Origin of the sequence: Dyadobacter bucti (assembly GCF_005869225.1) — a bacterium.
In the GTDB taxonomy this organism is placed as follows: domain Bacteria; phylum Bacteroidota; class Bacteroidia; order Cytophagales; family Spirosomataceae; genus Dyadobacter; species Dyadobacter bucti.
Map to the genome: position 1 here is coordinate 692,059 of NZ_SWFP01000001.1, position 57,671 is coordinate 749,729.

Consider the following 57,671-nt stretch of genomic DNA (forward strand, 5'->3'; position numbering starts at 1 on the left):
TACTCTTGATAAGGTTTTCCGAAAGATGAGCTTGGCGCATAACCTCCCAGTCGGAATAATTTAACGGCAAACCGGGAATGCCCATCCCCTCACCCACCCGGCCAAAAACTTCAAATACATCTGCCTTTTCATCTTCTGTAAGGTTTCTCTCCAATAGCTCGTAAGACCGGATGGAATAATCGACCAGCATGAACAGCACATCACGGTAAGCGCTGTCTGGGATCCGCGCACCCCGCTTTTCTTCCACTCCTTTATGAATCGCGCCGATCTGTTCAATGGCTTTCAGTGCCGCGTTTTGCTCCGAAAAAACAATCTGCCGGGCATAGGAAACAGTTGAAAAAAGCCTCCCCAGCGGATCGGCAGGAAGCCGCCCTGTGAAATAAAGCCAATCCACCGACTTATTCAGAGCAAATTCAGCGGACGCACCCGCAAAAATGAAAAGTATGGTATCCGCGTTTCCCCATATCTCCCGCACAATCGACCCTTCCTTTACAAACCATTTCATATTTTCCGGAGGCGCACAGCCCGTTTTTCGATGACTACTACAAATAAGATACCCAATGTATAAGCGATGATATCCGCCCAGGAAAAACTCGTACCGATCACACTCCGGGCCACCAGGTTGTTTTCCAGACCCAGCCATTTGACGAGTTGCAAAAACTGCGCAAACTCTATCAGACAAGCAAAGATCAAAACAGATATGGCTGCGGCCGGGACGTCCAATGTGGTTGTACCCCTCAGCAGACAGTATAACAAAATAACAATCAGAAAATCGCCGCCCAGAGGCCGGATGAACTTATCGTGCATAAACATGGCAATGATCACTTCTATACAAAAAAGCAATAGTGCCAACCCCAGATAACCTGCATTAACTTTAAACATGATAGTTTAATTTAAAAAAAGTACTTTGAATTGCAAAGTAAGTAACAACCTATGACTTGCGCAACACCCATTCGATTCCCTTCGCTACTATTTTGAAATACCCTGGGGAAAGATGAACTTAGTATCACGATTCCGACACCAATATTGTCCCGACCACCCCCTGAAAATGTCCGTTTCAGGGAGTATGGTAAGTGCAGCAGCCCGCTAATTTTGGATTATTAAAAAGCGCTAAACATTTATCCACCTAAAATTTGTTTCGTCATGCCAAAACTGAACACTTACCTTAATTTCGACGGCAGATCGGAAGAGGCTTTCAATTTCTACAAATCTGTTTTCGGAGGTGAATTTTCATCTTTACAAAAAATGTCCGATATGCCCGGAGCAGAGCAGCTTGCAGAAAATGAGAAAGACAGGCTGATGCATATTTCGCTTCCTATCGGCGAATCGGATATACTGATGGCGTCGGATATCATACCTTCCATGGGTCACAAACTCAACGTTGGCAACCATTCGTATATCTCCGTATTTACCGACAGCCGTGAAGAGGCCGACCGTCTTTTCGCAGGATTGTCGGCAGGGGGCGAGATAGAGATGGCACTGGAAGACGCGTTCTGGGGCGACTATTTCGGAAGTTTTATCGACAAATTCGGCATAGGCTGGATGATCAACCATCCGAAGCAAGACTAAAAATCAGGCCTTGTCCTTTTTTTAACAAATCCTTTCAGACCACAGTCCGGTATGCAAACTCCCATGTTGCACTGCCGAGCGGTGGTCTTTTTTGTTTCCTAGGTGACGGATGCTTTTCCGAAGCAGGCTAGGGTTTTGTCCTAAATAAATGGCGAAGCAAGCCCCAATCGCCCTCGCTTTTGGTCCAGGTGAAGAAACAATCGGACTCAAAGGATTTGATTGCGGCTTTCCGGATACCGATGCAAAAAGAGCGATGCACGGAGCTGATTCTGAAATTTATACACTGAATGGCCCTTGTACGAACTGGAACCGCAGTAAATACGTTAGAGGCGTTGAGGCTGGCTGCAAACGAAATTGGCCGTCATCCCCCTCCCGCAGACCTAAATAGATAAAATGAAAGGAGTACCAAAGCAAAACCCGAGGTTTTAATATATTAGGAAAATGAAATATCTACTGGCCTTATTCTTCGCCTTAGTCCAAACCGGTTGTGACCCGACAGTCGGCAAAAACGTGCCTGAAGTCGATGTACCTGACACCAATGTACCGGACTCCAGCGCGCTCCAGGCGTACCATATCCGCGGCGGACTTCCAAATTTTTTCAGTAAGATCAAGTCGGGAAAAGAAGTGCGGATCGCTTACATTGGCGGAAGCATTACCGAGGCTAATAATGGCTGGAGAGACCTTACTTTCAAGTGGTTTCGGGAAAAATACCCTGTGACTCCATTTTATGAAATCAATGCGACCATTGGCGGTACGGGTTCCGACCTGGGTGTTTTCAGGATGGATAACGATGTGCTGGTGCATGAGCCGGATCTGGTTTTTGTGGAATTTGCCGTCAATGATTTTGGACGGGACCAAGGGGAGATCCGGAAAACCATGGAAGGAATTGTCCGCAAAACCTGGAAAAAATACCCTTCCGCGGATATCTGCTTTACCTATACGCTGGCCGAAAATATGTTGGAACCGATGCAAAATAGCCAATACCAAAGCTCGGCCATAGCGATGGAAGCAGTTGCGGAGCATTATCAGATCCCTTCGGTGCACATGGGCGTGGAAGTGATCCGTTTACTCGAAGCCGGCAGACTTATTTTTACCGGAAATCCTGAGGAACATCCCGACAAAATTGTTTTTACAAGAGACAAAACGCATCCGCTGACAGCTTCCGGACATCCGATTTATGCAAATGAAGTGACCCGTTTTATGCAAATGATGGAAGGCAACACTGCGCAAAAAACGCATCCACTACCCGCTGCATTGGAAAAGGACAACTGGGAGCTGGCGCAGATGATCCCATTGTCGCAATTCAAACTGAACGAAAAATGGAAGGTACTTCCTGCGTCAAATTCGATCAGCAAGAGGTTTGTCAAATTTATGCCCATATTGTACCAGGCCGATCCCGGCGCTACTTTCACGGTGAAGTTTAAGGGCAAAATCCTGGGTGCCTACGATGTCATCGGCCCCAAAACCGGGATCGTTGAAATCACCGCAGACGGGCGAAAATCCACGGAAATTTACCGGTTTGACCAATGGTGCGACAACTACCGGAAAAACAGGTTTTTTGTAAAAGACCTTTCGGACGGAACGCATGAAGTCACTTTTCAGGTGCCGGGAACAACCTTCGATAAAGCTGAGATCCTCAAAAAGAGGAACATTACGATCACCAACCCGGCCGACTATGCCGGTTATGGCTGGTTTGCCAGTTCCATAATGCTGGTTGGTGAGCTGATCAACTGACGGACGGTCAGAATTACCGCTGGGTGCACCCGCCCCAAGCCCATTTTGCCATTATATTCCTATATTTGTTGAAAACTCGTGAACGATGTTGTAGTATGGAATTCAGCAATGAGGCCATTGGAGATGACCCGCTTTTGCAGGAACTCATCAATGGGGACAAAAAGGCTTTCACAACCGTCTATTTCAAATATAGCGCCCAGCTGTACAGCAACATTTTACGCCTGACCAAATGTGAAGAGACTTCCAAAGAAATACTGCAGGAACTGTTCCTGAAAATCTGGGAAAACCGAAGGCAGATCGACGTATCCAAATCATTCAGATCCTATCTCTTCATCATCGCTCAAAACCTGGTGTACGATTATTTCCGCAAGGCGGCAAGGGATAAAAAGCTGGGCGACTATATCGTTTCGTCTGCCGCCCTTTATTACAGCCACTCCGAGGAAACGGTTATTTACGACGAAAGCCTCCAACATATCAACCAGGCCATCAATCAGCTTTCGCCGGTCCGCAAACAGGTCTTTATCCTGTGTAAAATGGAAGGTAAAAGCTATGAGGAAATTGCTGCCCTTATGAAAATATCCCCTTCGACCATCAGCGACCATATTGTGAAGGCCAACCGCGCCATCAAAAAATACCTCCAGATACACGGCGACCTGGCCGTATCCCTGCTGATCTGGACGCTCTTGTCTGACATTTGAAAAAAAATTTAATTTTTTATTACTCCCGGAGCAGAGGATAATATTTTGTCAAGCGTATTAAAGATAAAATATCATCAAAGGAATTAAAGGCTTTGGAGAAGAATGAACAAATAGAGCTGCTTTTCGACCGTTACCTGGCTAACGATTGTACGCCGGCGGAAGTGCGCAGGCTCATCGGCTATTTCGGGGCGCCGGAAGACGAGGAAACACTGCGCGCACTTGTAAGCCGGCAGCTGGGATCTGCGCCGCAGGAGAATGCAGCGCTGACCCCGGCGGTAGACGAGGTATACGACCGGCTTATGAAAAAACTGATCTTCAGAAAAGATGCCACGCCCGCTCCAAAGACACAGGTACCCACTAAGCACTTCTCATTTCCCGGGTGGTCGAGGTTAGCGGCTATCTGGCTGGCATTGCTGGTCAGTATTGGCGGTGCGGTTTACTTTTTTGCCAGGTCCGGCGGCGGTTCTGATGAAACTGCCGGTGAGGTCGCGACGCCTTTGCACATTGAAAAAACAGCTACGGGCGAAAGGCGCAGGATTGTACTCGAAGATGGTTCGGTGGTGTGGCTAAATGCCCAAAGCAAGCTCTCCTACCCGGTTTCATTTGAGAAAAACATCCGGGAAGTCAGCCTGGAAGGGGAAGGTTATTTCGAAGTTTTCAGGGATACCGAGAGGCCATTTATCGTGCGTTCGGGAGCAATCATCACGAAGGTGCTTGGGACAAGTTTCAACATCAAGGCATACCGGGAAGACCCTACTGCTTCGGTAGCTGTACTGACCGGCAAAGTTCAGGTAAACTCCAAAGAATCAACCATTCAGATCACTCCTGACCAGCAGGTTTTATATATCCGTAAAAATGGCAATATAATTAAACAGGACGGCATAGATGCCAAAGCAAAAAGCACATGGAAAGACGGGAAGATCCAGTTCAGAAACGTGCTTCTTGCCGATGTCGTCAAAACATTGCAGCGGAATTACACAGTCGATATCACCTATAGCAACCTTTTGGCCACCTGCCCGGTCCATGCCGATTTTGAGGCGGAGACGCCTGTCGGAAAGGTATTGGAAATGTTATCGGTTTCTTTCGGCGGCAAAGTGACAAAACGCGGAGACACACAATATTATCTTGACGGAACCTGCCTGCAACCTTGATACCACCAACTTTTGTATGCCTATGACGATAACCCAGAGACTTCAAAAATCCCCGGAAATGATTCCGGGGAGCTATTAAAATGAAAGTTTAAAATTGTGTACGCCCGCAAGCCTTCGAAATCTGACGGTCGTGACAAAACCATTTCCTTAACATTTTAACCATATCAAAATTATGAAAAAATCTCTCCCAAGGGGTGAAGTAGTGCATTATATTCTGTTAGCAATGAAATACAGCGCTTTTTTCTACATCCTGATCTGCTCAGTCTGCTCGTTATCGTTTGCAGGCGAATCTTATGGACAAAATCTGAACAAAGTCATCACCATGCGTCTGCATCAGGTGACGCTGAATGAGGCCCTCGATAAGATAGCCGCTGCCGCAGATGTGAAATTTGTTTTTGTGGGCGGAACGCAGGATAACACCAGAACTGACCTGAAAGTAAACCGCGAAAAGCTGGGCAAAATGCTCACAAAACTCCTCGAACCTTACGGCCTATCGTACATCATTATGGAAAACAGCATTGTGATCAGGAAAATAGAGACGAAAGTCGGAGCCGTTCAGGAAAGGCCGGTGTGGCCGGCAAAAAATGAGCTGCGTATAACCGGCAGGGTTACCGACGAAAAGGGCGAAGCGCTGGCTGGCGTGAACATTGTCGTCAAAGGTACCAGCCAGGGAACCAATACCAATATCGACGGCTCCTACCAGATTTCGTTACCCGACAATCCGACTACTCTGATATTCAGTTTCGTAGGATATGAAAGCCATGAAGCAATCGTCGCCGGTTCAACGATACTCGATGTATCCCTGAAATCGGATATCAAAGCACTGAACGAAGTAGTAGTGGTCGGCTATTCCTCCAAACAGCTTTCACAACTTTCCAGCTCAGTGGCCGTGGTGACCGGCAAGCAGCTCAACGACGTAACTTCCAACAATACCACCAACCTGCTTCAGGGAAAAGCCCCTGGCGTTATAGTCTCCAATTCGTCAGGCGACCCCAATGCCACTCCCAGCATTGTCGTGCGGGGTTCCAGCTCGATCACAGCCGGTTCGGGGCCTCTTTTTGTGGTTGACGGGATCATCGGAGGCAATGCAAATCCCAATGATGTGGAGTCGGTGACGATACTGAAAGACGCAGCCGCAACCGGTTTATACGGTTCCCGCGCCGCCAACGGGGTTATCATTATCACTACCAAATCAGGCAAGACAGGCAAAACACGTATCGACTTCAATGCTTCCGCCGGTTTTAACAATGCTACGACAGGTAAATTCAAAGTCATGGATTCGCGCCAGTTATATGATTATGAAAAGAGCTTTTACCCCGCCGACCGCTTCGACAAAGAAATTCCGGCCAGCGTGATCTCGCAGAATACCAACTGGCAGGACCTGGCTTTCCGTACCGGCACCACCCAGAATTACGTGCTCTCCCTGTCCGGCGGTTCTGAAAAAACTAAGTTCTATATTTCCGGTAACTATTATAATGAAGAAGGTACATTGAACTACAATGTAGCCAGACGGTACAATGTAAGAGCCAACATCACGCAAAAGATCAATAACAGCCTCAAACTGAACATCAAGGTCAACGCAAGGCTCAATAAACAGGAGTCCGACCGGGCAGGGCTGGACGGTGCTCTATATGGTGCCTACAACAATATGCCATGGGATAATCCATACAATGCCGACGGTTCCGTGAACAAAGGCACCGACGGCGGCTGGTATGGCCGGGAGCAGGAAAACTTTCTGCACGGCTGGCAGTACAACCTCAACCAATCCAACGGTTCAGGCCTCGACGGTGATGTGAACCTCGACTATACCATTCTCCCGAACCTCACTTTTTCTTCTTACAACCGGGTAAGCTATTCCAATACGAACAGTGAATTGTATTACGATATCCGGGCCAAAGCAGGAAAGGGTCTCGGCCGGCTCACAAACGGGTTTATCAATAACCTTTCGCTGATCACTTCCAACCGGCTGCGTTATGACCGGACTTTTGGTAAACATGAGCTCAGTGCGCTGGCGGTGGCTGAGGCAGAGAAAAACAAACTGGAAAACAACTCCGCGACCGGAGAAGGATTTGCTCCCGGCCTGCACGTGATGAACACCGCTTCCCGCATCCTCGCGGCTACCGGCAGTATCAATGAAAATGCGTTCAGCAAAGGTCTGGTGCAGCTCGACTACAATTTTGACAACAAATATTTTGCGGTAGCATCCTATATCAACGAGTCCTCATCCCGTTTCGGGGCCAACAACCGCTCCGGTAATTTCTACACATTGGGTGCTTCCTGGGTTTTAAGCAATGAAAACTTCTTAAAGGGTTTCACGCCTTTCGACCTGCTGAAACTCCGGGCGAGCTATGGTGTGACGGGCAATGCAGAAATCGGGAATTACCAGTCTTTCGGGCTGTACAGTTTTGCGACCCAGTATGCAGGAAACTCCGGTGCATTCCCTTACCAGATGGATAACAACGACCTGACGTGGGAAAAAGCCAAAAGCCTGAACATCGGGCTGGATGCCGGTTTATACAAACGACTGATGCTGAGCATTGATGCATACAATAAGACAACAGACGGACTGCTGCTCAACGTGGAACTGCCCTATACCAGCGGCTTTGGATCGGTGATCAGAAATGTAGGTGCTATCAGGAACCGCGGACTGGAACTGAGCCTCAACAGCGTCAATATCGAAGGCAAGTTCAGATGGGAAACCAATTTCAATATTGCGTTCAACCGGAGTAAAGTACTCAAACTGGATCAGGGCAAGGATATCCGGCAGGGAAACCTCCTGATCAGCGAAGGAAAAGAGCTTTATACCTGGAATATGCGCAAATGGATGGGTGTAGACCCTGCCACTGGCGATCCGCTGTGGGAGAAGATCACCGCCGGCTCAAACGGAGAAGAAATACGCAGCACGACCAACTCTTATAGCGCAGCTACCCAGCAGGATGTGGGCTCTGCATCGCCGGATTTCACAGGAGGATTCAGCAATACGTTCATTTTCAAAGGATTTACCCTGTTTGGTTTTTTTAACTTTGTGAGCGGCAACAAAGTTTACCACACGTCCAGGGCATTGTTTGATTCCGACGGTGCTTATTATACCTACAACAGCATGGTACTCGCCGACGGATGGAACCGCTGGGAAAAAGCAGGGGATATAGCAACCCATCCGAAACCTGTTTTCGGAGGCAATAAAAATTCCAATCAGGCCTCGTCCCGCTACCTGGAAGACGGCAGCTACATCCGTTTAAGAAACGTGAGCCTCTCCTACCAGCTGCCCGAGCACCTGACCAGGAAAGTCAGATCGGACAACGTGCGGGTTTTCGTGAGCGGGGACAATCTGGTGACGTTTACCAAGTTTTCCGGCATGGACCCCGAAGTGGTGCTGGGACCTTCCGGCGGTACTTCCAGCATCAAATACCCCATCAGTAAAAAAATCCTGTTCGGAATCAATATCGGCTTCTAAAACGTGAAATCATGAAAGCTAAAATCATTTACCAACATATACTTTTTGCCCTGATCCTGCTGCTGACCGCCTGCGACAATGAACTGCAGCCTTATGACAGCAAGTCGACCGACGTGGCCCTGGCGACGCCCGCCGACATCCAGATCGCGACTTATGGAAATTACGCCATGCTTGTAAAAGAAGCATATACCCGGCACTTTCTCACCCTCAACGAATGGCCTGGCGACAATGTGGTGCAAAGCGGGGCTGACGGTGACCAGGCATCCCTGGGAGCGTCTTACCTGCATATTCCGGCCATGTATCCTACTACCGATTTCTGGGCACAGTCGTACAAACTGATTTATTCTACCAACCTCATCATCAATAAAATAACTGACGGAGAATCGCCTCTGCTGGATCAGCTCAAAGGTGAAAACCTGTTCCTGCGAGCTATGGCCCACTTTAATCTGGTGCGGCTGTTCGGACGTCCGTATCCACAGAACAAGGGCGAAAATCCGGGTGTACCGGTGGTTCTTGGCTCGGACGAGGAATTGTACCCGGCCAGGAATACGGTGAAGGAAGTTTATGAAGCCGTGATCGCCGATCTGCTTAAAGCAGGCAACCTCATGAAAGAAGCTAAAAACGCGAACTTTGCCTCAAAGGAAGTCGTCGACGCACTTTTATCGAGGGTGTATTTGTATATGGAGGACAATGAAAATGCAATTTTGTATGCCAATAAAGTGATCAGTTCCAACCGCTACCAGCTGGCTTCGACAGAAATGTACAAGAAGTCCCCTACCCTAGTGCCGGAAACAAACCCCGAAACGATCTTCAATTTCAGGCATACATTGGCGGATAACAAGGACAAGAATGCCGTCGGCTCCCTGTACTACAATGATCCTGAGACATTGTCGACCGGCTGGGGCGAGTATTATACCTCCGAGGCACTTTGGGATCTTTTGAACGAAAACCCTGCCGACGCCCGGCTTGCTTTTATCACCCCGCATTATATCGACGGCGTTCTTCAGTACCGCGGTACATCGCCCCAGTATTTTATCAACAAATTCAACTGGCAGGAAGGTATTGCCAACCTGGCTTCGCCCGTATACCTGCGCCTGGCCGAAATGTATCTCAATCGTGCGGAAGCCTACGCCAAAACCGGAAAAAACCAGCTTGCGATCGACGACGTCAACCTGATCCGCACCCGGGCCGGTCTTTCCGGAAGTGCCCTTTATACGGTTACTGCATTGAAAGGCCGGGGGAGCGTATTAAACGTCGTGCTGGAAGAGCGCAGGCTGGAACTTGCCTATGAAGGCCACCGGCCGGGCGATCTGTACCGGAACAATCTGCCGCTGGTGAGGGCATATCCCGGCCTGCACGGTACGGACAATTTTCATTTCAGAGTAGAACCATCGGATCCGCGTGTTGTATATTATATTCCTGAACGTGAGGTTAATATCAATCGCAACCTGATCCAGAACCCTTAGTAGCATGAAAGTAAAACTTAGCATAACCATTCTGAGTCTCTCAGCATTATTTTTGATCGGCTCCACGGGCAAGAAAACGGAAGACGCGCCGGGCCTGCTGGTTCCGGAAGGATTCACCATCGAAAGTGCGGTAGCCTCCGGCTCGCTGTCTTACCCTATGTTCGCGAGCTTTGACGGCAGCGGCCGCCTGTTTGTTTTTGAATCGACGGAACCCAATACCATGGGGACCGCTCAAATGCTTGCCTCGCCTTCCTATCACATCCGCCTGCTGGAAGATACCGACGGGGACGGGAATTTTGAAAAAAACCTGATTTTCGCTAAAAATATCCCGTTTCCCAAAGGCGGGGTATTTTACCAGGGCAGCCTGTATGTAACGGAAGCCCCGAACCTGGTACGCTATACGGATACGAATGGTGACGATGTTTCGGATAAAAGGGAGGTAATCCTCACCGGCTGGACGCTCAATTCCAATGGTGCTACCCTGGGCGGACCGTTTTTCGGCCCCGACGGCTGGATGTACATCACCGATGCCCGGCGCGGGTTCAATATTACGACCAAAGAAAATAAGGTCCTCAAAGGGAAAGGTGCCAGGATCTGGCGGTGCCGCCCGGACGGCACCGGCCTGGAAGCCATGTCAGGAGGCGGTTTTGACAATTCTATTGAGATCGCTTTTATGCCTTCGGGCGAAACCATCGGTACCATGACTTATTTTGTGGACCCGCAGGACGGCCAGCGTGACGCGCTCATGCATTGGGTCGAAGGCGGTACTTATCCGAAACCCAATTCTGTGATCGCCGAAGACGGCCTGAAACTAACCGGTGACCTTATGCCTGTGATGACCAAAATGCCCCGGGTCGCCCCATCCGGCATGATGCGTCACCGGGGTGCAGGATTTGGCCCTGACTACAAAGACAATCTTTTCAATGCTGAGTTCAATACGGGCCGGATTATGCGGCACATTGTTTCGCCCGACGGCGCTACCTATAAAACTGTGGATGAGATATTTATGAAATCAGCCAGCTCCGATTCACATCCTACGGACGTTTTGCAGGATGCGGACGGAAGCCTGCTCGTGGTCGTGACCGGCGGCTGGTTTATAGAAGGCTGCCCGTTGTCGAGGGTTGCCAAGCCGGATGTAAAAGGAGGCATTTACCGGATCCGGAAAACCGGCGCACCCGCTATCAGTGACCCGCGCGGGAAAAATCTGGATCTTGCCAAACAATCTCCGCGAAAATTGGTCGGATACCTCACAGATCCGCGGCCGGCTGTGCGCGACAATGCTATTGAACAGCTGGTTTTGCTTGGTAACACTGCCGTAAGCCCCATCGTTCAAGCGTTGCCGGGTATCAAAGACGAAGAAATGCGGGCGGCAGCCATTTTTGCTTTGTCAAGAATCAATACCGCTGCTGCCTGGGTGGCTGTGCGCAATGGTTTAAATGACAAAAGCATCGTGGTACGAACCGCTTCGGCCAGGGTTCTGGGTTTGGCGAAGGATGTAAAATCACTGGATAAGCTCCTGACATTGGTTCAGAAAGATGCCCTGCCCGTTCGTCGGCAGGCCGCTACTGCTTTGGGCCAGATCGGCGATGTGAAAGCTGTACCCGCCTTGCTGCACGCGGCTTCCGATGTCGATGACCGGTTTGTAAAACATGCGATCATCCATTCGCTGATCCTACTCAAAAACACCGGCCCATTGGTAAAAGCATTGGAAAATCCATCGCCGAATGTCCGTATCGCCGCACTCACTGCACTTGATCAGATGGATGGCGCACCTTTGAAAAAAGAATACCTGGCACCGGTACTGGCCAGCAAGAACCCGGCGCTCAGAAGTACCGGAATCTGGATCGCGTCCCACCAACCCGAATGGACCGATATCGTTATCAGTTTTCTTGAAAAAAGCCTTGGCGACGGCAACCTGTCCGATACAGATGCCGCGGCGGTAAGCGATATGATGCTGACTTTCATGAAAGAGCCGGGCTTGCAGGATTTCGTGGCCAGACAGCTTGGTAACCCTTCCGCGACTTCTTCCCGGAAACTGCTGATGTTGCAAGTTATTTCCAGATCAACATTAAAAAAACTGCCCGGAAAATGGGTCACCGAAATCGGAAAACAACTGCAGAGCAATGATGCCGCAGTCCGTTCGCAGATCCTGGGATTAATCGAATCCCGCAGGCTTAAGGCCCTGAACAGCAGCCTGGACCAGATTATCCGGGATGAAAAAACCTCGGTCGATTTCCGCCTCAAAGCATTGAGTGCCAGGATCATGTCGTCGCCAGCACTGTCCGATACCGAATTCCAGATGCTTGTGAAATATACGGGCAAAGAATATGACTCGCCCGTCCGCCAGCTTGCGGTTCGCTTGCTGAACCATGCAGAACTTAATGATAGTCAATTGCTTGTCATAGCCCGCACCCAGATCGGCAAGACAGATCCATTTCTGCTGCCTGCCCTTATGGAGGCATTCGAAGGAAATAGTAACGAACAAGTGGGCAAGGAACTGATCGGCGCACTTCTGTCCGGTAAAGGGCGGCTGGACAATTTATCTGAACAGGATTTCGCGAGATTATTAAAAAAATTCCCGCCTGCCGTCCATGAAATGGCCGAGCCGCTGGTTGCAAAACTAAAAGCACAGCATGCGGAAAGGCTGGCACATTTGCAGGACATGGAAGCCCGTCTCAAAGGCGGCGATGTAGGCGAAGGACGCAAATTGTTTTTTGGCAAAGCATCCTGCTACTCCTGCCACGCGGTCGGTTCGGAAGGCGGCCGTTTTGGCCCGGACCTTACCAATATCGGCGAAATACGTTCCAAGCACGATATTCTGGAAGCGGTGGTTTACCCGAGTGCAAGCTTTGCAAGGGAGTATGAAACATTCCGGGTCGTGACCAAAACCACTGCCTATACCGGTATCATCAAAGAACAGCTTCCCGAATCCATCGTGATAGAAGTAGGTCCGGCGCCCGGCTTGCGTATCCCGAGGTCGGAGATCACTGCCATTGAGCCACAAACATTATCCATGATGCCGCCGGGGCTCGATCAGCAGCTGACGGCAACGGAAATGGCCAGTCTGGCCGCGTTCCTGGAAGCGCTTCCGTACCGTCTGGACCGGATGATACAGGCCCGGGAGAATAAGTAAATCAGGATTTTATCAATGGTATATCGGTATGGAAGAACCGGGGAGGCTTCAAAAGTGTTATTTCACTAGCTTAATACGAATGTTATAAGGGATGCCAGCCTGAGAGATTCGGTTTTCCGTTTTAGTTTGATATTTATTTTAACAATATATTCGTACAAAATTATTGTATCGTTTTAATCGCTCTAAAAATAAAATGGATAACACAACCATCGCGACACCAGCACAAGGTGCTGATGGTGCAGAAAAGGCAAGAAAATTAGCCATCATCAAAAAAATGAAAGATGATAAGCTAGCCATGTCTAAGTTTTTCAGCGGAGAAGTGTCAATTGAAGAAATTCATGCCAGAGGTATCAAATTTATCAAACCGATATGAAATCATCACTGATAGTCCTTTCAATTACTATTTCATAACTGATAATAATGTACTGTTTGTAGCATATTTCTCTCAGACCCCTGGTTATTTCCCCGGAACGCAGTTTGACAACGATGTCATCAGTTTTACATTCGAGCCAATCGGCAAAATTGGTGAAACGAAGAAACTAACCAGAGGAGAAAGATTTGATCTGCTGAGCATGCCCGATGAAAGGATAAAACCAACAATTCAGTATATCCTGATAGAGGCTATGAGAAAATCTCCTGAGAAATCGATTCATTTTATTTGTGAAGGAATTGATCAGAAAGAACAAATGAGAAACAGGCTGTTTGGGTTGTGGCATAGTGAAGTAATTAGAAATGGGGATCTGCGCGTGACTAAGTATGATGCCAATTTAGCTAACCTGGGAATTGGGTCTATTTTTGTTGCAGATGACAACCCTCACCATCACGTCATAAGAGATAATTTTTTGGCACTTTCAGACCTTAATAAATAACATAGCTTATTGTAAAAGGCTACCGGATTACTCCGGTAGCTTTTTTTAGCGCTTGTTATCAGTCGGAAGGAGCTGAAATGTATGTGAGAAAAGTGGTGTTGGCGCCTTTAAAATAATGTATGTGAAAATTTAAAAACCATTATCCTAAATCCTGATCAAAATGTCTGACCAAACCAAGCCTTTGCGCGTCCTCGTTGTGGGGTGCGGCAACATGGGATCGTCCCACGCCACCGCCTACCATCACCTCGACGGCTTCGAAATCTGCGGAATTGTTTCTACCGGAAAAAGTAAAGAAGTTTTAAATGAAAAGCTGGGCGGCGGATACCCGCTTTTTAACAGTTATGAAGAGGCACTGGAAGAAACCAATCCGGACGCAGTCTGCATATCCACCTACCCGGATACGCATGAGAAATTTGCAGTCCTGGCGTTTGAAAAAGGATGTCACGTGTTTATCGAAAAACCGGTAGCAGACTCGGTGGAAGGTGCTGAGCGCGTCGTAGAAGCGGCGGTAAAGGCTGGCAAAAAACTGGTCGTAGGCTATATTTTAAGACATCATCCGTCGTGGGAAAAATTTGTGGAACTTTCACAGGAACTGGGTAAACCATTGGTGATGCGCATGAACCTGAACCAGCAAAGCCAGGGAAGCATGTGGACTTTACACCGTAACCTCATGAAAAGCCTCAGCCCTATCGTGGATTGCGGCGTACATTATATCGATGTCATGTGCCAGATGACGCGCTCCCGCCCCACCCAGGTATATGCCATTGGCGCGCGGCTGACGGAGGAAATACCCGCAGGAAACTACAATTACGGACAATTGCAGATCCGGTTCGAAGACGGCTCAGTGGGCTGGTATGAAGCCGGCTGGGGACCTATGGTGAGTGAAACGGCCTTTTTCGTGAAAGATGTGATCGGGCCCAAAGGCTCCGTATCGATTGTAGCCAAAGAGGCGGGCGGGGCCGGAAAATCCTCTTCGATCGAAGCCCATACCAAAACGGAATCCATACGGTTCCACCATGCGGATCTGGATGCGGATGAAAATTTCGCAAAAGAAGACAGCTGGATCAACCTTGAAGACGAACCCGATCACCAGGAGCTATGCAACCGTGAGCAGCGGTATTTCCTGAATGCGATCCTGGAAAACACCGATCTTACCGATCACATGGAAGACGCCGTCAACAGCCTTCGCATCGCCTTTGCCTGTGACGAGTCGGTACGTACCGGGCAGGTAGTGCGCATGGAAGCCAGCGTCACTTCACCGGACTGATGTATACGCATGGGCGGCCACACCCGAAAATGATCAGGCCGCCCATGAAAAAAACATATATAAAGATCTGACAAAGCATCCAGGACTACACCCCCTTCTCTTACCATTCCAAACATCCTTCATTAACACCTCTTTATCCAGGTCATTCGCCGGGGGCGAAGTCCGGGATAATATTGAGAAAAGCAACGATCTTTTCTTCAGGGCTTTCAACGGTACTAACAGTGCATTCAGAGTTCTTCCCACCGGAACATTCCCTGCAAAAAAAACGATCTCGGAACAACTCGTGTTTAACATTGGCGACTTAGTGACCTATAAGAAAGAGGGCATCATGTGTAGCAAATTATCTACAATGAGTAATTAAGATTAAAATAATTCTACAAAATTTTTAGGATTATTTGTTCGCTTTGCGTTAGATTTAAGATAAGTTATTAATCATTCCCCGGTGGAACGACTTGAAATTTAAATCATTCTTAAAATTCATGAAATTATCCTGTACGGAAACCAATTGTGGTTTTTCGCAGTCTGCTTTGTGTTTTGTTTCCATATTTTTTGCTGGAAATATGTCAGGGTTGCTCCTGTTACGGGTACCCTTCTTCTGGCAGAACATACTGTGAATTAAACATGCTGATCTGCGAAAGCGTATAATGGAATTCGTTCGAGGGGCCACCGGTGGGTATCACTCTATCTATCAGCATTAACTCACTACAATGTCAAACATGAAACATTTACTCATGCTGCTCTTGGTAGCATCCGCAGGAGCGACCCTGGCGCAAAACCAGATTTCCACTCTCCCGGGCCAGCCTTTAAAAGTATGGACCGACACAATGATCGTCAACGGCCACATCAGTCTCAACAGCGGCCAATTGTTCTTCGATGGCTCACAACTGATGGCGATAAAAAAGACGAATCCAGATAATATCAATATTTTGGTCGGCCCCGGCAGCGGCAACCGGACGATGACAGGCCAGTGGAATTCTCTTTTTGGCGAAGGATCGGGAACGGCCCTGACGACGGGAAGCAATAATACGTTTTTGGGTAGGCTTACCGGGCCCGCCACCACCGACGGGAGCAGCAATGTGTTCATAGGCCATAAAAGCGGTGTAACGAATACCCGCGGCTCTTTCAATGTATTTGCCGGAAACGGATCGGGAAGAGCCAATACGCTGGGACATTCAAACCTGTTCCTCGGAATGGACGCGGGTTATGGCAATGCAACCGGTTACAACAACGTATTTCTGGGCCGCGATGCAGGCCGGACCAATGACAGAGGATTTAACAACACTTTCCTGGGAACCAATTCCGGTGTGAATAACAGGGGTATGGGCAACGTATTCCTGGGATATGGAGCCGGAGGGGCTGAACTGTCGGGGAGCAACAAATTGTACATCGCCAATTCTGAAACCACTACTCCGTTGATTTATGGAGATTTTGCAGCCGGCAAACTTGTATTTAACGGAAAAATTGGAGCCAACACCTCAACTTTCCCGAATTCGGTGACTTTATACCCGTCAGGGGGCACGGTAAATACATCCGGATATCAGTTGTTCGTCAAAGGTGGTATCCTCGCGGAGGCGGTGACGGTCGCAGGAGGCTGGGCAGATTATGTATTTGAAAAGGGTTATAAATTAAAAGCTTTATCAGAAGTAGAGACATTTATAGCCGAAAACGGACACCTGCCGAACGTCCCATCGTCACGGGAAGTAGAAAGTTCAGGGGTTAATCTGGGGGAAATGACCCGCATCCAGCAGGAAAAAATCGAGGAGCTTACACTGTATTTGATCAACCTGAGCAAGGAAATTGAAGGATTGAAGAAAATAATCCTTGAGTTGGCCGATAAGTGAAAGTAATTTTGCTGGCGGAGGCAAAGTGAACACTTCAAAACCTCAGAAACTCAACATCATGAAACCATTCCTATTTTTTTTCCTTTCTGTTCTTTTTGCAGGTCAGGCTGCAAGCCAGACCAACAAGCGGACCGTTACCTGGACAGGCGCTGTGGATAACAACTGGAACAATGCAAAAAACTGGTCGCCCGACGAAGTGCCAAACCCATGCAACCAGGTTATTATCCCGGTAGTGCCCTCCAAAAGATATCCCGTACTTCAATCGAATATTTTCGTGGACAACCTAACTCTCCAGGGAGGAAATTTAAGCACGAACCAGTTCAATATCAATTACATCAAAGGCAACAAGGGTATACAGGGCATTTACTATGAAGCCGTCGCCAGCAAAACCAGGATTATCAATGACATCAGTTACACCGTGCAGACTCCCGGCAAGGAGTATTCAATTAGCCGGTCAATCAGCACCTGTGCGCCTGTTTACCGGTTCGAGATCCATCCTGAGGACCACTGGCCGTCCGACCTGCCTGACCCCAAAAAGCCGGGAGATAAAGGGAACGAGCAGAACGGGCAAACCAAGGAACGTGTTGAACTGTCTCAGGCGAACCAAAAAATCTCTTTCGACCAGGACACCACCATCTGGATTTCCTACTCCATTTTTATTGAGCCGGGCAAAGACATAGTTTATCGTAACGTAGCATATTATTGTGACCTCGGCCAATGGCATCATTCCGGTTCCTCGGGCGGACCACCATGGAATTTCAGCCTTCGCGGGCAGGATTTAATGACACTGGAAACCAGAGGCCACGCCAATGTCTACAGCAATGGAACATTGGTACCTGAAGAAAGGAAAACCGTCGTTGTAACGAGGGGCAAGTGGCACAATTTTGTAATCAGGACCCGCCACAGCAAAGGCAAAACGGGCCTGATCGAATGGTGGCTGGACGGCGAACTCCAGTGCAGTGTCAGCGGGATCGGTATCGGTTACAACGAAAAATCGATAGGATACTGGAAATTCGGCATATACCGTACCGCAGCCAGCAAAGGCGACCGTACCGATCTGGCGGTCCGCTATGCGAACATGGAAGTATCGGGAAATTCGCTCTTTTCAAGAGTGAAATCGCCGCTGCCTGTGGATTAAGTTAGGCGTGGTCTGAATGCATTTTGTGCCTCTGGATTCAGCAGCATGATCATATCCTGGAATGATTGGCGCGCTTCGACATTGAGGTTGTCTACTGCTGCCAGATCATTGTGATGGTGCCTGTACAATTTCCATGCAGCATCTTTCAGCTCCGGCGAGTTGTCGGGCAGCATCGCTGCCAGCTCAGATTTTGAAGCTTTTGGTTGCATCGCCGCCAGCCTGTGCATCAGGTCGGGATACGGGCTGAGCTCATAAAACCAATTCTGTTTCTTTTGAGGATAATCCCGGATAACCTGCTGAAATCCGCTGCTGGCACGTTCGCGGATGCCGGCCAGTTTTTCAAGAATATCGGGATATCGGGTAGCGAGCAGGATGTCGTTACGGATATCCTCGCTGAACGGCGCAATCACACGCATCAGGCTCCGGTCAGTCACCATATTGTGCCGTGCATTGTTAACGATCTGATTGTCCTGTGCCTTGCCGGTAAACGATGCACCGGCAAAGAGGACAACGACAAACAATTGAAGCGGTTTTATGGTCTTTTTTATTAATATTTTAATTACTCAAACCTCAGTCACCCGGTTACCCTACATGTACCGGGAAGTTTTTCATCAGTTTTTTCACGCCCTTACTGATCTGTTTATCCAGACGATTGGGGTTACTTACATCTCCCGAAATCGCCTTTTGCCAGATGATATCACCGGTTTTGGTATCCACCACATCCAGGATCAGAGTTCCATCTGTATTGGTGCTGGAATAAGGATATCCTCCAAAACCATAACCTCCATAATAAGGCATTCCCCAGCCAAACCGGCCCCAGCCCATCATCATCGGATATCCCCCGCCTCCGTAGTAGTTCCTGCGCACACGCTGGGTATATGTATGAAACTGGAGCAGCAGGTCGGGGTTTTGTGTTTCTCGTATTAAACCCCTGTCTGCCAATGCCTGATCAAAAGCATTTTGTACCCGGTGACGGGAAAAGGAGCTGCTGTACATCGGATTCTGGTTTGTTTTCATATCCGGTACAATCCAGTTGTAGGTAAGCGCTTTACCGGTTTTTTCAATCGGCTGCCGGGTACTTTGTGCAAAAGCTGTCAACCCTATCAAAGTCAGCATTCCCAACAAAATCACATTCTTTTTCATTGTTCCTGATGCTTAATTATTATTTAAAATCACTCTTTTACTTTCCTTTTTTTGGGTTAGGGCAAGGGGGGAGATCCCCCTTGATACCTAATCGCTCCTCGGTCAAACATCACAATCCAATTGCGTAATACTGGGTTTCTTCATTACCCGGATACATTCCCTCGATCATCACACCACCCTTTTTGCTTTGCAATATTTTGACGGCGTCTTTCACACTGCTTACGGGCGTTTTATCAATTTTGGTGATCACAAAACCTTCTTCCATGTCTGTACCCTGGCGAATTTTACCGGCGCTGATCTGGCTTACCTGCACACCGGTAGGGATGTCATACTCTTTTTTCTGCTGACTCGTCAGGTCTTTCAGCTCAATGCCGAGCTGTTCCATCACCGCCGAAGACGATTGCTCGGCCATAGCAGTTTCAGAAATCCCTTTCAGTGTTACTGTCAGTACTTTCTCAGCACCGTCGCGGTCAACGTTCACAGTTACTTTGTCGGAAGGTTTGTGCTGGGCAATGGCTTCCTGCAACTGAGGGACACCGGCGATTTCATGTCCGTCTATCTTCGTGATCACATCTCCGATTTTAATCCCTGCTTCTTTGGCCGCGCTCTGGTCTGCAAAATTTTCAACCCGTACGCCTTTATCGACTTTCAGGTCAAAGGATTTCACTTTTTCCGCATCCACCTCGCTGATCCCAACACCCAGATATCCTCTCTGCACGGAGCCGAATTTCGATATGTCCTCCACCACCTTATGTGCGATGCTGGATGGTACCGCAAACGAATACCCCGCAAATGAGCCGGTCTGACTGGCAATGGCTGTATTAATGCCGATGAGATTACCGTTCAGGTCGACGAGCGCACCGCCGGAATTGCCAGGGTTAACGGCCGCGTCTGTCTGGATAAAAGATTCGATAGGCGCCTTGGCATTCTCACCCAGAATATTGATACTCCGGCCTTTTGCACTCACGATCCCGGCAGTCACGGTTGAAGTAAGGTTATAAGGATTACCAACCGCCAGCACCCACTGGCCCACCTGCACATTTTCCGAATTGCCAAACGACAAGGCGGGTAGATCTTTTGCATCAATTTTGATCAGCGCAATGTCCGTATTGGGATCACTGCCAACCACTTTGGCCTTGTAGGTATGCTTGTCGGCTAAGGTAACCTCCAGCGATTCAGCACCCTGGATCACGTGGTTGTTGGTCACTATATAACCGTCGGGATTAATGATTACACCCGAGCCGGAAGCTTGTGGTTTTTCAGGTTTTCCCTGCGGTGACTGCCGTTCGTCAAACGGGCTGCGTCCGCCAAAAAAGTCTTTGAAAGCATCCGGGATCTCCATATTGCTCACGGTGCGTTCGGGTTTGAGGGTCGCTTTAATGTGCACCACGGCGGCAGTTGCTTTCTTGGAAGCAAATGAAAAATCGGCCGGGATCATGGCCACATTACCGGCTGCATTTTTTTCTTCCAGTCTGGCTGCCTTTACAAAAGGAGTCGCATTGTCAACCCAGGCCGAAAGCGTATCGGACTTGCCGAAATGTTCGTAGGTTGCATAGGAAGTTCCGCCCAAAAGTGCCGATACAACGGCGATTGAAGCTATTTGTCTGAATTTTCGATTTTGATACATGGTACTGGATTGGTTAAGTATGCTCAAATTTCGAAACCGATCCTGTTGCAATTTTGTCGACATTCTGAAGACATTCTGTAGTTTCAGTTTTTTTAAAAAAACATAAAAAAAAGAGCGTTAAAACGCCCCTTTTACATATGACCGTCTATGAAGTTAATATCACCAGCTCACGGTCAGCACATGCAGGTTTTCTTCCGTTTCGTAAGTGAGCGTTTGGCCGTTCACCTGGCATATCGTCTTGGCAAGTGCCAGTCCGAGGCCCAGTGAAGCCGAATTCGTACTTTCTTTTCTGAACCTTTCAAACATCAGTTCCGGGTTGATCTGGGTGACGTTGCCTGTGTTCCGGACTACAAGCTTGCCAGGCACCAGCGAAATAAAAATACTCCCATCCTCCACATTGTACCGGATCGCATTGGTCAGCAGGTTGTTCACCAGCACTTCCGCCAGGGCCGGGTGCATCACAGGCCCGGTCGGTTCGAGGTCGGTTTTAATGGATATTTTTCTTTGTTCGATCAGATCTTCCAGATCCCTCAGCTTACGCCCGATAATCGGCTGAAGGTTAACCGGCTCGTTCCCGGCGAGAAACTGCCGGTTTTCAATTTTTGTCAGCAATAATAAAGCCTGGTTCAGCCTGGCGAGCCGATTGGCAGCCTCGCTTACTTCCGACAATGCCAGCAACTGGTTTTCTTTCAGCGTCTCATCCTGAAAAAGACCCTCAATTTTGGACAGGATCACAGCCAGGGGCGTCTGGATCTCGTGTGACGCATTTTCTGTAAATTCTTTCAGGTTTTGGTAGGTGCCCGCAAGCCTTTCCGTAAACCGTGTCAGCGAGAGGTTGAGCTGTTCGAATTCAAGGGTTTTGGTTCTGGAGAATTCCAGCACTTCATGTTTCTCAAGCTGATAGTTGTCGAGTGCGCGCAATGTTTTGTAAAAAGGCCGCCAGAGCCGCTCGGAGAGCCAGCTGTTCAGCAGCAGGAGCGACACCAGTAACAATGCTACGATAAAGGTGACGGTCATTACCACGGCCTTCATCAGCTGCTGCCGCTGCGCAAGTAACTGACTGATCGTCACCCGGTACCACTGTCCCTCCACCCTTTCATAAAATACAAGTTCCCGGTAAGGCTGCCGCTCGTTTTCGGACGTGTTCAGCAGATTTCTTTCGCGCAGCAACATCCTGCCGGGATAGGGTACTGCCTGCAATTGAAGGCTGTCGCCCAGTTGGAGGATATACACAGGCAGCGTATCGATATGCCTGAGCTGCCAGCTGACTTTCGCCTTGCTCCGCAGCAGTTCCTTGTTCACCTCCTCATCGATCAGGTAACGGACAGAGAGAAAAAAAAGCCCTGCCCCCAGCGTAAGCACGCAAAGAGAGGTGATAATCTGGTACTGGAGAATGCGCCCGAGCAGCTTCATTGTTCACTGAATTTATACCCAACTCCGTAAAGCGATCTGAGGTAATCGGGACAGCCTTTGTCCATGAGTTTTTTTCGCAGGTTTTTGATGTGCGTATAAATGAAATCGAAATTATCCATCAGGTCAGCATCGTCGCCCCAGAGATGTTCGGCTATCGACTCTTTGGTAAGCACCCGGTTTTTATTGGCGATCAAATACATCAGCAGGTCGTACTCTTTGCGGGTCAATATAATTTCCTGATTTTCAACAGAAACCGAATGTTCCTGCGGGTCGATGGTGATTTTACCGAAACGGACCTGCTGGTTTCCCTGAAAATTCCTTCGGCGGATCACAGCCTGCACCCTGGCATTCAGTTCCGAAAGATGGAAAGGTTTGGTGAGGTAATCGTCCGAGCCCAGGTTCAGGCCGGCGATCCGGTCATCCAGCGAATTTTTAGCCGAAATGATAATGATGCCCGTTTCCGGATATTTTCTTTTGAGTTCCCTGACAGCGTCCAGCCCGTCGCCGTCGGGCAGCATCAGGTCCACCAGCACACAGTCGTAGCGATAGATATTGATCTTTTCGATGGCATTCTCATAGTCCGGCGCCCACTCGCAGATGAAATTCTCGCGTTGAAAATAACTCTGGATGCTGGTCGCAAGTGCTTTTTCGTCTTCTATGAGTAAGAGCTTCATATCTTATTTTTGAACAAATGGAACTGTTAAAACTGGTGAAAATCTGAAGTTGTCTGTAACTATTGTCAAATGTTATACAAAAAAAATTATAAATGCGCCCAGCGGTTACAACCATTTGCAGGGCTAAAACGTCGTTAAAATAGAATAAACCATCGTTAAAAATGAAAAACCTTTTTGCTTTAAGCTTTACAACATTATTCCTTGCCGTAACCGGGTGCCAGATGGACCAGTCGCCTGATCCGGAAATCATCATCGAGCCGCCCATTTCCACTTTGATAGCACATGACACGATCACGACAGGTAACTATCTGGGGATGAGCATTGGAGACGAAGCAGAAAGTATCTACTCCGTTCTACAGTTTCTGCAGCAGACCAGCGGCGTTACCGCCATCAACATTGTCAGCAATATTTCATCGGATATTACAAAGCTCCGCGACCGCATTGCTCTTTACGACTATATTTTGCTGGATCAGAATACGGGTACCGACACGGGCGTCCAGATCACGCTTGAAAAAAACAAGGTCAAGGCCATTTACCTCAATAGCGGCAAAAAACTTTCTCAATGGCCTGAAAAAGGAAAACCCGAAGCTTCCGTACGAATGGGCGACGAGGCAGGCGCTCTCTATGGCAAGCTCTTCAATATCAGCAAGGACAAATCACATTCCAATAAATTTCAGCGTATTTCCCTGCTGACCAAAAACCTTAACTCACCCTTTGATCCCGAAATGGCCCGTTCGCCTCAGTGGTATTTCGCCCACAAAACAGGCCCGGGTTTATGGGAGGTGGTCATGGCGCATTTCAAAGAAGGCAAGCTGAACGCTGTTGAGGTGCAACGCTACAGGGATTAGAAACCCTTGCCTGCGCAATAGCTTCCCGGGTTGGTCGTCAGGATCTCCGGGAAGCTTTTTTATTCAACAACCATTCAAAATATCATGTATTTTCGGATAAGGGTCATTTCACAAAAACAACGGCTTTCTCTCTTATGCACAACTAATTAGAAATTCATTAGAATCTCAGAACGGATTTTAAATAGATCAAAGGACTTCTTATTTTAGTTTTCCGCAAACCAATCCCGACCTGACAATGACCCTGGAAAGAATAAAAGATGAGATGATACTGAGAACTGAGCAAAAAATCGATGAGATCAAGACCCGCCAGTTTGATATTCCTAAAAGCACTTACAAGTTTTCCAGATTGTACAGATCCCTGGCGGCCGAGATCCACGGTTATGCGTTAAAGCAGGTTGGCGAAATGATCGACCGGAACCATCTCCGGGTGGATACAAAAACGGTCATTGCTTTTATAGAAAAAGATCTTAACCGGCTGGTGGGACAAGTACCCCGCATCCTGGCTTCCAAAACCGGCGGCTGAAACAGCGAACCACTGCATTATTGAAGCATATAGGTCACATAGCCTCCCCTATACTTTTTGGCCGGTTCAGGGCTCACGCCAACCGTAATGTATTGCCGACCCCTGATGGCATAGGTGGAAGGTATCGAAAACCCGTTCCCGGGCAATGCCTTCTTCCAGAGTACCTCTCCCGTTTTCTGGTCAAAAGCCCTGATCTTACCGTCCACGGTAGCGGCTATAAATATGAGTCCGCCGGCAGTGGCGATACCTCCGCCCCGGTTGAAAGACCCCGAATTTTTGATACCCATTCCCGCAAGCTTTTCATCCTCGCCAAGCGGTACCTGCCAGAGAATTTCACCTTTGTTGAGATCGATCGCATTTAACGTCCCGTAAGGAGGTTTAATGGCAAAATGATCGTCCGGCCCTTTGTAAAAATCATATCCTGAAAATCCGTAAGGCTCCTTATGTGCCACATCTTTGGGAGCAGAAACGATATTTTCGCCTTTCAGAAACGAAACGATGGCGTCAAGCTGAGGTTGTGGCAAATGCTGGAAGGAAGGCATGGGTTCGGCGCCTTTTTTGATAAACAGGTCGAGTTTTTCCGCGGATAGTTTTCTGGCCCGCCCGGATATGTCCGGCCCGTAAGCAGTACCTTTTTTATCCGGCCCGTGGCAGTTGCCGCAGTACATTCTGAACAGCTGCTCGCCGCTCAGATGGTTATCCGCTTCGAGACCTTTGATTTCCGTAAGTTTCAAAAACCAGGGCAAATCGATTGAATTGACGAACATAACGCCGGTTTGCGGGTTTAACGACGCCCCGCCCCAGTTGGAGCCGCCATGTGCGGTAGGCAATATGACCGAGCCTTTCAGGTTTGGCGGTTCGTAGATACCGGTCTGGTAGCCATTAGTCTTAATCTGGTCTTTAAAGAATTTGTTCAGTTCCGGGGTTACGTCGGTAATATATTCTTCCTTAAAACCCTGTCTTGCAAACGGCCCCGGCTTCGTAGGAAAAGGCTGGGTCGGCCAGGGTTTTTCGCCCGGCATGTCGCTATTTGTCGGTACAGGTACTTCTTCAATCGGGAACAAGGGTTCGCCGGTTTCGCGGTTAAACAAAAATACGTAACCCAGCTTTGTAGCAAGGGCCACCGCATCAATGGATTTGCCGTCGTGATTGACAGTGAGGAGATTAGGAGGCGAACCATTATCCCGGTCCCACAGGTCGTGGTGGGTAGTCTGAAAATGCCAGATCCGCTTTCCTGTTTTTGCATTCAATGCGAGCAGGCAATTCGCAAACAGATTCTGGCCTTCGCGGTCGGCGCCGTAAAAATCAAATGACGGTGAAGCAGTAGGAACATAAACGATCCCCCGGTCCTCGTCCAGCGCCATACCACCCCAGCAGTTGGCACCGCCGTTCTTTTTTCTTGCCCCGGCCGGCCAGGTATCCGCGCCGAATTCGCCCTTTTCAGGGATGACCCGAAATACCCATTCCAGTTTGCCGGTATTGACGTTGAACGCCCGGATATCGCCGGAAGTGGAGGGCAGTTCGTCGGGAACCTTGCATCCTACTATAAAAAGATCCTCATAAACAACGCCCGGTGCGTTCATTGTAACATGAACCGCTTTACGCATAGACGCATCTACGGAAAGGCCCGTATAAAAATCAACCTTCCCTTTTTCGCCAAATGCTGTATTCAACTTTCCGTTTTCCGCCTGAATGGAATAGAGCGTGGATCCGTATACAAACAGCAGATAACCCTTGTTTTGGGCAGCATCATGATGGTAAGTCACCCCGCGCGTCCACGTACTGACGTCGGTACTGTCAGGTTTGAATTCCCAGATTTTTTTTCCGGTCTCGGCATTCAGTGCCACCAGTTTTTCGGAAGGCATAAATGCATACATACTGCCATTGACGATCAATGGATTAAAAAGGACCGACGAGCCGTTATCCTGCTCTTCTTCATGTTCCCACGCCACCTGAAGATCCGATACATTTTTTGTATTGATCAGATCCAGGGGCGAATATTTGTTATTGGACGCATCATGGCCAAAGGCTGGCCACTCCTCCGGATTTGCCGCGGAAGGCTGTTCCAGATAAAAAAAACCGGCCAGAGTCAGGGATGCGGTCAGGACAGCACATGCGATAATAACATCCGTCTTTTTCAGAAAAAACATATTTACGTTTTAATAATCTCATATCACTACGCTTTCCTAATAGCCCGTATTCTGTTTCAGAAGCGGGTTCAGTGCGATCTGGTTCATGGGTATAGGATACAGTTCGCGGTATTTTGGAGAAACAGGTTTGAAAGTCCAGGCTGCGGTAAATTTATCAAACCGGATCAAATCCTGGCGCCGGTGCAATTCCCAGGCCAGTTCGCGCCCGCGTTCGGCCAGGATGGTTGCGTCAGTTAAGGTAGTAAAATTATCGACGCCCCGCTTGCTGCGTATTGCGTTGACGTCCGCCAGGGCCAGAGCCGCGCTACCCAGCCTGAAATGGGCTTCGCCGCGCATCAGGTACACATCCGAAATCCGGAAAATCACAAAATCATTGCTCATGTCGAAATTAGCGCCTTTTTCAACTTCATACTTCACCGACCTGTACCCTGCGAGCCTGCCAACAGGGCCTGCATCCATTTTGAATGCGGGAACTTCCTTTGTTAAAATCGCCGGTATGCCGTCGTCTTTCAGCGCTTCACCGCTTGAACTGTAAATCTGTCCGGTAAGCCACATTTCCCGTCTTACATCCGTCGGACTGAAAGTATCGTAAAACTCGGCAGATGTGCAATACCCGTTCCACGGTGCCGAACCCAGGTCGTAGGTAAACTGATGCAGGTAATGCATCCCGGCCATTTGTGCAAAAAAACCGGTCCGTTTCGACTTGTCATACGGTGTCGACAAGATGATCTCAGGTGAATTTTCATTGTTGACGCTGAAAGTGGACAGGAAATCCGACGAAACCTGAAACTTGTCGGAGTCGATGATCGCGTTACATTGCTCGATTGCTTTCTGCCACTGGGCCTCACCGGTGTAGACTTTTGCATTGAGATACAGCTTGGCCAGTATCATGTGCGCCACGTACCTGGACATTCTCCCATATTTTGCCCGGACATCTGTGGATAGCGCCGGAAGGGATTCCAGCAGTTCTTTTTCCACAAAATCGTATACTTCCTTTCTGGTGCGCTGCCCGGAATTCTCCGAACCTATTGAGCTTGCAATGATCACGTTCCCGAAATTATCCATCGCCAGGTAATGATAAAATGCCCTCAAAGTGCGCAGCTCAGCCTGTGTTTCGGCAGCCGCGAAGCCCGGGTTGGTTATTTTTTCATTGATCTTGGCAATGTTGGAATAAATCCAGCTCCAGAGTCCGTCGAACCCGTAAAAATTGGTAGGCCAGGTATGTTCTTCCATAAACCGCCATTCCGGCTCGCCCCAGTCGCCGCCCCGCGTCGGCGCCAGCTGCTCATCGGTGACGCAGTTCAGCAGCTCGAAGCGGTTCCAGTAATCGCCCAACCCGCCGTATAATGGCCCGATCAGGGTATTGAGCTGTCCTTGCGATACCCCGAACTTGTCGCGCTCCACCTGGTCTTTTACAGTTTCATCCAGATTGGTACAGCTCAGGGTAAAAATGGTCACAGTCCAGAAAGAAAGTGATCTGATGCTGAATTTTTGTATTGAAGTCATTGGATTGATTTGCTAAAATGTCTTAGAATGTCAGATTGATACCGAACTGGAATGACCGGGTTTTGGGATAAATATAACCCGAGTCCACGCCGATGCTGCTCGGCAGCTGCTGGTTGGCCTGGATGTTTCCGTTCACAGCCAGCTCGGGGTCGATTCCGGTATATTTGGTGAGGACAAAAAGATTGTTGCCGCTCACATAGACCCGTGCGTTCTGAAGAATTCCTTTCGCAGGAATATTGTACCCGATCTGCCAGTTGTCGAGCCTAACGAACGCACCGTTTTCCAGCCAAAGATCCGAAAGGGCCGGCGTGCTGTAATTGGTCGGGAATGTGGAGATATCCCGGATCATGTTATTTTCGAGCACGCTGCCGGACAGGGTCAGGTTGGAGCGGAGGTTGTTGAGGATCTTGTTACCGAAAACACTCCTGAGCTGAAACGACAGGTCAAAATTCCGGTATGTAAAGTTGTTGATCCAGGAAATAGTTGTTTTCGGGATACCTATGCCCGACTCGAATTTCTTGGCTTTGGCATAATCCGGCGTTGCACTCCCGTCTTCCGCCTGGAAAGTAATGTTCCCATTGTCATCAAAACCTGAAAACTTCGGCATGTAAAACTCTCCCAGCGGATGCCCTTCCCGCAATTCGGAGGCAGTGATCAGCCCGAGGCCGCGGCCGTCGAAGTTGTTATAAAGGATCTGGCCGGAATCGAAATTGTTATCGCTGAGCACCATTATTTTGTTCCTGTAAACCGACCCGACTACATTGGACCGCCAGCTGAACTTGTCACGCTGCAGCAAGGTACCGCCCAGTGAAAGTTCAATTCCCTTGTTGGACATCTGCCCGATGTTTTTCAGGATGTTGCCTACAAAAATGTCTACGCCGTTCTGCGCAACTGAATAATTGTAAAGCATATCGTTGGTACGTTTGTCATAAACTTCCAGCGTACCCGACAATTTCCCCTGGAATAATTCAAAATCAAGTCCAAGATTGACCTGCGAAAGCACTTCCCATTTCAAGTCGGGGTTGCTGTTCTGGATCACGTCCACGCCGGGCAGGTAATCCCTCAGAATAGGGTCATAATAATTGTTCAGCGACGGTCCGTACAAAAGCAGGGAATTGTAGGGAGCGATGCCTTCCGAATTACCGGTACGCCCCCACCCTGCTCTCAGTTTTAGGTAGTTCAGCGTTTTATTTCCTGAAAGAAACGACTCGTTCGAAAGCGTCCACCCGCCTGCCACCGACGGGAACATTCCCCATTTGTTGTTCGCCCCGAATTTCGAGCTGCCGTCGCGACGGAGTGTGGCGGTGACGTTGAATTTATCGAGGAGGTTAATGGTCGTCCGCCCGAAAAAGGAAATGAGCTTGTAGGAATTGGCAAAAGAAGTGGCATAATTGTTCTGTCCGCGGATCAGCGTTCCCTGGTACCGCCCCAGATTATTATAGCCGTAAAGTCCGTACAGGTCAATGTCTTCCAGGGACGGGTCGCCGATGTTGTTGCGCGCGCCAAAGCCGTCGTTCGCCACCTCCTGGTAAGAATAACCGCCCAGAATATTAAAACTACTATTGCTGCCGAAGTTCTTGTTATACTTGGCGGTAAGTTCCAGAAGCTTGTCGTTTTGCTGGTCAATTTTCCGGGAAGCCTCGCCCAGCGTGCCTTTGTAGGCTTTTACGGCCATGTTGTAGGCTGCACTTTCAACTGTATTTTCATACCGGTAAGCCCCGTTTGCACCCACACTGAAATGGTCCGTAAGATTGTAATTCAGGTTCATGGAGCCTATTACCACATTGTTTTTGCTCTGGTTCTGATAATTTTCCTGCATCGCAACAGGATTATACAGGTCAAAGCTCCCGTCCACCTCATAATAGCTGCCATCCGGATTCCGCACGGGCAGTGTAGGTAGGAAGAGCACCGCCCGGTTGATCACCCCGTTGTTCATCAGATCCGACTCGGTTTTGGAAACAGTAAGGTTATACTGGATGTTTAATTTATTGTTCAGCGCCTTCTGGTCCACATTCACCCGCCCGGTAACCCTTTTGAAGCCGGTATTTTTGATGATACCCTGCCTGTCCATATAGTTCAGCGAACTCCTGTAAGAAAAGTTGTCGCTGCCTCCCGAAAGCGCCACTTCATGGTTATTGGTAAAACCGGCCCTTGAAATTTCCTTGATCCAGTCCGTACTGTATCCCTGGCCGTCCGGGCCCTTGGGGAATTTGAGATTATCATCCAGCGAAGCCGGCCCTTTGATCCTTATTACCTGCTCCCGGTATTCGTCCCCATTCATGAGATCGAGGCGTTTGGAGATCGTTTCCAGGCCCACATAGTTGTTGAATGTCAGTGTGGCCTTGCCTGCTTTCCCTCTTTTGGTGGTGATGATGATCACGCCATTGGCGGCGCGGGAACCATAAATGGCCGAGGCACTGGCGTCTTTGAGAATATCAATCCGTTCGATGTCGGAGGGTGATATGCTGTTGATCGGAATGCCGATTACGCCGTCTACCACATAAAGAGGCTCGCTCCCGCCTGCCAGAGAGGTATAGCCCCGCAGACGGACGGTCGGCGACTGGTTGGGGTCGCCGGATGGCTGGGTAATGTTCAGACCGGCCACTTTTCCCTGGATCGCCTGCAACGGATTGGGGTTGATTCCTGCGTTAAAATCCCTGGAAGAAACCTGCGAGACAGCCCCGGTAAGGTCTTTTTTCTGTATCGTTCCGTAGCCGATCACGACCACCTCCGACAACGCTTTTACATCGCTGTCCAGAGAAACTGTGAGCTTTGTCTGGTTGCCGGCAGGGACTTCTTTGTTGACATAACCGACATAAGAAAACACCAGAACGGCTGCGTCGTCCGTTTCGATTGAAAAATTACCATTGACGTCGGTGGACGTACCGTTGGTAGTGCCCTTTTTAATCACATTGACGCCGGGCAGCGGCTGGTTGTTCTGGGAGTCGAGGACTGTGCCGGTGCGTATTTTTTGCTGGGCAAATGCTGCTGCGGGCAGCAGAAGCATCACAATAAGCAAATGTAATCCGGATCTTTTGAGGTTGTTCATCGGGCTTGGCTGTAATCGGGTATTTAACATTGAGACTGTCAATCGTGCTGATTTTCAGGTTAAAATTCGCGATTACCAAGCGCCAAAATCTTATTATTATTATCCAATTATTTCTTTATTTTATCTTTATATCAGCACTTGGCCATTATTTTTCAGCTTTTGTTTAATATCGGGGCATTTTCCGGAAGCTTGCGGTTACATGCTGCCGGCTGTGAGGACCTTACTTAATTTTACCGATGAAAAATCCCTGGTTTATCAAGCTCCATTTTCCGCAAAGCAAAGCGTTCGATATTGTGAAAGTATCCAGGCCTTACTTTGTCGTTCCCTGGCATTTCCATCCCGAAATCGAGATCATGCTGCTTACGAGCGGCTCGGGAACCCGTTTTGTGGGCGACAGTATCGAAAACTTCAATGCAACGGAACTGGTCATGGTAGGCGCCAACCTGGCCCACGTCTGGAAAAACGGTGCGGAGCATTTTGGCCACAAAGCCAACAACCTGGCAGGCGCGATGTATATCGTGCTTAAAGAAACCGAATTACGGGACTTGCTGATGCACGAGGAAATGGAACCCGTGCGCTCGTTGTTTTTAAGGGCTCAAAGGGGCATCAAATTCGGCGACGAAATCACGAAGAAAATAGGTGAAATGATCCTGGCGGCCTACCAGCAATCCGGTCCGGAACAGCTCGTTTCTTTTTTGACCATACTGAAAGAAATGTCCGAAACCAGCGACTACCGCTACTTATGCTCCCCTAATTACCGGCAGAAAGTGGACGAACACGACTTATCCAAACTGGACAGCGTGCTGGACTATCTGATCATGAATTATAAAAATGAGGTAAGGCTGGAAGACGTGGCCGACATCGCGAACATGTCGCTGACTGCATTTTGCCGGTATTTTAAAGAACGCACATTTAAAACTGTGATCCAGTTCCTGAATGAAATCCGGATCGAACATGCGCAGAAACTGTTGATCGAATCACAGTATAATGTGGACAAGATCAGTCTGGAATGCGGGTTTCATAACATCACGAATTTTTACCAGCAATTTCAGAAAATCACAGGCACGACGCCCCTCAATTTCAGAAAAAAGAATCTCACGAAAATCTATTAAACTATCTGAGAGCGGGAAGCCGGCTTGATAAAAATCGCCATAAAAACGCATACCACAGCCACTATGATGGCATTGATAAAGAAAATGGAAGAGATGCGGAGGTGCATGTCGTAGAGGTAGCCGGTCCAGAAATTTCCCAGAATTGCGCCTATTCCAAAATAACTCGCATACAGGAGCGACTGTCCGGTTGCACGCAGCTCGGGCTTCACGAGTGCGTTGGTATACTCCACGCAAACCACCCAAAACAACGACCACGACAGCCCGTGCAGGGCATCCACGGCCACAGCCCACTCGGGAACGCTGACGACACTGTACAAAAACATCCGCAAGGCCGAGGCCGCCGCACAAAGCAGGAGCGCGGGTTTGATACCCAGCCTTTGGAGGATCGGGACAGAAAAAAAGAAAAAAGGGATTTCGAAGAGCCCCTGCAGAGACAGGCCTACCCCTACCAGCGAAGCAGAAGCACCATTTTCTTTCATATAAATGGAATAAAAATTCCAGATCGTGGTAACGGCGGCGGATATCAGCAATACGGAAAACAGAAAACACACCAGCGTACGGTCATTGAGATACCTGAGACTTTTGACCAGTGAAACCTGCGTTTCCTGTTTCCGGGAAGGCCTTTTGGGAATTAGTAAAGCAATAAAAAAAGCAATGATCAGACTGCCGGATGAAAAAAGGTAAATCACCCTTGTATCAACCTGATCGATAAAATAGCCGGTAACAATACCGGTGATCGCCCAGCCCGCAGCTCCCGCTACCCGGATCGAACCATAGTTAAAATCAGGCGATGTTTCTGCAAGTTCGAGGGTAAGGCTGTCAAGAATGGGCTGTATGCCGTTGTAAAACACCGACATACAGACCGTGATCAGCAAAAGCGCAACAAACGAGCTCCATTGCAGATACAGCAGAAATGAAATACCCGCCAGCATTGTCGATGCCAGCATACATGTCCGGTAACCGATGCGGTCGGCCACAAAACCGTAGACCGGCTGCACCAGGAACATGGTGATCGGGGTAACATTGATGATGAGGGCGATCTCCATACCCGAGAAACCGCGGGCTTTGAGATCATCGGCAAACACAGGCAGCCAGGCGGCCGTACAACACAAAACCAGAAAATAAAGCAGCCTTAACTGGTTCGCCTGGGAAAGCATCCTGTGAAAAATCATTCCCGCGCTGTTAAAAGTGACGCGGCTTTCTGGTCAATGAGTACAAGTCCGTTGGGATGTTCCCGCATGATGGTAGCAGGCACTTCCATGCTGATTTCGCCTTCCAGCGTTGCTTTCATGATGGGCGCTTTCCGTTCGCCGGAAGCCAGGAGCATGGCGGTTTTGGCTTCCCGCAAATGACTGATTCCAAGCGTAATGCCTTTTGTAAGCCGGGTTTCTTCCTTGAAATACTTTTGGCCGACGGTACTGGTGATTTCGTCCAGCTCAATCACATGCGAATATAGATCCGGCGATACGCCCGGTTCGTTAAAACCGATGTGCCCGTTCATGCCAATACCTACAACGATCAGATCAAGGCCGCCGCGTTCGGAGATAAATTCGTCCATAGCGACACATTCGCCGGGAAGATCGGAAGTCATGCCATCAAAAAGTCTGTACTGGCCGGGCAGGAGGTTGAGGGGGTTAATGACATTGGTACGCAGGAACCAGGCGCAGCTGCCATGGTTTTCCGGCGGGACCCCCACCCACTCATCCAGCCCGATCAGTGTGAAATGCTCATAATCAATTTGTTCAGCCATCATCAATGTCGTGAACAAGCTATATGCGGACAGGGGAGTTTCGCCGGACGCAAAACATATCACCGAGTCAGGCTTCGCCTTGATCTGATCACAAATGATCCTGGCTGCCTGGAAGGACAAATCTGTGTGGTCGTCAAATACATTCAACATCATCGGTATCCCTGTTAAGCAAAAGTATCAAAGCAATGGCCATTTAAATGTCGATTTCAGCGCGATCCGTGTACCGGTTTCCTGCGATTTCCGGGCCGCCTCGATAATTTCCAGCACATGCAGCGAGTGCAGGGTAGTAATCACGGGGTCCACACCATTTGCCATGGTTTCGGAAATATAGCTCGCGCCCTGCTGCCATACAAATGAACCGGTATCTGTTGCAAACCGCTTCGTTTTTTCGTTGCCTTCGGTGGCCATATCCACACCTGTCGGAGCCCAGTCGTAACCTATCAGCTGCATATTGCCTGTGGTGCCCCAGATCGAAATCGTAGGTTTGTCCTGTCCGCTCCCTTCGTGACCATAAGGGTCAAAATAATTAAATCCGCTCTGCACGTGTGACAAAGCGCCGCTTGTATGTTCCATCAGCACCATGCTGTTGTCTTCCGCCTCTACTTTGATAGGTGCATTGCGGTTATCGACTTTTCGGGTCGGCGTGATAATGTTCAGCATGGACACGATGGACTTCACAGGCCCCAGCAGCCCCGTCAATGTCGCCATGTTGTAAACGGCCAGATCGGGCATGCTGCCGCCCAGTTTCTCATAAAAGAAAGCCGACCAGGTTGGTCCCTGGTGCCCGTAGTGCGCATGCGCCGCCGCCACTTTGCCGAGCTTTTTTTCCTGTATGGCCTTTGACATAAATGCAAACTGAGGACTCAGGATCACCGCAGGCGCACCCCATATTCTCAGTTGCTTTTTCTGTGCCAGAGCCAGCAGTGCCGTACCCTCCTGGTAGGTATTGGCCATGGGTTTTTCACTCCATACGTTTTTACCCTTTTCCAGGCCTATCTTGTTCAGCCGACCGTGTTCCTGCATGTTGGTCAGGTTCACCAGCAGGTCGAAATCAGCGCCGGCGAGCATTTTTTCAATGGAGGGATAATAGTTGGGAATACCATATTTGGCGGCGGCATCTTTGGCCCTTTGCTCAACAATATCACAGGTACTCACCAAAGTTACAAACGGGGATTTGCTCAGATGCGGCAAATATTGCGTCGATACGCTACCGCAGCCGATAACGCCCACGCGGATTTTTTGCGCAGCTTCCCCTCCGGCTGTTAAGCCCGAAGGCCACATCATTGCAATGGCTCCCATAATCCCGGCCTGGCGGATAAAGTCCTTGCGGGACAGCTCGTTCTGTGTTTCCATATTAAAAACTTTCTCTGGTTCTGACGATCATAAAAATTGATATGGCCAAAAATTGCACTCTTCCGGTTCAGCTACAAGCACCGGGACAAAAAAGATAAAATTCTAAGAAAATACTGTAGATATCGGGAAACTTTGTGGAGAGGTTGCTTTTGATATAACCGCTAAGTTTACATAAAAAACAAAGTACCATGGATACCCAGTCACTGATCGAAAACTATGAATCCGGAAAAAGCCTTCCCCAGGCGTTCTATACCGACGAACGGATTTTTGAAATGGATATGCAGCATATCTGGCAGAAATATTGGCTTTTTGCAGGTGTTACGGCAGATATTCCGAAAATCGGTGATTATTTTACCTATAAAATCAACAAGGATTCCGTCATAATCATCCGGGGCGATGACGGCGAAATCCTGGCACATTATAATACCTGCCGCCACCGCGGATCCCTGATATGCACCAAAGAATCAGGCACTGCGCCCAAGCTGCTGTGCCCCTACCACCAGTGGGTTTATAACAAGGACGGATCGTTGTTCAAAGCCCGGCACATGCCGGATGATTTTGACAAATCCGACTTCGGCCTGCATCCGGTACACCTCAAAGTGGTCGAAGGCCTCATATTCATTTCCCTGGCCGCCAGCCCGCCTGATTTTGAGCCTGTTATTGAGGGTTTTGGTCCTTTTTTGAAACCCTATCAGCTTCACAAAGCCAAAATAGCGGCTAAGAAACGGTATGTGCTGAAAACAAACTGGAAACTGATCACTGAGAATTTCCGGGAATGCTATCATTGCGGAGCCGCACATCCGGAGTATTGCAAAGCTGTGATCGGCGCCAATTTAAAAGAATCGGCTGAGGTTTACCTGCCCGAAAAACAGGCAGACTGGTCGGCGAAAGGACTGGAAGTAAAAGGCATCGATTTTGTGGACGACTCGTTTCACTTCGCAGTAAGGTATCCGCTCAGGCCGCATTTTGAAAGTTACAGCCTCGACGGAAAATCTGTGTCGGTACCGATGGGCGAACACCGGGATTATGACGCCGGCGTGCTCGGCCTGGTATGTTATCCCAATTTCTGGATCGATGCCGTGAGCGACTATGTATGGACGATGCGGATCACGCCCATCAGTGCATCGCGCTGCTATGTGGACCTTTCCTGGCTGGTGGATGCCAATGCTGTGGAAGGTAAGGATTATGAGGTCGACCGGCTTGTGGAGTTCTGGAAAGTGACCGGGGAACAGGATTGGGAATTGTGCGAGAATAATTTTGCCGGAATAGAGTCGTCGCATTACCAGCCGGGACCGTATGCGCCTTCCGAACTGGATGTTGTGAAATTCGTGGACTGGTACATCGACCGCCTCAGAGAAGGAACGCGCTCAGTAATGTAGTACCTGCGCCAGATGCGGGCTCTCGGCATGCGTGATGTAATGTCTCGTGATCGAGTGCCCCATTTCCAGAGCCTCGCCGGTGTTCATTTCAAGAAGGAGAGCGGCACAGAAACCCGTATTGAAATTGTCACCCGCTCCGGTAAGCAGCCTGGGGTTGGTGAGTTTCTGGGTCGTTCTCTGCGAAACACCGTCCACATCGCAGCAGCAGGCTTCCGTGGAATGGTGTACCAAAACCTTATGAAGGCCTACCGCATTGAAGCCGATCGCATCAAAAATGGCCTTCGCCGTATCGGCTATTCCCGGCACTTTTTTTCCATTTTGCATCAACGCATTGTAGATCAACGCCGATTCATTCATATTCAAACTCAATACCACCTCCCAGTGTTTTGAAAAGCGGTGCAGCAATTCCAATGCCTCCATCAGTTGCGCGTGTGTCTTTTTGGAACAATCCGACAGATCGAAGAGTCCCATAGGTTTTGAAACGTTGCCCGTAGTAAAAGGCAATACATCGTCCAAAAGCCCCCGCCACACTCCCGTGGAATGTGCCAGCTCACTCCAGTTGAGCAGCCCGATCAGGTCTTTTTCGGAAAAAATCGTCCGGAGCTGGCTGATACCGATCGTTTCCCGGATATACGGCCAGTCCGCATTGTTGATTTGCGTCGACTCCGCCATCATCATTTTGCTGTTCCTGAATTCAACGGCAGTGCTCATGCCCGGTTCGGCATAGCTGTACAAGGTGCAGTTGGCCGACATTTGCTGAAAAATATGATGGATATCCGGCAGTCCGAGCGCGCCTACACAATCCACTTTGCAGCCCAGCCGCGCAAACGCATTCGCCGTGATGGGCATGTTGCCGCCGACTTTGAAAAGCTCCTGTTCCAGTTCCAGGGAAAAGTTTTTGTCAGCCTTTTCAATGATGTACCCGCCAAATTCGGCGCTGTCCTCAAAGTACACCTGCGACCCATCTTCACGTTTTGATTTTACAATCCTGACGATAGAGTCAATGTAGCCGTCAAATCCCAGCGCTATTTTTTTAGCGCTTAGTTTTTCGGACAAAAGGGCGATCCGGCTGTCCCCTTTTTCGGTTGAATTCAAGACTAACATTCAGGTGCTTTTAAAAGAATTTATTGATTCCTACCATGTTGTCAAGGTAAAGGTTAATATGCGCACACCGCTACGCCTTTTTATCTATGTCCTATGGAATTTTATCAAATTAAGTATAAGAAGGGAAAAATGGTCGTTAATATGACTTTAAATATGTATTATAGCTCAAATAAATATGACTAATCCGCTATGAACACCCTATTCGCAGGCCATTCCTCAGACCACGCAATACCGGAATGCGGGACTGTCCGCTGCTTGGATGCCGCCGATCCTGCCAGCCGCGCCAACCATTCACATCCTCAGATCGAGCTGGTGTGTATATTGTCGGGAAGTACATCCGTTCTGATCGGCAGTCACGTCCAGCAGGGCGTAGCAGGCGATGTGTTTCTCATCGGAAGTCACCTGGTACATGCCATTCATCCCTTGCCCGGCCAGGACGACGGCGTGATGATCGTCCATTTTACAGAGCAATTTTTTATGGATCTGATCACCCTGCTGAGGGATTTCCAGCCGATGGGGAATTTCATGGGACATTGCATGCAGGGTATGCTCTGGAGGGGGCAAATGCAGGGAATGATCCCGGCGATCATGAAGCTGAGAGAAACCAGCGGAATGAATACGATCATCAGATCGGTAGAGATCCTGTCGGCCCTGGCAATGCAGGAGCAGTGCCAGGTGCTCAATCAGACGCGTTCCGGCCCCGCCCTGGCGGATGACCGGGCCGAGGATAAGATCAAAAAGGTTTTTGATTACACCCAGGAACATTACCGTGAAGCGATCACACTTTCACAGATTGCGTCCGTGGTCAATTTTACAGTAACCTCCTTTTGCCGGTATTTTAAAAAATGGACCGGCAAAAATTACTATCACTATCTCAATGAAGTCAGGATCGACAAGGCCTGTACCCTGCTCATGGCCGACGGTTCCAAAAGCATAGAGGAGGTCTGCTACATCACCGGATACAGCAGTCCCTCCACTTTTTACAAACATTTTAAGAAAATACTAAATATGACCCCGAAGGAATATCAGGACAAAGCCAGGACAGGGGTAACTAAAGATGTTTTTTCATGTACATAATCATGTGCGCCCAGCATTTTTTGAAAGACTTACCATGCGCACAAAAGGCTACCGCCTGCCGACTGGCACCAGCACACCCACCGAAACCGAGCCTGCGCGGTTGTAGACTTTCACGTCGTCTGAGCCAGTCTGTTTGAACAGGTTCAGCAGTCCGAAATGATAGCGGGCCTCGGCAAAAATCCTGAGGTTGCCAACCGGATAGGCAACACCTGCACCACCGACAAGCCCGAAATCAAACTTACGGGGACCGTCATCTCCGCTAAGGACTTCCTCGGCTGTATTTTCTTCAACCAAATTGCCGTTGATGTACACTTTACTGCCTCCTTTAAGCACTTGCGGCTTAGCAAGCACCCTTACTTCCGGGCCTAGCGAAACGATTCCTTCCAGTTTTCCCAGAGACGGGCGATACTGGGCCAGAACAGGCATTTCGATGTAATTCAGGATGGTTTTCCCTTTAAGTTCGTACCGGTAGGTTTGGGTGTTGTCGTTGAGCGTGGTCGTATTTTCTAATTTGGCGCCCCGCTGAGAAAACCCGGGTTCCGCCTGAATGCTGAAAGAAGGGCTGATCTGATAGTTGAACAACACGGCAACATTGGGCGCGACACGCGTTTTAAAAACGGCACCATCTGCATTCTCCATGGCAAGCGTCGAAAGGTTTGCCCCGGCACGCAGCCCGACGTGCATCTGGGCAGAGGAAGTAGAAGCTGCAAACATGGAAAATAAAAAAGCTGCCGATAGTAAAGTGGTTTTTTTCATGGCATTTGTTGCGGAAAATTGAGTTAAGGGTGATTAAAAAGAACAACACATATGTGATCAACGTACTGTCTCATTAATTTATTTTTGGTTACATATTTATTAAAACAGCCTTTGACCATGAGGTTTCCCGGTGTTTTAGTCGAGGAAAATCGTCTTATCCGTGTTGATTTCAGTGATAAAAAAAGCATCATGTGAGATGACAAGAACAGCGCCATCAAAATATTTAACAGCCTCTGTGAGAACATTTTGACTGTGCGCATCCAGGTTATTGGTAGGCTCGTCCAGGATCAGCAGATCGGGCATATTGTTGCTGGCCGAGATACAGCACAGGGCAAGTTTCATCTTTTCGCCTCCGCTAAGCCCGGCGCCTTTCCTGTTCCAGACCTCACGCGGAAACTGATGGTAATGCAGCAAAGTTTTCAAGGCCGATTCCGGCAAATGCCGCACATTGAACCACTGCAACTGCTCGAAAACGGAAAGTGCATTGTCAATCAGGGCGTACTCCTGGTCGATGTAAATGTGACGAAAATCACCGAGGTACAGCTCCCCGGCCGTCGGTTTCAGCACACCTGTGAGCAGATTGACCAGCGTGGTTTTCCCGGAACCATTTTTCCCTTCGATCCGGATCCGGTCGCCGGAGCGGATCTGAAAACTCAGCGGAAAATGCCAGAGCTTAATTTCCTCATAGCTAAAATTAATATCCTTTGCCTCGACGAGGATCTTCCCTTTATGCAGCCCGGATTTCCGCAAGTCAATTTTCAAAACCTGATAATCCTGTATCTGCGTTCTGATCTGCTGCAGGTTTTCGGCCAGATCGTCAATCCTTTCGCCGTGAACGTCCATGATCCTGGCGGTACTTTGTTCTGCCTGGGTTTTGCGGCCGCCTGCGATGATCCGCGGCAATGATTGTTTCTGGCCCTGCGTTTTCCCCCTCGCCTCTTTTTTCTGTCGTTGTTCGGCCACTTCCCTGGCCTTTTCCCTGGCGAGTTTCAGCGCCTTTTCATTTTCATCGAGGCGCGATTGTAAGGCTTGCAGCTTGCCTTCTTTTTGTGAAATATAAAAATCATAATTTCCTCCAAACACCTCGATACCGGTTTTGCCCAGTTCCAAAATGGTGTCCAGCTGGTTTAACAAAGTCCGGTCGTGGCTCACCACCATGAGGGTCCCTGCATATTTTCTGATCCAGACATATAACATTTCCCGGCTGCCCGCATCGAGGTGATTAGATGGTTCGTCGAGAAGGACAACGTCCGGGGAATGTATAGCTATTCCCGCCAGAAACACTTTGGTTTTCTCGCCCCCGCTCAGCGATTGCATCGTTTGGAAAAAATCCAGGTGCTGCAAATCCCAGGCCGATAATGCCGCGGCAACCCGCTCTTCAATGTCCCAGTCGTCGGCGAGGATTGTGAAATGTCCGGGCGTGACCTCGCCGGCAAGAATGGCGTGCAAAGCGTCCAGCTTTTGATCAACAGCCAGTACCTGCGCAACAGAAACATGATCGTACTGGCCCAGATGCTGCGGAACATACCATGTCTGCCCGGAAAGCACAGCCTCCCGCTGCGACGGCGCAAGATCACCGGCAATGATCCGCAGCAAAGTGGATTTACCGGTGCCGTTGTTTCCCACCAGGGCAGCTTTTTGGCCTTTTGCAAGGGAGAGATTTATGTTTTGAAAGAGAACTTCCCGGTCGGGATGTATGTAGGATAATGTATGCACTGAAATGCCCATCATTGAGATCATTAGGTTGTAAAAACGAACAGAAAATGACAACGCGCGGAGCCAGACAAGCCGGATAGCCGATGCCAGCTGCACGGTTGCGTGCGCAATAAAAATTGCCTTGTACGGGAATGGATTACATGGCATCCGGGTATGGATGAATTACTACAACTTGGTGGGCGGAGAGCCCGGAAGAGTTACCCAGATCTTACATGGAGAATTTCGGTTCGTTTTTAACGCTGCAAATATAAGTCCGGCCTGGTTTAGTTTCCAAAACAGCGCAGGAGATTTCCCTTGCGAAGCATTGTTAATATTTAATTAACAATGATAAAAGTGTAAGGTAGATGCTTTAACCTAATTTTAGGGCCGGAATGAAAAAAGGAAGACTTCTTGTCATTCATTTTAGCATCGGCTTATGAAAAAACTCGCCTTACTATCGGATCAGGATCTGTTCGAGAAGGTAAAAGCAGGAGACAAAACGGCGTTTGAAGCGCTTTTTTTAAGGTATCATTCAAGGTTGCTGCATTTTTTAAGGATTCTTCAGGCGGACCAGGTTACTGCTGAGGATATCCTGCAGGAGCTTTTTGTAGATATATGGCTCAAAAGAGAGGAAATCATGGTTCATTCGTCCGTTAAAGCCTATCTCTATACAGCTGCAAAAAACAGGTTTTTCAGCGCTCTGAAAACCATAAAAAGCTCTCCCATAGAAGAGTACCCCCTGCTGGTCTCGCATACTTTCCCCAATCCCGAAGAACAGCTGATCTGCGACGAAATAGCCACAGGTTTTGACCGCCAGGTCGCTGCCCTGCCCATGCAGGCGCGGCAGGCTTTTCAATTACAACTGAATGGCAAAAAACAAAAGGAAATTGCGCAGGATATGGGCATTTCTGAGAACACGGTAGAAAAACACATCGGCAGCGCCCGCAAAAAACTGCGACAGGCATTCGCTATCTACCTGGGATAAAGCCCCGTACCCAACCGCTAGCCGGTTGAGGTTGCAGCTCGCTGCCAGCCAATTGCAAAAAAATTTAAAAAATCTCAACACCCACTGGCGGAAACCTCCGTTTTTTCTGTCTTAACCCTGAATTTGAATTACTGTAATGAAGCAAAGCAAATTTATTGATCTTGTTTTATCATGCCTGACTGGTACGGCCAGCGACGAGGAACGCCGGATGCTGGACAAGCTGATCGCTGAGGATTTTTCCAAAAAAATGTTGTTTGAAGACCTCAGAGCAAACTGGATCAATGAAGAACAGGATACGCCGGCAGCATTGGCAGCATGGAAAAAAATGGAACCGTCCCTGGCGCCCGTCCCTGGTGCGGAGTCTGGCAAACGCATCTGGCTTCATACGGGAAACTGGTATGCAACAGCGGCTGCCGTGCTGTTTTGCTTAGGTTGCTGGTGGATTTTTTCAAAAAAACCCCAACCGGCCCGTCATGCTCAAAAAATCACACAAATTGCTGCTGAACAAACAGTTAAGGACTCGATATGGCTGCCGGACGGAAGCCTCGTGCGCCTGAACAAAGGCAGCAGCATCCACTACCAGGGTGCGCTGAACGGCAAGACAAGGGAAGTGAACCTGAAAGGCGAAGGCTTTTTCCAGGTGGCCAAAAATGCCGGAAAGCCATTTATAATCCATGCCGGGAAAGGGCAGATCAAAGTACTCGGGACGGCTTTTAATGTGAAGGAAAACGATAAGGATACGACGCTGACGGTTGCAGTGCTCGAAGGGCTTGTGTCTCTGAGCAGCAAGGGACGTAGCAAAAGTACGCTCTTAAAAGCGGGTAGCGTGGGTGTACTGTCGTCGGGGCTGGTACTGGTAACCCATACAAAAACAGCCAATTACCTGAGCTGGTACAACAACCGGCTCATTTTCGACAACCTTTCGCTGCAAGAGGTCAGCAAGCAGCTGGAACATTTGTACGGGGTCAATATTATCATCAAAACCAAAGAACTCAATTCGCTTGCATTAACGGCCAATATCAACCACGGCGCGATCACGGATGTGATTTCCAAGATTACGTACTCTCTGGATGTGCACTACCGGGTCCGCGACAAAGGGGTCATAGAATTGTACAGATAACCAAACAACAATGACGTATATACAAATTCGTTCAGTGACCCGGTCGCTGAAAGGATAGCCTTTTGTCTTTTATTTTACCAAAAAACGAACTATGAAGAACAATTCCTTGAAAAGGTTTTGCTTGTGGGGTATTATGCTCTTATCCCACTGTCTGACCACCGTTTTTCCGCATGGAAATGTGCAGGCGCAAATCGTCTCGAAAAAGAAAGACTTGTACCAGGCGGGCTCCACGGCCACCCCGAATTTACGTCAGAAGCCCGTCAGTGTAAACCTGAAACAGGTGACCATCGCCGAAGCGCTGCGCGAAATTTCCAGGATCAGCAAAGCAGGATTACTGGTAAACCCGGATATCCTGCCCAAAAACCCTGTCAATGTTTCCGTCAAAAATATACCGCTGGAAGAAGCATTGCAGCAACTGCTCGGTGAGACCGGCCTGGAAGGTACTGTTACAAATGAGGGTGATATTATTGTCAAAAAACGCACCGCCCGGAAGGAGGAGCCTGTCAGCAGAACGATCCGCGGGAATGTTACCGACAGTATTTCCAGGGAGCCGCTGCCGGGCGTGAATGTAATATGGGCAGGAACCAATACCGGTACCTCCACAGATGCGCAGGGCAATTATTCCCTGGAAATAGACGAATCTGAAAACGTCCGCCTTGTGTTTTCTTATGTCGGTTTTATCAGCAGGGAAGTATCTGTGAACGGAAGCCGGACGGTAATCGATGTACTTCTGGCCCCCTCCGATCAGTCGCTGAGCGAAGTGGTGGTGGTAGGTTACGGCACGCAGAAAAAGGTGAACCTCACCGGGGCGGTAGACCATATCAGCAACAAACAGCTGACAGCTCTGCAGGTGAATACCGTCGGGGCTGCATTGCAGGGGCAAATTCCGGGCGTGTTTGTGGACATTGCCGATGGGAAACCGGGCAGGGCCGCGTCATTCAACATCAGGGGAAACACTTCCATTAACAAAGGAGGCCCGCTGATCGTCATCGACGGTGTGCCCCAGTCGGGTAATGATCTGAACAACATGTCGCCGTATGATATTGAGGACATTTCCATTTTAAAAGACGCTGCCTCCACGGCGATCTATGGCGCGAGGGCATCCTTCGGGGTAATTCTTGTGACGACCAAAAGAGGCAAAAAAGGCAAGCTAGATGTGCAGTACAATAATTATTTCGGTTTTAGCAAAGCGACCATCGTGCCGGAAGTGTACGATAACCCGGTTGATTATATTTCGATCAATGAAAATGAATTTAACGGTAACATCGGGCAGACTTACTTTACCGATGCCCAGGTGGAATATCCATACCAGGTAGCCAAAGACCCTTCCCTGCCCCATGCCAAAGTGGAAATGATCGGCGGGCGCTCAAACTTGTTGCTTGGAGGGGAAGTACACAATTATTACAAAGAATGGCTGCGCAAATACACGCCCAAACAAAACCACCGTATCAGCCTCAGCGGCGGGGATGACAAGTTCTCTTACTACCTGGCGGGCGACTACAATGTGGAGGAAGGGGCTATTAAATTCAAGCCGGAAAATATCAAAAGGTATACCCTGCGTTCCAACCTGACCTACAAGCTGAACAAGAATATTTCGCTTTTCAACAACACCACATTTGTGAAACGTGATGAGGACCAGCCGAACCAGTTCCTCTACGCATTTACCTCCAACGTGTACCGGTTTATCGAGAATTCGCATCCGATGATGCCCGAATATGTGGATATTGATGGCAGGCGCGTACCTACGGACATCGGTTTCTACCGTGAATTTCTTGAGAAAAAATCAGGGCTGAAAAGTGGTATACATGACGTAAAAACCACATTGGGAACGGATATTTCTTTTTTCAATAACGACCTGAAAATCCACCTGGACGGAACCTACCAGTTTGGCAACACCAATAATTTACGCTGGTGGGACAACAAGGGGCCTTACCTTTCCAATTCATTCAACAACCGGAACATTGTACTCGATGCCTATTCGGATGCCGGCCCCCCCAAAATTTACAGAAGCATGTCACGGACGATAACGGGGAACATCAATGCCTACACGAGCTATTCCAAAAACATAGGCAAACATGAGGCTACGGTACTCGCCGGGTACAACCAGGAAAGCTACGACTACCTTTACTCCTACGCCGAGCACCAGAACCCGCTCGAAGTGATCCAGAAATCACTCAACCTCGCCACCGGAGCTTCCAGCGTGAGCGACGACGACAGCCGTAACGCTTCCAGAAGTGTGTTTTCCAGACTGATGTACAATTACGACGGAAAGTACCTTTTTGAAATGAACGGAAGCTATTTCCTTTCATCCAAGTTTGCCCGTGAAAACCGGGGACATACCTTCCTGGCAGGATCGGCAGCATGGAGAATATCGGAGGAATCCTTTTTCGCACCGGCCAAAGATGTAGTAAACAACCTGAAAATCAGGCTGTCTTACGGATCGATCGGCAACTCCAACATTGGGTCCTACGATTACATTCCCATTATGAACGTGTCCCAGTCGGACTTCACCCTCGAAGGCACCCGGGTGAACTATACCCAGAACCCCGCTCCCAAATCCCCGAATTTTACGTGGGAAACGGTGGAGACTGCCAACATCGGTCTGGATTTCGGTTTTCTTAAAAACCGTCTGAACGGTACGCTGGATATTTACCAGCGTAATACCAAAGATATGCTGGCCAACTTCCGGTCGCTGCCGTCGGTTTTCGGGGCTGCGGTTCCGAAAGAAAACATTGCTGCCATGCGTAACCGAGGCTGGGAGCTGAACCTGAACTGGTCCGACCAGTTTGCACTTGCAAAAAGCGAGTTCAGCTATGGCGCTAGATTCAACCTTTCAGATTACACTTCTGTGATCACCGACTACTACAATCCCACCAGTTATCTGGTCGATTATTACAAAGGCCAGCGGCTGGATGAAATATGGGGGCTCAATACCCTGGGCTATTTTGCGACCGACGACGAAGCAAAAAATGGTGCGCTGCTCAATACCAGCGGTTACAAAGCTTATGCAGCGGCAGGGACGATCAAGTTTGAAGATGTGAACAAGGACGGCGTGATCAGCTTTGGTGACAGGACGCTCAGCAATCCGGGAGATTACAAAATCATCGGTAACAGCACGCCAAGATACCAGTACGGCCTCACGCTGAACATGGGCTGGAAGGGTTTTGACTTCAACTCCTTTTTCAGGGGAGTAGGCAAACGCGATATTTATCCGGGCTCGGAGGCGGTTAATTTCTGGGGACCTTATAACCGTAAATACCAGGTGATGCTGAAACATACCGTGGAAAACCGCTGGACTCCTGAAAACCTGGATGCATACTTTCCGCGCCCGCAGGGTTACCTGGCGCTGGCCTCGAATGATCTGGGCCAGGCCCAGACAAAATACTTACAGAATGCCGCATTTTTCCGTCTGAAAAGCCTTACGCTGGGCTATACCATTCCTAAAACGCTGATGCAGAAAGTCAGGGTTTCCAACCTGAGGGTATACGTGACCGGGCAAAATCTGTGGGAGAAAACGAAGCTGCATTTCAGCCTTGATCCCGAGGGACTCAGCAAAGACCCCGACGCGAACCAGGGTAATGTGGGGCTTGGTACTGCCTACCCAGTTCAGCGGGTGTATGCATTCGGACTGGAACTTCATTTCTAATTCCGGCAAAAAAATTTAATTAAAAAGACTATGAAAAAAATACTCGCAATACTGGCTGTAGCATTCACCGCCATTTCGTGTAACAATGATTTTCTTGAACTGAGACCTGAAACCCAGCTGGGCGAATCCGAATCGTTCTGGACCAGCGAGAGCAGCCTCAAGACATTTTCAGACGGTTTTTACAATTATGTCGACAGAAGCCTGGTTACAGGGGATTTTACAAGCGATAACTGCGAACACATTGGCAATCCGCCCGAGATCAGAAGAGGCGTGTATGCGCTACCTACGGCCCTCGGCAACGGAGGATGGAACTGGACGCAACTCCGGAACATCAATTATTTTATCAATAACATCGAAAAAGCAGAGCTTGCCGATGCCTCCCGGAACGAATATGTGGCGCTCGCCAAGTTTTTCAGGGCGTGGTTTTATTACAATAAGGTAAGCCAGTTCGGTGATGTGCCCTGGTACTCCAAAGTACTCAGCACCAATGATGAAGAGCTCATTTTCAAGGCCCGGGATCCACGGGCGACGGTGATGGACTCGGTACTGAACGACCTTAACTTTGCGGTTCAGTACCTGCCTGCGGTCAAATATAAAAACAGGATATCCAAATGGACGGCCCTTGCGCTCAAATCACGGATATGCCTTTATGAAGGCACTTACCGTAAATACCATACGGAGCTGAACCTGCCGCAAGCCGATAAATTCCTGACCGAAGCGGCCAATGCAGGCGAACAGCTGATCAGCTCCAATACTTACAAACTGTACACAACCGGCAGCCCGAATACCGATTATTTTCAATTGTTTCAGCCCAAAAACACTTACACCGACGAGGTGATCCTGGCGCGGTCGTCCGATACCCAGACCTTTTACTACACCCCTTTGTTTACCTCAACTTCAAACGGCAACTACGGTGCTACCCGCTCGCTGATCTCGTCTTATCTGATGAAAGACGGCAAGACATTCCAGCAGGCGTACCCGAGCCAGGCCCAGCGGGATACGATGTCGTATTTTGCGGAATTTAAAGACAGGGATCCGCGGCTGGTGCAGTCGCTGGTGTACCCGGGATATGTGAGAGTGGGAACTACCAGCAAATCTGTCAGCGATTTTGCTCAAAATACAACTGGCTATATGATCCACAAGGCCGTTGGCCCGCCGAGCGAGGACCAGGGCGGCGGGTACCGCGACGTGATCATTATCCGGTATGCCGAAGTGTTGCTGAATTTTGCGGAAGCCAAAGCCGAATTGGGAACACTGACCCAGGCGGATATCGACAAATCCCTGAACGTGGTCAGAAACCGTGTAGGCATTGCGCCGCTCAAACTGCCGGTAGCAGCTGACCCTTTCCAGGCTGCGCTCTACGAACACCAGTCTGACCCGTTAACGCTGGAAGTGAGACGGGAAAGAAGGAGCGAGCTGGCATTCGAAGGATTTCGTACGCTGGATCTGAAAAGATGGAACGAAGGGCAGCTTTTCAGGGCTAAATACGAGGGGATTTACATTACTGGTCTTCACAAATACATTGACCTCGATCAGGACGGGAAACCGGATTTGTATGTTTTGAAAAACAATGAAACACCTCCGGCAAACCAGATCAGCGGCGTTCAATATTACAGGCTGAACACCGTGGCGGGACTGAGCGAAGGCGAAAAAGGCCGGTTGCTACCGTATAACCGGGCATTGCCTGCCTTTAATACCTGGGAATACGTAAGCCCGATCCCAAGCGAAGAGCTGACGATCAACCCGGAACTTCAACAAAATCCAGGCTGGAAGTAAATTTCCTGCGAAAATTTATCAAAACATGAAAAGATCATTTCCGGCCAAAGCCATATTATTGATTGGTAGTCTGCTTGCACCCGTTTTTACGGGCCTGGCCCAGACCATTCCCGCCAAAGCATTCCTCGTTTGCGGCGACAGCAAAGTGCTGATCGTGGATTACAACAAATCGCGTGACAGCATCCCGGCGGTAATCTGGGCCTGGGATGCAAAGGAAGCGATGGACCTCCCGGAAAACGTCCGGAACACGAAGTTCAGAACGATGGATGATTGCAAGGCTATTGAAAACGGTAAAAAAGTGCTGGTATCCTCGTCATCCGGCGCCGTTGCTATCATTGATATAGCTACCAAAAAAGTCGGGTTTTATGCAGAAGTCCCCAACGCACATTCCATCGCTCTCCTGCCCGGCAACAAACTGGCAGCAGCGGCTTCTACCCACAAAGAAGGGAACAAGATCATGCTTTTTGATATGACAAAAGGCAGCAAGCCGGTTTTTACCGATACCCTGTATTCTGCCCACGGGGCTGTTTGGGACGGAACACGGAACAAGCTTTATACGCTAGGATACGATGTGTTGCGTGAATATAAGGTCGCCGGCGACAAGCTCGAACTGGCCCAAAAATGGAAGATACCCGGTATAGGCGGACATGAGCTTTCCATGCTGCCGGATAACAACCGGCTATTTGTGACCGAGCACCACGGAGCCTGGGTTTTTGACATCAAAACCGGGAAATTTGAGAAAATAAAGGGTTTTCCCGATCAGGAAAACATCAAAAGCCTGGGGCTGGACAAAACGTCCCAGTATATTTACACAGTGCCCGAAGAAAGCTGGTGGACTTTTCACGTCAACTTCCTGAACCCCACCCGAAATTTCGCCTTCCCGGATCTGCATGTGTACAAGGCAAGGTGGTTTTACTAAAAATTCATAGCCCACTCTTCCTTCAGATAAGGAAACTCTTCACTGATGAGGGTTTTGAGCTGGGCTCTGGCGCGGGCGTATTGCGACCGAACGGTGGCTTCGTTGACTTCCAGCATTTCGGCGATTTCCCGGTGGTTGTAGCCATCCACGGCATGCATCAGGAACACATCCCGGTAAAGCGGTTTGAGCTGTCGGATGATATCGAGAATTTCCCCGGCGGTGATCTCGCCGATAACATCCTCGTCCAGGCTCAGATAAGGAGCGTCTTCCAGATCAACCCTGTCCCGGTTGTGTTTTTTATATTTCCGGTTGTAGCTGATCGCCGTATTGATCATGATCGTCCGGAGCCACGCCCGGAACGGATAAGCCTCGTCGTAATTTTTCAGGTTATTGAATACTTTCAGGAAACCTTCGTTCAGTACCTCCTCCGCTTCCTCAGCGAAGGAGGTATACCGCAGGCAGATGCTTTTGGCATAACCAAAGTACTTCTTGAAAAGCAGCCGCTGCGCCTGCCTGTCGCCTGCCATACATCCGACAATAAGCGTATCTGTGTCTTGTATATTACTCATATCTCAGGGTTTCTGCGGGATCGAGTGTATGATGTTTTATCCTTTTTATCCGATACAAATTGAATGATAATGACTTTTAAAAGAAAACCGGCCGGATACAGAGAGGGTAAATCCGGATAGAAAGCCAATTTTTCACGATAAATCCGTCACAAAGTCACCGAAGGAAATTAGCGCACGGACAACGGACTCGCCCGGCAAAATTTCCACCTCCGACCGGATAAAACGGGTGTACGTCGACACGCCTTTGATGTTTGTCGGACATACCTTAATGTTGCACCCAAATTGTATCCGATGAAGCAGGAAAAATCGAAAAGCGGTGTGATGTTTGCGGTGCACCTTTTGGCCTGGACGCTGCTGGGGTTTGTGCTGATGTTTTACCAGCCGCTGTCGTGGGGAATGAGCCTGCCGGTTTCATTCTGGCTGAAACAATGTCTCAACTTCGGAATCCTGGCAGGTCTGTTTTATTGCAATGCGCTGTATGTTGTCCCCAATTTCCTGCTCAAAAACAAGGTCTTTGTATTTATTCTCTGGATCGTCGGATCGGTAGCTTTGCTACTGGTAATCAGTAAGTTTGTTGATCACCAGCTTCATGTCCGTACCCACATGGAGATGGTCATGCCGCGGCACGGCCCGCGACCCAGGCCGCACGGTCACATTGATGGGATACTGCTGATGACGGCCCTGCTCGTTCTGGGTGTAAGCACTACCCTTACAGTCATCCAGCGGTGGCAGACCGATGCCCGACTCCGCGATGCCGTTGAAAAACAGAATATTACATCCGAACTTGCCCTGCTCAAAGCGCAGATCAATCCGCACTTTTTTTTCAATACGCTCAATAATATTTATGCGCTTTCCTACACCGACGTACCGGTTTCCAGGGATGCGATCCTGAAACTTTCCCGTATGATGCGGTACCTGCTGTACGAAACGCAGCAGGATACGTCCTTGCTAAGCCAGGAAATTTCTTTTGTAAAAGACTATATTGAGCTGATGAAGCTGCGTTTGCAGAACAGTTCCAATGTTTTTTTCCGGGAGCCGCAAACAGAAAGGGAATATTCCATTGCACCCATGCTCCTTTTGCCTTTTATTGAAAATGCATTTAAACACGGCATGGACGCATCACAAACAGCCGAAATCCGGATAGAACTTCAGGTGCAGAACAGTGTGCTGACGCTAAAAACTTTCAACCGGATTTTTCAGGATAAAAACAACACGGGCATGGATAGCGGCGGCATAGGACTGACCAATACACAAAGAAGACTGAATCTACTGTACCCAGAGCAGCACAAGCTGGTCAGCACAGAAAACAAGACAGAAAATACATATGAGGTTATGCTTTCTATTAACTTGTCGTAACATTCAGACCAGATGATGAAGTTAAACTGTATCACCGTTGACGACGAGCCGCTCGCGCTGGGGCTGGTAAGTTCTTTTGTCGAACAAACCCCGTTTCTGCGTCTGCATGGCAAGTATATCAATGCGATCGACGCTCTCAAAGTGATCAATACCGAGGATGTCCACCTGGTTTTTCTGGATATACAAATGCCTGAGCTGAATGGTATGGAACTGGCCAAAGTGCTGAACCAGTCGCATTCCGGTACGCAGCCCAGGATTGTATTTACTACCGCCTACAATCATTTTGCGATCGAAGGCTACAAAGTCGATGCGCTCGGATACTTGCTGAAACCTTTCGGGTATGAGGAATTCCTGAGCACGGCCATCAAAGCAAAAAACTATTTTGAACTGATCCGCAACAGCACTCCCGGCCCGGATGTGGAGGTCAAAGACAATTTCCTTTTTGTGAAGTCGGATTACAAGCTGGTACGGATCGATTTTGATTCCATACTGTTTGTCGAATCATTAAAGGATTATGTCAAAATACACCTTTCGGGCCAATCCAAGCCGGTGGTTTCCCTCAGCAGTCTCAAAGCCATAGAAGAAAAACTCCCGCCCCACAAATTCCTCCGCATACACCGTTCCTTCGTGGTAGCGATCAGCAAAGTGGATTCTATCAGTAAAAACGCCGTACACATCGGAAACACTGATATTTCTGTCGGCGACCTTTACAAGGATGCTTTCAGGGAACTGATTTCCCGCTGGCAATAGGGCCTTACTCCTGCAAAAGTATCCTGGCATCCTTGACGAGCTGAGCGGTACTGGTTGCGGTAGTACCGTCGTACATACCCCTTAGTACCGCCCAAGCGTTTACAAGCCGGTCAATCCTGGAATTTTGTAACAAGTTATAGTCCAGGACTTCCGGCACCGGAACATTAAATTAACCCCGGCTCCCTAGTCTCTCTTTTCTGCCCAAACCGAAACTGACCTGCTTTTGACAGGAAAATCAGCCCACCCGTCGGGTTGGATCGTAATCTGCTGATCGCAGTGTCCCAGATAATCCACAAATACCTTTCCCGCATGACGTTCGCCCATGCGCATGGATTTCGACTGATCTTCTCCGGCACATACCACCACCGCACAGCCCGAAGTTTCATGTTCGTCGTCGCCTTCCCTCACCCAGCCGATACAGTCCGGCGCATCAAAATAGTCGTTCTGCGGGCCGTATGCAATGTGTTTTCTGACATAAAGCAAGGTTTCCAGGCCTTCCAGTTTTGCCAGGGTAATGTCGTGTTCTTGCCCATCGTTACCGGTGTCCGTGTATTGAGAACCGTATAGGTCGCTGTAAAATATACACGGATAACCCGCTTCCCGCAGCAGGATCAGCGCGTAAGCCAGTGGCCTGAACCACAGCTCTACCGTCTGTTCCAGCGACTGTAACGGTTGCGTATCATGGTTTTCCACCAATGTAACGGCCAGTGCGGGATTGGTTTGTACCAGGGTATCGTCAAAAATTGTCCGCAGGTCATACGCTTCTACTTCTTTGGATGCCCTGAAAAAACTCGCCTGCAGCGGCGCGTCGAACAGGGAAATGCGGCCTTCGGTAGCGGCAATGTACTCATGCATCGAATGCAGGTCGTAGGGTGCCCAGTATTCGCCTACGGCATAAAATTCCCTGTTATATTTTCCGCGGAGATGGTCCAGCCACTCGTTAAAAAACTGCGGGTCCATATGTTTGATGGCGTCCAGCCGGAAACCGTCCATACCCGCTGTTTCGTAAAACCATTCGCCCCAGCGTTTCAATTCCTCCCGCACATGCGGATTCCTGAATTCCACATCCGAGAGCATCAGGTAATCGTAATTACCGTTTTCCAGGTCGAGCACATCCTGCCAGCCTTCACCATATTGGTTCTGGATGCTGTAAATGGCCGTTTCCTGGGTAGAAGCATTGTAATCAACCCCCGAAAAGCATTGGTAATCCCATACAAATTCTGAGTATTTCCCGCCTCGTCCCGGAAACGTGAACTTGGTATAGGCTTCTATTTCCTTAGGTTCACTGGCAAATTCATTGCGGTTTTCAGGCGTCACTTCCCGCACCATCACGACCTCTTTTTCATCGGCACCGCCCATGTGGTTTAATACAATATCGGCATACACCTGCAATCCTGCCTCCTGACCGGCCCTGATAGCCGCTATGAACTCGTCTTTGGTGCCGTACTTTGTTCGTACCGAGCCTTTTTGGTCAAATTCCCCGAGATCGTATAAATCGTATGAATCGTAGCCCGATGCTGTGTCGCCTGCCATGCCTTTGTGTGCGGGCGGCAGCCATACCGCATCAAACCCTAGTTCCTTAAGACGCCGCGAATCGTCACGAAAATGGTTCCACAAGCTGCCATCAGCAGGATAATACCATTCAAAAAACTGAAGCATCGTATAGTTCTCCATCCTTGTTATTATGTTTTTTATATTTTAAATTAATGGGGCAATCAGACCCTGATCCGGCTTACAACTGCAATTATTATGCCCCAATTCGAAAGGGTTGACACATGGCACAGGATTTATAATTGATGATGCATAACAACCAACCAATCGAATTTTATGAAAATGAAGGGTAAAAGCGTGATCGTCTACGATGTGTACGCTCCTACGAACGTTACCACCATGTTACGCCCGCGACGCCAGGAAGGCCAGTCCGTTATCCAGGAGGGCTTTGAGATCAACCCGTCCGTGCCATTCTCGGAGTATACCGATTTATACGGCAATCCTTGCCAGCGTTTCGTGCTGCCGGTGGGCCAGGTCACGATTTCTACTGAGGTACAGGCACAGGTCAATATCACCAAGCCCATCCCCACTCCGCCTCCGGCATATATGCTTATAGGTGATCTGCCGGATGAGGTGATGCATTACATTTTACCAAGCCGTTACTGCGAATCCGACCTGCCCGAGATCGGCAAGCTGGCGATGGAGATTGCCGGTAATTTCGTGCCGGGTTACGACCAGGTCGAGGAGATCAGGAAGTGGATACATAGCAATATCAAGTACCAGTACGGCATAACCGATTCCACGACTACCGCTCTGGACCTTGCCCGAAACAGGATCGGTGTTTGCCGGGATTTTACGCACCTCGCACTGGCGCTTTGCCGGAGCCTCAGCATTCCTGCACGGATGACGGTCGGCTACCTCGACAAACTACAGGAAATGGACCTGCATGCCTGGTTTGAGGTTTATATCGGCGGTGAATGGTATGCATTCGATGCTGTGCAGGAGCAGACCGAAGGTTACCGCATCGAGATCGCCCATGGCAGGGATGCGGCCGACGTGGCCATGGTAACCCAGTACGGAAATGCTACATTGAAATCCCTGCATGTGGAAGTCCAGTTGATGGAGCCCGAGCCGGGACAGGCACCGGCTCAGCAATAACCTGTTTTAACCAAAATCATTTCTACTGCAAATGAATCATTTACCGTTGACAGTCAGGCGTTCGATCGAGTTGCTGGGGCTGGTATTGATTGTCGCTATTCTTGCTGTCGGCAGCGAAGTGATCATGCCTGTTATCATGGCTTTTTTCATCAGCCTCGTGCTGTTGCCTGCATATCGTTTTCTCACAAGATACAAGGTACCCGAGGCCCTGGCGATCGTTTTGCCGATTCTTCTTCTGGCAGTGATGCTGGCGCTTATCGTCTGGTTTTTCTCTGCCCAGATACGTCTGCTGGTAATGGATTTCCCGCAGATACAAAAGAATGTCAGTACGCACCTGGCCAGTCTGAGCAACTGGATCTATTCCATTACAAGCTATTCCGGTGAGGAACAGGTGGAATTTATCAATAAAAACACCAAAGACCTGCTGATGTTCGCCGGCCAGCGGGCCAGCGGCGCGGCGCTGACGATCGGCTCCGTTTTTGTGTTTTTCGGGCTTTTGCCGATTTACATATACCTGATCCTTTTTTATAAAAGCATCCTGCTGCGGTTTGTTTTCATGTGGTTTGAAGAAGGCGATCATGAGAAAGTGAAGGGGGCGATCTATGAAACCGAATCGATCATCAAAAATTATCTGGTAGGCCTTTTGATCCAGGTTACTTATATGACTGTGCTGTTGGGCATAGTTTTGACGGTCATCGGCATCAAGCATGCCCTGCTGATCGGCGTGATCTTCGCCTTTTTGAACCTCATACCTTATGTAGGGGCACTATTGGGGAATATTATCGGCGTACTGATCACATTGACGTCTTCTACCGAGCTCTGGCCGATCCTTACCGTGCTTATAGTGATCGCAGTCGTGCAGTTTCTGGATAACAATATTTTGATGCCGAGGATCGTCGGATCGAAAGTCAAAATCAATGCGTTTTTTGCTATTCTCGGTGTGATCGTCGGCGGCAACATCGCCGGTGTGGCAGGGATGTTCCTCTCGATGCCGATCATCGCAGTGTTGAAAGTCGTTTTCGACAGGACCGAAATGTTCAGGCAGTGGGGCGTGCTGCTGGGGGATGAAAGGCCTTCCCGCAGCCCGATGACCTTCCCTATTTTCAGAAAAAAAATCAGGGTCACAGGCAAATAAAAATTCTTTTTTCAATACAAACGAACCCGGCATAGCACATGTCCGGGTTTGTTTGTTTTCGCCATTATGCCTAGGTTGCCGGACTTTTTTGTCAAACTCATAAAAACCATCCAGAACGATTATGTATCAGGAGTATATCGAAATCCGGGGTGCGCGTGAAAATAATCTCAAAGCTGTTTCACTGAGGATCCCCAAACGTAAGATCACCATTTTTACAGGTGTGTCCGGCTCGGGCAAATCCTCTATTGTTTTTGATACGATCGCTACCGAGGCACAGCGGCAGCTGAACGAAAATTTCAGCATGTTTATCCGTAATTTCCTGCCAAGGTATGCGCCGCCCCAGGCCGACGCCATCGAAAACCTGAGCATGGCCGTGGTAGTGGACCAGAAAAGACTGGGCGGAAATTCACATTCCACCATGGGCACCATTACCGATATTTCCCCGGTGCTGCGCCTGTTGTTCTCGCGCATCGGCCAGCCTCATATCGGTTATTCCAATGCGTTTTCCTTTAATGATCCCCAGGGCATGTGCCCGGAATGCAACGGAATCGGCAAGAAAATGGGTGTTGTATCGGATTCTTTTCTGGATATGTCAAAATCGCTGAACGAAGGTGCGGTACAAGTGCCCGTATTTGCCACCTGGGAGCGCAGCGCCTACGCCAGTTCCGGTTTTTTTGATAATGATAAAAAACTGTCTGATTTCACACCCGAAGAAATGGACCTGCTTCTCTACGGCAAAAACCTGAAATTCAAACTGCAGATCGGCGGCGGCTCCATGAACGCCAGTTACGCCGGGATCATCGAAAAATTTGAAAAATCATACATCAAACGGGACCTTAAAACCTTATCCGAGCGAACCCAGAAAATGGTAGCGCCCTACATTGCGATGGGCCCCTGTACTTCCTGCAAAGGCGCACGACTGAGCCAGGCCGCACTCGGTTGTAAGATCAATGGCAAGAATATAGCAGAACTGTCCGCAATGGAAGTTTCGGAGCTCATCGGATTCGTAAAAGAGGTAAATGATCCCGTGGCTGCACCCATGGTGGCAACATTGACCGAAAGATTGGAACACCTGGTCAATATCGGTCTCGAATATCTCAGTCTCGACCGCGAAACCAACACTTTGTCGGGCGGCGAATCCCAGCGTATCAAAATGGTCAAACACCTGAGCAGCAGCCTGATCGATGTCATGTACATCTTCGACGAACCAAGCGTGGGCCTGCACCCCCGGGACGTGCACCGGCTGAACGAGCTGCTGGGCAAACTGCGGGACAAAGGTAATACGGT

46 protein-coding genes (2 of these 46 only partly in view) are annotated in these 57,671 nt (G+C 49.1%); 27 read left to right on the top strand and 19 right to left on the bottom strand.

Annotated features, from left to right (window positions below; all coding sequences use genetic code 11):
• Both FBF61_RS02585 and FBF61_RS02590 read right to left on the bottom strand, forming a co-directional pair.
• Nucleotides 1-505: the 5' portion of an oxygenase MpaB family protein gene (locus FBF61_RS02585; RefSeq protein ID WP_138475600.1), read on the bottom strand. Its footprint begins 302 nt before the window's first position; 505 of the gene's 807 nt are visible here — the first part of the coding sequence; its start codon is at nucleotides 503-505; its stop codon lies beyond the left edge, outside the window.
• Nucleotides 502-882 carry a ribosomal maturation YjgA family protein gene (locus FBF61_RS02590; RefSeq protein WP_138475601.1) on the bottom strand — a complete coding sequence of 127 codons (381 nt, stop codon included), beginning with the start codon at nucleotides 880-882 and terminating at the stop codon, nucleotides 502-504. Before FBF61_RS02590 ends, FBF61_RS02585 begins: the two co-directional genes overlap by 4 nt.
• Nucleotides 883-1,143: 261 nt before the next feature.
• Between FBF61_RS02590 and FBF61_RS02595 the strand changes: the two genes are divergently transcribed.
• The 12 genes from FBF61_RS02595 (at nucleotide 1,144) to FBF61_RS02650 (ending at nucleotide 18,320) form a co-directional block, all read left to right on the top strand.
• Nucleotides 1,144-1,569: a VOC family protein gene (locus FBF61_RS02595; protein ID WP_138475602.1), complete on the top strand. Its 426-nt coding sequence runs from the start codon at nucleotides 1,144-1,146 to the stop codon at nucleotides 1,567-1,569.
• A 441-nt stretch (nucleotides 1,570-2,010) separates the two neighbouring features.
• On the top strand, nucleotides 2,011-3,303 hold the full coding sequence (locus FBF61_RS02600) for an SGNH/GDSL hydrolase family protein (RefSeq protein WP_138475603.1): 1,293 nt from the start codon (nucleotides 2,011-2,013) through the stop codon (nucleotides 3,301-3,303).
• 95 nt (nucleotides 3,304-3,398) lie between these two features.
• Nucleotides 3,399-4,001: an RNA polymerase sigma factor gene (locus FBF61_RS02605; protein WP_138475604.1), complete on the top strand. Its 603-nt coding sequence runs from the start codon at nucleotides 3,399-3,401 to the stop codon at nucleotides 3,999-4,001.
• A gap of 92 nt (nucleotides 4,002-4,093) precedes the next feature.
• Nucleotides 4,094-5,152 carry a FecR family protein gene (locus FBF61_RS02610; RefSeq protein WP_138475605.1) on the top strand — a complete coding sequence of 353 codons (1,059 nt, stop codon included), beginning with the start codon at nucleotides 4,094-4,096 and terminating at the stop codon, nucleotides 5,150-5,152.
• A 172-nt stretch (nucleotides 5,153-5,324) separates the two neighbouring features.
• A complete protein-coding gene (locus tag FBF61_RS02615; protein ID WP_138475606.1) occupies nucleotides 5,325-8,606 on the top strand; it encodes a SusC/RagA family TonB-linked outer membrane protein in 3,282 nt (1,093 codons plus the stop codon).
• Between the two features lie 11 nt (nucleotides 8,607-8,617).
• On the top strand, nucleotides 8,618-10,072 hold the full coding sequence (locus FBF61_RS02620) for a RagB/SusD family nutrient uptake outer membrane protein (protein ID WP_138475607.1): 1,455 nt from the start codon (nucleotides 8,618-8,620) through the stop codon (nucleotides 10,070-10,072).
• Between the two features lie 4 nt (nucleotides 10,073-10,076).
• Nucleotides 10,077-13,205, top strand: coding sequence for a PVC-type heme-binding CxxCH protein (locus FBF61_RS02625; RefSeq protein WP_138475608.1), 3,129 nt, complete (start codon nucleotides 10,077-10,079; stop codon nucleotides 13,203-13,205).
• A 193-nt stretch (nucleotides 13,206-13,398) separates the two neighbouring features.
• A complete protein-coding gene (locus FBF61_RS02630; protein ID WP_138475609.1) occupies nucleotides 13,399-13,578 on the top strand; it encodes a hypothetical protein in 180 nt (59 codons plus the stop codon).
• Nucleotides 13,544-14,074, top strand: a complete 531-nt coding sequence (locus FBF61_RS02635) for a DUF6169 family protein (RefSeq protein ID WP_138475610.1) — start codon at nucleotides 13,544-13,546, stop codon at nucleotides 14,072-14,074. Before FBF61_RS02630 ends, FBF61_RS02635 begins: the two co-directional genes overlap by 35 nt.
• A gap of 160 nt (nucleotides 14,075-14,234) precedes the next feature.
• Nucleotides 14,235-15,341 carry a Gfo/Idh/MocA family protein gene (locus FBF61_RS02640; RefSeq protein WP_138475611.1) on the top strand — a complete coding sequence of 369 codons (1,107 nt, stop codon included), beginning with the start codon at nucleotides 14,235-14,237 and terminating at the stop codon, nucleotides 15,339-15,341.
• Nucleotides 15,342-16,057: 716 nt separating this feature from the next.
• Nucleotides 16,058-17,182, top strand: coding sequence for a hypothetical protein (locus FBF61_RS02645; protein WP_138475612.1), 1,125 nt, complete (start codon nucleotides 16,058-16,060; stop codon nucleotides 17,180-17,182).
• A gap of 58 nt (nucleotides 17,183-17,240) precedes the next feature.
• Nucleotides 17,241-18,320, top strand: a complete 1,080-nt coding sequence (locus FBF61_RS02650; protein ID WP_138475613.1) for a heparin lyase I family protein — start codon at nucleotides 17,241-17,243, stop codon at nucleotides 18,318-18,320.
• Here the strand turns inward: FBF61_RS02650 and FBF61_RS02655 are convergent.
• The 5 genes from FBF61_RS02655 to FBF61_RS02675 all read right to left on the bottom strand — a co-directional run bounded on the left by FBF61_RS02655 (nucleotide 18,317) and on the right by FBF61_RS02675 (nucleotide 23,177).
• Nucleotides 18,317-18,841: a hypothetical protein gene (locus FBF61_RS02655; RefSeq protein ID WP_138475614.1), complete on the bottom strand. Its 525-nt coding sequence runs from the start codon at nucleotides 18,839-18,841 to the stop codon at nucleotides 18,317-18,319. The two genes, FBF61_RS02650 and FBF61_RS02655, sit on opposite strands and share 4 nt — an antisense overlap.
• 61 nt (nucleotides 18,842-18,902) lie before the next feature.
• Nucleotides 18,903-19,463, bottom strand: coding sequence for a DUF4136 domain-containing protein (locus FBF61_RS02660; protein ID WP_138475615.1), 561 nt, complete (start codon nucleotides 19,461-19,463; stop codon nucleotides 18,903-18,905).
• A gap of 109 nt (nucleotides 19,464-19,572) precedes the next feature.
• Entirely contained in the window at nucleotides 19,573-21,090 is a 1,518-nt protein-coding gene (locus FBF61_RS02665; protein WP_229214889.1) for a Do family serine endopeptidase, read from the bottom strand.
• Between the two features lie 159 nt (nucleotides 21,091-21,249).
• Complete coding sequence (locus FBF61_RS02670; RefSeq protein WP_138475616.1) at nucleotides 21,250-22,503, bottom strand: sensor histidine kinase; 1,254 nt, start codon at nucleotides 22,501-22,503, stop codon at nucleotides 21,250-21,252.
• Nucleotides 22,500-23,177, bottom strand: a complete 678-nt coding sequence (locus FBF61_RS02675) for a response regulator transcription factor (RefSeq protein WP_138475617.1) — start codon at nucleotides 23,175-23,177, stop codon at nucleotides 22,500-22,502. Before FBF61_RS02675 ends, FBF61_RS02670 begins: the two co-directional genes overlap by 4 nt.
• 161 nt (nucleotides 23,178-23,338) lie before the next feature.
• Here FBF61_RS02675 and FBF61_RS02680 point away from each other — a divergent pair, with 161 nt between their 5' ends.
• Together FBF61_RS02680 and FBF61_RS02685 are read left to right on the top strand one after the other, a co-directional pair.
• Nucleotides 23,339-24,025 (top strand): hypothetical protein, encoded by a 687-nt coding sequence (locus tag FBF61_RS02680; RefSeq protein ID WP_138475618.1) that lies wholly within the window; start codon nucleotides 23,339-23,341, stop codon nucleotides 24,023-24,025.
• 235 nt (nucleotides 24,026-24,260) lie between these two features.
• On the top strand, nucleotides 24,261-24,548 hold the full coding sequence (locus tag FBF61_RS02685) for a hypothetical protein (protein ID WP_138475619.1): 288 nt from the start codon (nucleotides 24,261-24,263) through the stop codon (nucleotides 24,546-24,548).
• Nucleotides 24,549-24,565: 17 nt separating this feature from the next.
• Here the strand turns inward: FBF61_RS02685 and FBF61_RS02690 are convergent, their stop codons facing one another.
• Genes FBF61_RS02690 through FBF61_RS02700 form a run of 3 tightly spaced genes read right to left on the bottom strand, consistent with a single transcriptional unit; the run spans nucleotide 24,566 to nucleotide 31,253 of the window.
• A complete protein-coding gene (locus FBF61_RS02690) occupies nucleotides 24,566-26,698 on the bottom strand; it encodes a pyrroloquinoline quinone-dependent dehydrogenase (protein WP_138475620.1) in 2,133 nt (710 codons plus the stop codon).
• A 36-nt stretch (nucleotides 26,699-26,734) separates the two neighbouring features.
• The gene (locus tag FBF61_RS02695; protein WP_138475621.1) at nucleotides 26,735-28,204 is read right to left on the bottom strand and encodes a RagB/SusD family nutrient uptake outer membrane protein; all 1,470 of its coding nucleotides are present in this window, start codon (nucleotides 28,202-28,204) and stop codon (nucleotides 26,735-26,737) included.
• Between the two features lie 22 nt (nucleotides 28,205-28,226).
• Nucleotides 28,227-31,253 carry a SusC/RagA family TonB-linked outer membrane protein gene (locus tag FBF61_RS02700; RefSeq protein ID WP_166444403.1) on the bottom strand — a complete coding sequence of 1,009 codons (3,027 nt, stop codon included), beginning with the start codon at nucleotides 31,251-31,253 and terminating at the stop codon, nucleotides 28,227-28,229.
• A gap of 236 nt (nucleotides 31,254-31,489) precedes the next feature.
• Between FBF61_RS02700 and FBF61_RS02705 the strand changes: the two genes are divergently transcribed.
• Nucleotides 31,490-32,365, top strand: a complete 876-nt coding sequence (locus tag FBF61_RS02705; protein ID WP_138475623.1) for an AraC family transcriptional regulator — start codon at nucleotides 31,490-31,492, stop codon at nucleotides 32,363-32,365.
• Here the strand turns inward: FBF61_RS02705 and FBF61_RS02710 are convergent.
• From FBF61_RS02710 to FBF61_RS02720, 3 genes are read right to left on the bottom strand one after another with little or no spacing between them, the layout of a single operon-like run.
• Nucleotides 32,362-33,537, bottom strand: a complete 1,176-nt coding sequence (locus tag FBF61_RS02710; protein WP_138475624.1) for an MFS transporter — start codon at nucleotides 33,535-33,537, stop codon at nucleotides 32,362-32,364. The two genes, FBF61_RS02705 and FBF61_RS02710, sit on opposite strands and share 4 nt — an antisense overlap.
• Nucleotides 33,534-34,268 (bottom strand): 6-phosphogluconolactonase, encoded by a 735-nt coding sequence (locus FBF61_RS02715; protein ID WP_138475625.1) that lies wholly within the window; start codon nucleotides 34,266-34,268, stop codon nucleotides 33,534-33,536. Before FBF61_RS02715 ends, FBF61_RS02710 begins: the two co-directional genes overlap by 4 nt.
• A gap of 24 nt (nucleotides 34,269-34,292) precedes the next feature.
• Nucleotides 34,293-35,468: a Gfo/Idh/MocA family protein gene (locus FBF61_RS02720; RefSeq protein ID WP_205748213.1), complete on the bottom strand. Its 1,176-nt coding sequence runs from the start codon at nucleotides 35,466-35,468 to the stop codon at nucleotides 34,293-34,295.
• Between the two features lie 188 nt (nucleotides 35,469-35,656).
• Between FBF61_RS02720 and FBF61_RS02725 the strand changes: the two genes are divergently transcribed.
• On the top strand, nucleotides 35,657-36,847 hold the full coding sequence (locus FBF61_RS02725) for an aromatic ring-hydroxylating oxygenase subunit alpha (RefSeq protein ID WP_138475626.1): 1,191 nt from the start codon (nucleotides 35,657-35,659) through the stop codon (nucleotides 36,845-36,847).
• Here the strand turns inward: FBF61_RS02725 and FBF61_RS02730 are convergent.
• Nucleotides 36,836-37,951 carry a carbohydrate kinase family protein gene (locus tag FBF61_RS02730; RefSeq protein ID WP_138475627.1) on the bottom strand — a complete coding sequence of 372 codons (1,116 nt, stop codon included), beginning with the start codon at nucleotides 37,949-37,951 and terminating at the stop codon, nucleotides 36,836-36,838. The genes FBF61_RS02725 and FBF61_RS02730 overlap by 12 nt on opposite strands.
• Before the next feature lie 189 nt (nucleotides 37,952-38,140).
• Here FBF61_RS02730 and FBF61_RS02735 point away from each other — a divergent pair, with 189 nt between their 5' ends.
• Complete coding sequence (locus FBF61_RS02735; protein WP_138475628.1) at nucleotides 38,141-39,028, top strand: helix-turn-helix domain-containing protein; 888 nt, start codon at nucleotides 38,141-38,143, stop codon at nucleotides 39,026-39,028.
• A gap of 48 nt (nucleotides 39,029-39,076) precedes the next feature.
• On the opposite strand, the gene FBF61_RS02740 is transcribed toward FBF61_RS02735, so the two are convergent.
• Both FBF61_RS02740 and FBF61_RS02745 read right to left on the bottom strand, forming a co-directional pair.
• Entirely contained in the window at nucleotides 39,077-39,784 is a 708-nt protein-coding gene (locus tag FBF61_RS02740; RefSeq protein WP_138475629.1) for a porin family protein, read from the bottom strand.
• Between the two features lie 135 nt (nucleotides 39,785-39,919).
• Nucleotides 39,920-41,647 (bottom strand): ABC-F family ATP-binding cassette domain-containing protein, encoded by a 1,728-nt coding sequence (locus tag FBF61_RS02745; protein ID WP_229214890.1) that lies wholly within the window; start codon nucleotides 41,645-41,647, stop codon nucleotides 39,920-39,922.
• Nucleotides 41,648-41,915: 268 nt separating this feature from the next.
• Here FBF61_RS02745 and FBF61_RS02750 point away from each other — a divergent pair, with 268 nt between their 5' ends.
• From FBF61_RS02750 to FBF61_RS02770, 5 genes are all read left to right on the top strand, one after another.
• Nucleotides 41,916-42,464, top strand: coding sequence for an RNA polymerase sigma factor (locus tag FBF61_RS02750; RefSeq protein ID WP_138475630.1), 549 nt, complete (start codon nucleotides 41,916-41,918; stop codon nucleotides 42,462-42,464).
• A 136-nt stretch (nucleotides 42,465-42,600) separates the two neighbouring features.
• Nucleotides 42,601-43,584 (top strand): FecR family protein, encoded by a 984-nt coding sequence (locus FBF61_RS02755; protein WP_138475631.1) that lies wholly within the window; start codon nucleotides 42,601-42,603, stop codon nucleotides 43,582-43,584.
• Between the two features lie 91 nt (nucleotides 43,585-43,675).
• Nucleotides 43,676-47,230: a SusC/RagA family TonB-linked outer membrane protein gene (locus FBF61_RS02760; RefSeq protein ID WP_138475632.1), complete on the top strand. Its 3,555-nt coding sequence runs from the start codon at nucleotides 43,676-43,678 to the stop codon at nucleotides 47,228-47,230.
• A gap of 30 nt (nucleotides 47,231-47,260) precedes the next feature.
• Entirely contained in the window at nucleotides 47,261-49,006 is a 1,746-nt protein-coding gene (locus FBF61_RS02765; protein WP_138475633.1) for a RagB/SusD family nutrient uptake outer membrane protein, read from the top strand.
• 25 nt (nucleotides 49,007-49,031) lie between these two features.
• The gene (locus FBF61_RS02770; protein WP_138475634.1) at nucleotides 49,032-49,925 is read left to right on the top strand and encodes a DUF6528 family protein; all 894 of its coding nucleotides are present in this window, start codon (nucleotides 49,032-49,034) and stop codon (nucleotides 49,923-49,925) included.
• Here the strand turns inward: FBF61_RS02770 and FBF61_RS02775 are convergent.
• Nucleotides 49,922-50,494: an RNA polymerase sigma factor gene (locus tag FBF61_RS02775; RefSeq protein ID WP_138475635.1), complete on the bottom strand. Its 573-nt coding sequence runs from the start codon at nucleotides 50,492-50,494 to the stop codon at nucleotides 49,922-49,924. The genes FBF61_RS02770 and FBF61_RS02775 overlap by 4 nt on opposite strands.
• A 291-nt stretch (nucleotides 50,495-50,785) precedes the next feature.
• On the opposite strand from FBF61_RS02775, the gene FBF61_RS02780 reads away from it, so the two are divergent.
• Together FBF61_RS02780 and FBF61_RS02785 are read left to right on the top strand one after the other, a co-directional pair.
• Nucleotides 50,786-51,850 carry a sensor histidine kinase gene (locus FBF61_RS02780; RefSeq protein ID WP_138475636.1) on the top strand — a complete coding sequence of 355 codons (1,065 nt, stop codon included), beginning with the start codon at nucleotides 50,786-50,788 and terminating at the stop codon, nucleotides 51,848-51,850.
• A 15-nt stretch (nucleotides 51,851-51,865) separates the two neighbouring features.
• Nucleotides 51,866-52,600, top strand: a complete 735-nt coding sequence (locus FBF61_RS02785; RefSeq protein WP_138476119.1) for a LytR/AlgR family response regulator transcription factor — start codon at nucleotides 51,866-51,868, stop codon at nucleotides 52,598-52,600.
• A 4-nt stretch (nucleotides 52,601-52,604) separates the two neighbouring features.
• On the opposite strand, the gene FBF61_RS34425 is transcribed toward FBF61_RS02785, so the two are convergent.
• Nucleotides 52,605-52,757, bottom strand: coding sequence for a hypothetical protein (locus tag FBF61_RS34425; protein ID WP_166444404.1), 153 nt, complete (start codon nucleotides 52,755-52,757; stop codon nucleotides 52,605-52,607).
• Between the two features lie 26 nt (nucleotides 52,758-52,783).
• A complete protein-coding gene (locus tag FBF61_RS02790) occupies nucleotides 52,784-54,274 on the bottom strand; it encodes an alpha-amylase (RefSeq protein WP_138475637.1) in 1,491 nt (496 codons plus the stop codon).
• 159 nt (nucleotides 54,275-54,433) lie between these two features.
• Here FBF61_RS02790 and FBF61_RS02795 point away from each other — a divergent pair, with 159 nt between their 5' ends.
• The 3 genes from FBF61_RS02795 to FBF61_RS02805 form a co-directional block, all read left to right on the top strand.
• The gene (locus tag FBF61_RS02795; protein ID WP_229214891.1) at nucleotides 54,434-55,249 is read left to right on the top strand and encodes a transglutaminase domain-containing protein; all 816 of its coding nucleotides are present in this window, start codon (nucleotides 54,434-54,436) and stop codon (nucleotides 55,247-55,249) included.
• A gap of 31 nt (nucleotides 55,250-55,280) precedes the next feature.
• Nucleotides 55,281-56,384 carry an AI-2E family transporter gene (locus FBF61_RS02800; RefSeq protein WP_138475639.1) on the top strand — a complete coding sequence of 368 codons (1,104 nt, stop codon included), beginning with the start codon at nucleotides 55,281-55,283 and terminating at the stop codon, nucleotides 56,382-56,384.
• A gap of 121 nt (nucleotides 56,385-56,505) precedes the next feature.
• A protein-coding gene (locus FBF61_RS02805; protein ID WP_138475640.1) for an ATP-binding cassette domain-containing protein crosses the window boundary here: on the top strand, nucleotides 56,506-57,671 show its 5' portion. It continues 1,084 nt past the right edge of the window; only the first 1,166 of its 2,250 coding nucleotides appear in the window; it begins with the start codon at nucleotides 56,506-56,508; the stop codon falls past the right edge of the window.

Bases quoted from the DNA above. Each gene is read 5' to 3' on its own strand.
- FBF61_RS02590 (WP_138475601.1), bottom strand. From the start codon at position 882: ATGTTTAAAGTTAATGCAGGTTATCTGGGGTTGGCACTATTGCTTTTT.
- FBF61_RS02595 (WP_138475602.1), top strand. From the start codon at position 1,144: ATGCCAAAACTGAACACTTACCTTAATTTCGACGGCAGATCGGAAGAG.
- FBF61_RS02600 (WP_138475603.1), top strand. From the start codon at position 2,011: ATGAAATATCTACTGGCCTTATTCTTCGCCTTAGTCCAAACCGGTTGT.
- FBF61_RS02605 (WP_138475604.1), top strand. From the start codon at position 3,399: ATGGAATTCAGCAATGAGGCCATTGGAGATGACCCGCTTTTGCAGGAA.
- FBF61_RS02615 (WP_138475606.1), top strand. From the start codon at position 5,325: ATGAAAAAATCTCTCCCAAGGGGTGAAGTAGTGCATTATATTCTGTTA.
- FBF61_RS02620 (WP_138475607.1), top strand. From the start codon at position 8,618: ATGAAAGCTAAAATCATTTACCAACATATACTTTTTGCCCTGATCCTG.
- FBF61_RS02625 (WP_138475608.1), top strand. From the start codon at position 10,077: ATGAAAGTAAAACTTAGCATAACCATTCTGAGTCTCTCAGCATTATTT.
- FBF61_RS02630 (WP_138475609.1), top strand. From the start codon at position 13,399: ATGGATAACACAACCATCGCGACACCAGCACAAGGTGCTGATGGTGCA.
- FBF61_RS02635 (WP_138475610.1), top strand. From the start codon at position 13,544: ATGCCAGAGGTATCAAATTTATCAAACCGATATGAAATCATCACTGAT.
- FBF61_RS02640 (WP_138475611.1), top strand. From the start codon at position 14,235: ATGTCTGACCAAACCAAGCCTTTGCGCGTCCTCGTTGTGGGGTGCGGC.
- FBF61_RS02645 (WP_138475612.1), top strand. From the start codon at position 16,058: ATGAAACATTTACTCATGCTGCTCTTGGTAGCATCCGCAGGAGCGACC.
- FBF61_RS02650 (WP_138475613.1), top strand. From the start codon at position 17,241: ATGAAACCATTCCTATTTTTTTTCCTTTCTGTTCTTTTTGCAGGTCAG.
- FBF61_RS02660 (WP_138475615.1), bottom strand. From the start codon at position 19,463: ATGAAAAAGAATGTGATTTTGTTGGGAATGCTGACTTTGATAGGGTTG.
- FBF61_RS02665 (WP_229214889.1), bottom strand. From the start codon at position 21,090: ATGTATCAAAATCGAAAATTCAGACAAATAGCTTCAATCGCCGTTGTA.
- FBF61_RS02670 (WP_138475616.1), bottom strand. From the start codon at position 22,503: ATGAAGCTGCTCGGGCGCATTCTCCAGTACCAGATTATCACCTCTCTT.
- FBF61_RS02675 (WP_138475617.1), bottom strand. From the start codon at position 23,177: ATGAAGCTCTTACTCATAGAAGACGAAAAAGCACTTGCGACCAGCATC.
- FBF61_RS02680 (WP_138475618.1), top strand. From the start codon at position 23,339: ATGAAAAACCTTTTTGCTTTAAGCTTTACAACATTATTCCTTGCCGTA.
- FBF61_RS02685 (WP_138475619.1), top strand. From the start codon at position 24,261: ATGACCCTGGAAAGAATAAAAGATGAGATGATACTGAGAACTGAGCAA.
- FBF61_RS02690 (WP_138475620.1), bottom strand. From the start codon at position 26,698: ATGTTTTTTCTGAAAAAGACGGATGTTATTATCGCATGTGCTGTCCTG.
- FBF61_RS02695 (WP_138475621.1), bottom strand. From the start codon at position 28,204: ATGACTTCAATACAAAAATTCAGCATCAGATCACTTTCTTTCTGGACT.
- FBF61_RS02700 (WP_166444403.1), bottom strand. From the start codon at position 31,253: ATGAACAACCTCAAAAGATCCGGATTACATTTGCTTATTGTGATGCTT.
- FBF61_RS02705 (WP_138475623.1), top strand. From the start codon at position 31,490: ATGAAAAATCCCTGGTTTATCAAGCTCCATTTTCCGCAAAGCAAAGCG.
- FBF61_RS02710 (WP_138475624.1), bottom strand. From the start codon at position 33,537: ATGATTTTTCACAGGATGCTTTCCCAGGCGAACCAGTTAAGGCTGCTT.
- FBF61_RS02715 (WP_138475625.1), bottom strand. From the start codon at position 34,268: ATGATGTTGAATGTATTTGACGACCACACAGATTTGTCCTTCCAGGCA.
- FBF61_RS02720 (WP_205748213.1), bottom strand. From the start codon at position 35,468: ATGGAAACACAGAACGAGCTGTCCCGCAAGGACTTTATCCGCCAGGCC.
- FBF61_RS02725 (WP_138475626.1), top strand. From the start codon at position 35,657: ATGGATACCCAGTCACTGATCGAAAACTATGAATCCGGAAAAAGCCTT.
- FBF61_RS02730 (WP_138475627.1), bottom strand. From the start codon at position 37,951: ATGTTAGTCTTGAATTCAACCGAAAAAGGGGACAGCCGGATCGCCCTT.
- FBF61_RS02735 (WP_138475628.1), top strand. From the start codon at position 38,141: ATGAACACCCTATTCGCAGGCCATTCCTCAGACCACGCAATACCGGAA.
- FBF61_RS02740 (WP_138475629.1), bottom strand. From the start codon at position 39,784: ATGAAAAAAACCACTTTACTATCGGCAGCTTTTTTATTTTCCATGTTT.
- FBF61_RS02745 (WP_229214890.1), bottom strand. From the start codon at position 41,647: ATGCCATGTAATCCATTCCCGTACAAGGCAATTTTTATTGCGCACGCA.
- FBF61_RS02750 (WP_138475630.1), top strand. From the start codon at position 41,916: ATGAAAAAACTCGCCTTACTATCGGATCAGGATCTGTTCGAGAAGGTA.
- FBF61_RS02755 (WP_138475631.1), top strand. From the start codon at position 42,601: ATGAAGCAAAGCAAATTTATTGATCTTGTTTTATCATGCCTGACTGGT.
- FBF61_RS02760 (WP_138475632.1), top strand. From the start codon at position 43,676: ATGAAGAACAATTCCTTGAAAAGGTTTTGCTTGTGGGGTATTATGCTC.
- FBF61_RS02765 (WP_138475633.1), top strand. From the start codon at position 47,261: ATGAAAAAAATACTCGCAATACTGGCTGTAGCATTCACCGCCATTTCG.
- FBF61_RS02770 (WP_138475634.1), top strand. From the start codon at position 49,032: ATGAAAAGATCATTTCCGGCCAAAGCCATATTATTGATTGGTAGTCTG.
- FBF61_RS02775 (WP_138475635.1), bottom strand. From the start codon at position 50,494: ATGAGTAATATACAAGACACAGATACGCTTATTGTCGGATGTATGGCA.
- FBF61_RS02780 (WP_138475636.1), top strand. From the start codon at position 50,786: ATGAAGCAGGAAAAATCGAAAAGCGGTGTGATGTTTGCGGTGCACCTT.
- FBF61_RS02785 (WP_138476119.1), top strand. From the start codon at position 51,866: ATGAAGTTAAACTGTATCACCGTTGACGACGAGCCGCTCGCGCTGGGG.
- FBF61_RS02790 (WP_138475637.1), bottom strand. From the start codon at position 54,274: ATGGAGAACTATACGATGCTTCAGTTTTTTGAATGGTATTATCCTGCT.
- FBF61_RS02795 (WP_229214891.1), top strand. From the start codon at position 54,434: ATGAAGGGTAAAAGCGTGATCGTCTACGATGTGTACGCTCCTACGAAC.
- FBF61_RS02800 (WP_138475639.1), top strand. From the start codon at position 55,281: ATGAATCATTTACCGTTGACAGTCAGGCGTTCGATCGAGTTGCTGGGG.